This is a genomic window from Pantoea sp. USMM079, assembly GCF_037153115.1.
GTDB classification, from domain to species: Bacteria; Pseudomonadota; Gammaproteobacteria; order Enterobacterales; family Enterobacteriaceae; genus Pantoea; species Pantoea communis.
In genome coordinates this window covers 57,016-114,686 of the sequence record NZ_JBBCKX010000002.1, presented here as the reverse complement: position 1 = coordinate 114,686, position 57,671 = coordinate 57,016, and the positions used below count along the sequence as shown (strand labels likewise).

At 53.9% G+C, this 57,671-nt stretch carries 48 protein-coding genes, 2 pseudogenes and 1 riboswitch (2 of these 51 only partly in view); of the genes and pseudogenes, 25 read left to right on the top strand and 25 right to left on the bottom strand.

What is annotated here, in order from left to right; translation table 11 throughout:
* A protein-coding gene (locus tag WFP70_RS05010) for a nitroreductase family protein (RefSeq protein ID WP_337022811.1) crosses the window boundary here: on the top strand, nt 1-445 show its 3' portion. It extends 407 nt beyond the left edge of the window; only the last 445 of its 852 coding nucleotides appear in the window; its start codon lies off the left edge, out of view; its stop codon occupies nt 443-445.
* Nucleotides 446-817: 372 nt separating this feature from the next.
* On the opposite strand, the gene WFP70_RS05005 is transcribed toward WFP70_RS05010, so the two are convergent.
* Together WFP70_RS05005 and WFP70_RS05000 are read right to left on the bottom strand one after the other, a co-directional pair.
* Nucleotides 818-1,807, bottom strand: a complete 990-nt coding sequence (locus WFP70_RS05005) for an aldo/keto reductase (RefSeq protein ID WP_337022810.1) — start codon at nt 1,805-1,807, stop codon at nt 818-820.
* Between the two features lie 187 nt (nt 1,808-1,994).
* Complete coding sequence (locus WFP70_RS05000) at nt 1,995-2,906, bottom strand: LysR family transcriptional regulator (RefSeq protein WP_337022809.1); 912 nt, start codon at nt 2,904-2,906, stop codon at nt 1,995-1,997.
* A gap of 107 nt (nt 2,907-3,013) precedes the next feature.
* On the opposite strand from WFP70_RS05000, the gene WFP70_RS04995 reads away from it, so the two are divergent.
* From WFP70_RS04995 to WFP70_RS04985, 3 genes are all read left to right on the top strand, one after another.
* The gene (locus tag WFP70_RS04995) at nt 3,014-3,517 is read left to right on the top strand and encodes a cyclophilin-like fold protein (RefSeq protein WP_337022808.1); all 504 of its coding nucleotides are present in this window, start codon (nt 3,014-3,016) and stop codon (nt 3,515-3,517) included.
* A 37-nt stretch (nt 3,518-3,554) separates the two neighbouring features.
* The gene (locus WFP70_RS04990) at nt 3,555-4,667 is read left to right on the top strand and encodes an alpha/beta hydrolase (RefSeq protein WP_337022807.1); all 1,113 of its coding nucleotides are present in this window, start codon (nt 3,555-3,557) and stop codon (nt 4,665-4,667) included.
* A 104-nt stretch (nt 4,668-4,771) separates the two neighbouring features.
* Nucleotides 4,772-5,986 carry an MFS transporter gene (locus WFP70_RS04985; protein WP_337022806.1) on the top strand — a complete coding sequence of 405 codons (1,215 nt, stop codon included), beginning with the start codon at nt 4,772-4,774 and terminating at the stop codon, nt 5,984-5,986.
* Nucleotides 5,987-6,112: 126 nt separating this feature from the next.
* On the opposite strand, the gene arsH is transcribed toward WFP70_RS04985, so the two are convergent.
* The gene (arsH, locus tag WFP70_RS04980; protein ID WP_337022805.1) at nt 6,113-6,811 is read right to left on the bottom strand and encodes an arsenical resistance protein ArsH; all 699 of its coding nucleotides are present in this window, start codon (nt 6,809-6,811) and stop codon (nt 6,113-6,115) included.
* An 85-nt stretch (nt 6,812-6,896) separates the two neighbouring features.
* On the opposite strand from arsH, the gene WFP70_RS04975 reads away from it, so the two are divergent.
* From WFP70_RS04975 to arsC, 3 genes are read left to right on the top strand one after another with little or no spacing between them, the layout of a single operon-like run.
* Nucleotides 6,897-7,217: a transcriptional regulator gene (locus WFP70_RS04975; protein WP_337022804.1), complete on the top strand. Its 321-nt coding sequence runs from the start codon at nt 6,897-6,899 to the stop codon at nt 7,215-7,217.
* Nucleotides 7,218-7,259: 42 nt separating this feature from the next.
* Complete coding sequence (locus WFP70_RS04970; RefSeq protein WP_337022803.1) at nt 7,260-8,549, top strand: arsenic transporter; 1,290 nt, start codon at nt 7,260-7,262, stop codon at nt 8,547-8,549.
* Nucleotides 8,550-8,561: 12 nt separating this feature from the next.
* Nucleotides 8,562-8,987: a glutaredoxin-dependent arsenate reductase gene (gene arsC / locus WFP70_RS04965; RefSeq protein WP_337022802.1), complete on the top strand. Its 426-nt coding sequence runs from the start codon at nt 8,562-8,564 to the stop codon at nt 8,985-8,987.
* 79 nt (nt 8,988-9,066) lie between these two features.
* On the opposite strand, the pseudogene WFP70_RS04960 reads toward arsC, so the two are convergent.
* The 5 genes and pseudogenes from WFP70_RS04960 to WFP70_RS04940 form a co-directional block, all read right to left on the bottom strand.
* Nucleotides 9,067-10,285: pseudogene (locus WFP70_RS04960) on the bottom strand (IS110 family transposase).
* Nucleotides 10,286-10,644: 359 nt separating this feature from the next.
* Nucleotides 10,645-11,586: an alpha/beta fold hydrolase gene (locus tag WFP70_RS04955; protein WP_337022801.1), complete on the bottom strand. Its 942-nt coding sequence runs from the start codon at nt 11,584-11,586 to the stop codon at nt 10,645-10,647.
* Between the two features lie 104 nt (nt 11,587-11,690).
* Nucleotides 11,691-12,458 carry a 3-oxoacyl-ACP reductase gene (locus WFP70_RS04950; RefSeq protein WP_337022800.1) on the bottom strand — a complete coding sequence of 256 codons (768 nt, stop codon included), beginning with the start codon at nt 12,456-12,458 and terminating at the stop codon, nt 11,691-11,693.
* A gap of 26 nt (nt 12,459-12,484) precedes the next feature.
* Nucleotides 12,485-13,936 carry an acyl-CoA reductase gene (locus WFP70_RS04945; protein WP_337022799.1) on the bottom strand — a complete coding sequence of 484 codons (1,452 nt, stop codon included), beginning with the start codon at nt 13,934-13,936 and terminating at the stop codon, nt 12,485-12,487.
* Complete coding sequence (locus WFP70_RS04940) at nt 13,933-15,015, bottom strand: LuxE/PaaK family acyltransferase (protein ID WP_337022798.1); 1,083 nt, start codon at nt 15,013-15,015, stop codon at nt 13,933-13,935. The genes WFP70_RS04945 and WFP70_RS04940 overlap by 4 nt, the downstream gene beginning before the upstream one ends.
* A 98-nt stretch (nt 15,016-15,113) precedes the next feature.
* Nucleotides 15,114-15,242: riboswitch (TPP riboswitch) on the bottom strand.
* Between the two features lie 947 nt (nt 15,243-16,189).
* Here WFP70_RS04940 and WFP70_RS04935 point away from each other — a divergent pair.
* A complete protein-coding gene (locus tag WFP70_RS04935) occupies nt 16,190-16,504 on the top strand; it encodes a hypothetical protein (RefSeq protein WP_283216078.1) in 315 nt (104 codons plus the stop codon).
* Nucleotides 16,505-16,621: 117 nt separating this feature from the next.
* On the opposite strand, the gene WFP70_RS04930 is transcribed toward WFP70_RS04935, so the two are convergent.
* Complete coding sequence (locus WFP70_RS04930) at nt 16,622-19,309, bottom strand: cation-transporting P-type ATPase (protein ID WP_097117709.1); 2,688 nt, start codon at nt 19,307-19,309, stop codon at nt 16,622-16,624.
* 764 nt (nt 19,310-20,073) lie between these two features.
* Here WFP70_RS04930 and WFP70_RS04925 point away from each other — a divergent pair.
* From WFP70_RS04925 to WFP70_RS04915, 3 genes are read left to right on the top strand one after another with little or no spacing between them, the layout of a single operon-like run.
* Nucleotides 20,074-21,159, top strand: coding sequence for an efflux RND transporter periplasmic adaptor subunit (locus WFP70_RS04925; RefSeq protein WP_337022797.1), 1,086 nt, complete (start codon nt 20,074-20,076; stop codon nt 21,157-21,159).
* Nucleotides 21,159-24,221, top strand: a complete 3,063-nt coding sequence (locus tag WFP70_RS04920; protein WP_337022796.1) for an efflux RND transporter permease subunit — start codon at nt 21,159-21,161, stop codon at nt 24,219-24,221. The genes WFP70_RS04925 and WFP70_RS04920 overlap by 1 nt, the downstream gene beginning before the upstream one ends.
* Nucleotides 24,218-25,183 (top strand): acyltransferase, encoded by a 966-nt coding sequence (locus tag WFP70_RS04915; RefSeq protein ID WP_097117706.1) that lies wholly within the window; start codon nt 24,218-24,220, stop codon nt 25,181-25,183. Before WFP70_RS04920 ends, WFP70_RS04915 begins: the two co-directional genes overlap by 4 nt.
* Here the strand turns inward: WFP70_RS04915 and WFP70_RS04910 are convergent.
* Both WFP70_RS04910 and pagP read right to left on the bottom strand, forming a co-directional pair.
* Nucleotides 25,173-26,678 carry an alpha/beta hydrolase gene (locus WFP70_RS04910; RefSeq protein WP_337022795.1) on the bottom strand — a complete coding sequence of 502 codons (1,506 nt, stop codon included), beginning with the start codon at nt 26,676-26,678 and terminating at the stop codon, nt 25,173-25,175. The genes WFP70_RS04915 and WFP70_RS04910 overlap by 11 nt on opposite strands.
* A complete protein-coding gene (gene pagP, locus WFP70_RS04905) occupies nt 26,668-27,225 on the bottom strand; it encodes a lipid IV(A) palmitoyltransferase PagP (protein WP_034822510.1) in 558 nt (185 codons plus the stop codon). Before pagP ends, WFP70_RS04910 begins: the two co-directional genes overlap by 11 nt.
* A gap of 239 nt (nt 27,226-27,464) precedes the next feature.
* Between pagP and WFP70_RS04900 the strand changes: the two genes are divergently transcribed.
* The 7 genes from WFP70_RS04900 (at nt 27,465) to fhuB (ending at nt 34,914) form a co-directional block, all read left to right on the top strand.
* Nucleotides 27,465-27,707: a type II toxin-antitoxin system ParD family antitoxin gene (locus WFP70_RS04900; RefSeq protein ID WP_034822508.1), complete on the top strand. Its 243-nt coding sequence runs from the start codon at nt 27,465-27,467 to the stop codon at nt 27,705-27,707.
* Entirely contained in the window at nt 27,700-27,990 is a 291-nt protein-coding gene (locus WFP70_RS04895) for a type II toxin-antitoxin system RelE/ParE family toxin (protein WP_034822506.1), read from the top strand. Before WFP70_RS04900 ends, WFP70_RS04895 begins: the two co-directional genes overlap by 8 nt.
* Before the next feature lie 158 nt (nt 27,991-28,148).
* Nucleotides 28,149-28,652, top strand: a complete 504-nt coding sequence (locus tag WFP70_RS04890) for an RNA polymerase sigma factor (RefSeq protein ID WP_337022794.1) — start codon at nt 28,149-28,151, stop codon at nt 28,650-28,652.
* Nucleotides 28,649-29,686 carry a FecR family protein gene (locus WFP70_RS04885; RefSeq protein WP_337022793.1) on the top strand — a complete coding sequence of 346 codons (1,038 nt, stop codon included), beginning with the start codon at nt 28,649-28,651 and terminating at the stop codon, nt 29,684-29,686. Before WFP70_RS04890 ends, WFP70_RS04885 begins: the two co-directional genes overlap by 4 nt.
* 79 nt (nt 29,687-29,765) lie before the next feature.
* Nucleotides 29,766-32,114 carry a TonB-dependent siderophore receptor gene (locus WFP70_RS04880; protein WP_337022792.1) on the top strand — a complete coding sequence of 783 codons (2,349 nt, stop codon included), beginning with the start codon at nt 29,766-29,768 and terminating at the stop codon, nt 32,112-32,114.
* The gene (locus tag WFP70_RS04875) at nt 32,114-32,998 is read left to right on the top strand and encodes an ABC transporter substrate-binding protein (RefSeq protein ID WP_337022791.1); all 885 of its coding nucleotides are present in this window, start codon (nt 32,114-32,116) and stop codon (nt 32,996-32,998) included. The genes WFP70_RS04880 and WFP70_RS04875 overlap by 1 nt, the downstream gene beginning before the upstream one ends.
* Nucleotides 32,995-34,914 (top strand): Fe(3+)-hydroxamate ABC transporter permease FhuB, encoded by a 1,920-nt coding sequence (fhuB, locus tag WFP70_RS04870; RefSeq protein ID WP_337022790.1) that lies wholly within the window; start codon nt 32,995-32,997, stop codon nt 34,912-34,914. The genes WFP70_RS04875 and fhuB overlap by 4 nt, the downstream gene beginning before the upstream one ends.
* Before the next feature lie 7 nt (nt 34,915-34,921).
* Here fhuB and WFP70_RS04865 read toward each other — a convergent pair whose 3' ends face one another.
* The gene (locus WFP70_RS04865; protein WP_337022789.1) at nt 34,922-35,926 is read right to left on the bottom strand and encodes a helix-turn-helix domain-containing protein; all 1,005 of its coding nucleotides are present in this window, start codon (nt 35,924-35,926) and stop codon (nt 34,922-34,924) included.
* Nucleotides 35,927-36,043: 117 nt separating this feature from the next.
* Between WFP70_RS04865 and WFP70_RS04860 the strand changes: the two genes are divergently transcribed.
* Complete coding sequence (locus WFP70_RS04860; protein ID WP_337022788.1) at nt 36,044-37,528, top strand: MFS transporter; 1,485 nt, start codon at nt 36,044-36,046, stop codon at nt 37,526-37,528.
* Between the two features lie 132 nt (nt 37,529-37,660).
* Here WFP70_RS04860 and proX read toward each other — a convergent pair whose 3' ends face one another.
* The 3 genes from proX to WFP70_RS04845 form a co-directional block, all read right to left on the bottom strand.
* The gene (gene proX, locus WFP70_RS04855; RefSeq protein WP_337022787.1) at nt 37,661-38,659 is read right to left on the bottom strand and encodes a glycine betaine/L-proline ABC transporter substrate-binding protein ProX; all 999 of its coding nucleotides are present in this window, start codon (nt 38,657-38,659) and stop codon (nt 37,661-37,663) included.
* Between the two features lie 458 nt (nt 38,660-39,117).
* Nucleotides 39,118-40,485, bottom strand: a complete 1,368-nt coding sequence (locus tag WFP70_RS04850; RefSeq protein ID WP_337022786.1) for an MFS transporter — start codon at nt 40,483-40,485, stop codon at nt 39,118-39,120.
* A gap of 267 nt (nt 40,486-40,752) precedes the next feature.
* Nucleotides 40,753-41,502 (bottom strand): IclR family transcriptional regulator, encoded by a 750-nt coding sequence (locus WFP70_RS04845; protein WP_337022785.1) that lies wholly within the window; start codon nt 41,500-41,502, stop codon nt 40,753-40,755.
* A 248-nt stretch (nt 41,503-41,750) separates the two neighbouring features.
* Here WFP70_RS04845 and WFP70_RS04840 point away from each other — a divergent pair, with 248 nt between their 5' ends.
* The 3 genes from WFP70_RS04840 to WFP70_RS04830 are packed head-to-tail and all read left to right on the top strand — an operon-like array spanning nt 41,751 to nt 47,161.
* On the top strand, nt 41,751-43,094 hold the full coding sequence (locus tag WFP70_RS04840) for an NAD(P)/FAD-dependent oxidoreductase (protein ID WP_337022784.1): 1,344 nt from the start codon (nt 41,751-41,753) through the stop codon (nt 43,092-43,094).
* Nucleotides 43,095-43,102: 8 nt separating this feature from the next.
* Complete coding sequence (locus WFP70_RS04835; protein ID WP_097117690.1) at nt 43,103-45,154, top strand: hydantoinase/oxoprolinase family protein; 2,052 nt, start codon at nt 43,103-43,105, stop codon at nt 45,152-45,154.
* Between the two features lie 15 nt (nt 45,155-45,169).
* The gene (locus WFP70_RS04830) at nt 45,170-47,161 is read left to right on the top strand and encodes a hydantoinase B/oxoprolinase family protein (RefSeq protein WP_034822475.1); all 1,992 of its coding nucleotides are present in this window, start codon (nt 45,170-45,172) and stop codon (nt 47,159-47,161) included.
* Between the two features lie 65 nt (nt 47,162-47,226).
* On the opposite strand, the gene WFP70_RS04825 is transcribed toward WFP70_RS04830, so the two are convergent.
* Together WFP70_RS04825 and WFP70_RS04820 are read right to left on the bottom strand one after the other, a co-directional pair.
* Complete coding sequence (locus WFP70_RS04825; protein ID WP_337022783.1) at nt 47,227-48,627, bottom strand: YfcC family protein; 1,401 nt, start codon at nt 48,625-48,627, stop codon at nt 47,227-47,229.
* On the bottom strand, nt 48,614-49,753 hold the full coding sequence (locus WFP70_RS04820; RefSeq protein WP_337022782.1) for a M20 family metallopeptidase: 1,140 nt from the start codon (nt 49,751-49,753) through the stop codon (nt 48,614-48,616). Before WFP70_RS04820 ends, WFP70_RS04825 begins: the two co-directional genes overlap by 14 nt.
* A 110-nt stretch (nt 49,754-49,863) precedes the next feature.
* On the opposite strand from WFP70_RS04820, the gene WFP70_RS04815 reads away from it, so the two are divergent.
* Nucleotides 49,864-50,784, top strand: a complete 921-nt coding sequence (locus WFP70_RS04815) for a LysR family transcriptional regulator (RefSeq protein ID WP_313375387.1) — start codon at nt 49,864-49,866, stop codon at nt 50,782-50,784.
* Nucleotides 50,785-50,859: 75 nt separating this feature from the next.
* Here the strand turns inward: WFP70_RS04815 and WFP70_RS04810 are convergent, their stop codons facing one another.
* Nucleotides 50,860-52,065 (bottom strand): MFS transporter, encoded by a 1,206-nt coding sequence (locus tag WFP70_RS04810; RefSeq protein WP_337022781.1) that lies wholly within the window; start codon nt 52,063-52,065, stop codon nt 50,860-50,862.
* Nucleotides 52,066-52,255: 190 nt separating this feature from the next.
* Between WFP70_RS04810 and WFP70_RS04805 the strand changes: the two genes are divergently transcribed.
* Nucleotides 52,256-52,864 carry a TetR/AcrR family transcriptional regulator gene (locus tag WFP70_RS04805; protein WP_337022780.1) on the top strand — a complete coding sequence of 203 codons (609 nt, stop codon included), beginning with the start codon at nt 52,256-52,258 and terminating at the stop codon, nt 52,862-52,864.
* A gap of 7 nt (nt 52,865-52,871) precedes the next feature.
* Here WFP70_RS04805 and WFP70_RS04800 read toward each other — a convergent pair whose 3' ends face one another.
* From WFP70_RS04800 to WFP70_RS04780, 5 genes are all read right to left on the bottom strand, one after another.
* Nucleotides 52,872-53,321, bottom strand: coding sequence for a GNAT family N-acetyltransferase (locus WFP70_RS04800; RefSeq protein WP_337022779.1), 450 nt, complete (start codon nt 53,319-53,321; stop codon nt 52,872-52,874).
* A gap of 95 nt (nt 53,322-53,416) precedes the next feature.
* The gene (locus WFP70_RS04795; protein ID WP_337022778.1) at nt 53,417-53,638 is read right to left on the bottom strand and encodes a hypothetical protein; all 222 of its coding nucleotides are present in this window, start codon (nt 53,636-53,638) and stop codon (nt 53,417-53,419) included.
* A 226-nt stretch (nt 53,639-53,864) separates the two neighbouring features.
* Entirely contained in the window at nt 53,865-54,485 is a 621-nt protein-coding gene (locus WFP70_RS04790) for a response regulator transcription factor (RefSeq protein WP_337022777.1), read from the bottom strand.
* Between the two features lie 175 nt (nt 54,486-54,660).
* A complete protein-coding gene (locus tag WFP70_RS04785) occupies nt 54,661-55,269 on the bottom strand; it encodes an autotransporter outer membrane beta-barrel domain-containing protein (RefSeq protein WP_337022776.1) in 609 nt (202 codons plus the stop codon).
* A gap of 67 nt (nt 55,270-55,336) precedes the next feature.
* A complete protein-coding gene (locus WFP70_RS04780; RefSeq protein WP_442956380.1) occupies nt 55,337-55,960 on the bottom strand; it encodes a response regulator in 624 nt (207 codons plus the stop codon).
* Between the two features lie 500 nt (nt 55,961-56,460).
* Here WFP70_RS04780 and WFP70_RS04775 point away from each other — a divergent pair.
* A pseudogene (locus tag WFP70_RS04775) lies at nt 56,461-56,586 on the top strand (Fic family protein); the annotation flags it as partial.
* A 107-nt stretch (nt 56,587-56,693) separates the two neighbouring features.
* Here WFP70_RS04775 and WFP70_RS04770 read toward each other — a convergent pair.
* Together WFP70_RS04770 and WFP70_RS04765 are read right to left on the bottom strand one after the other, a co-directional pair.
* Nucleotides 56,694-57,563 (bottom strand): ATP-grasp fold amidoligase family protein, encoded by an 870-nt coding sequence (locus WFP70_RS04770; protein WP_211728775.1) that lies wholly within the window; start codon nt 57,561-57,563, stop codon nt 56,694-56,696.
* A 5-nt stretch (nt 57,564-57,568) separates the two neighbouring features.
* On the bottom strand, nt 57,569-57,671 hold the final stretch of the coding sequence (locus WFP70_RS04765) for an oligosaccharide flippase family protein (protein ID WP_337022775.1). The gene runs 1,133 nt beyond the window's last position; the window shows 103 of its 1,236 coding nt (coding positions 1,134-1,236); its start codon lies off the right edge, out of view; its stop codon occupies nt 57,569-57,571.

Sequence of the window (57,671 nt, the reverse complement as noted above, 5' to 3'; positions counted from 1 at the left end):
TGATTCATTCTTGATGGCTTCGATTGATGCAGCTTTAGCTGCTCAGAACGCCGCTGTAGCGGCCGAGTCAATGGGATTGGGCATCGTTTATCTGGGCGTCATGCGTAACATCGCCAAAGAAGTCGCAGAGATGATTCATTTGCCTTCACACAGCTTTGTCACTTTCGGTATGGCTGTGGGTTGGCCTGATGCAACCAGGACCAGCTGCATTCGTCCTCGCCCTGCACAACCGATGGTGTTACATCATAATCGGTACGATCAGGAAAATTATCGTGTTTACCTGAAAGATTATGAAGAGGCATATCAGACTTTCCGCGTCAGCCAAAATATGAGTGCAAAGACATGGTTGGGTTCTGTCATCGAATCAGCAACTAGCATGGAATACATGGGGGGACGCGTGAAATTAAGGGAAACCGTTTCTGAACGCGGTTTCAAGTTGAAGTAATAACATCGATATTAATCGGATTTATGATGAGGGCCATTCTGGAACTTCAATATAGAGGGTTCTCTACTTCCTATTCTCGCTCACGGCAGACATTCGGTATCAACTGCTTGTTTGCTGTGTGCCAGGAGCGGACGTTGCTTAAACAATTGATCAGAAGTGAACGCTTGAGGAGTGGTGGCCCCATTCTCCTGGGTATCATATTTAATATGCTCGCCGGCGCCAGATGGCAACGGCATTAGCAGAGGCCATTACGGCGTTTTGATAGCGCGAAGGTTGATATGTTCAACGTTTGGCGCAGGTCCGGACCAACCCGCAAGGCTTATCCGACAGATCTGCCGGATAAGTCGCACACTCCGTAATACCTTACAGCGTTTACCAGGCGTAAGCCCCCGGCGCTTCACCACCAGGCCCCGGCCAGATGGCATCGAGTTCGGTCAACACCTCTTTTAAAAGCTTAAGTTCAACGGCCTTGAGATTTTCCTGCAATTGATCAGCGGTACGCGGACCGCTGATCACCGAAGTCACTGCCGGATTGTGCAGAAGCCAGGCCAGCGCAACCAGTGCCGGGGACTCACCCAGTTCTTCACACAAGGCTTCCCAGGCCTTCAGCTGCGAACGGCGTGCCTCGATTTGCACCAGCAGCCCAGGTGTGGCGCGCCGCCCCTGAGAAATCTTTTTCAGCACGCCTCCCAGCAGCCCCATTCCTACAGGACTCCAGGTGATTAGCCCAACGCCAAAATGGCGTAGTGCCGGAATGACTTCCAGCTCAATGGTACGCTGCGTCAGGTTGTAGAGACTCTGTTCCGAGGCCAGTCCCAGCAAATTGCGCGAGGCGGCCGAGCACTGTGCAGTAGCGATATCCCAGCCGGCAAAGTTGCTGCTGCCTGCATAGGTGATCTTGCCTTCCCTGATCAGTTGCTCAAATGCCTGCCAGATTTCTTCCCACGCCGTTGAACGATCAATATGGTGCATCTGATACAGATCGATGTGGTCTGTTTTAAGGCGACGGAGGCTGGCTTCACATGCCCGGCGAATGTGATACGCCGATAAATACTTATCGTTAGGTCCGGTATCCATAGGCTGATAAACCTTGGTGGCCAGCACAATTTTATCGCGACGGGACTTATCTTGCGCCAGCCAGTTGCCAATAATCTCCTCGGAGGTGCCATAACCTTTGACCATGTCCGGTGACTGTGGGCCGCCATAAACGTCGGCAGTGTCAAACAGGTTAATGCCGGCGTTCAAAGCAGTATCCATGATCCTGAAGCTACCCTGCTCGTCGGTCAGTTCACCGAAGTTCATGCAGCCGAGCGTGATCGGGCTGATTTTCAGGCCAGTGCGTCCCAGATGGTTATAGTTCATTACTTGGATCTCCATGGTGTTGTTTACAGCTGAGCGGAGATTTTTGCAGGGCCACATTAGCCTGACTAGCTGATGAATACTTAAAGAGCTTATTAGTAAATCTAATTAATGTGATTAAGGTGTTGTTTTTAAAAAAAATGAAAAGATTTGGTATAAACGCTTAAAACCAAGTGAAGACATCTGCAGGCTATATTTTCGATCCGGCTAATCTTGTATAGCGTAATGCGTCTACAACCAGCCGGAAAGCCGGCGAAGGCTGACGCCGGCTCGGATAATAAAGGAAGTAACCTGGGAATGGCTCGCACCAGTCTTCAAGCACGCGGACCAGCCTTCCTTCTTCAATGTGCGGTGCGAACTCTTCTTCCGGCAGCGAGGTGATACCCGCTCCCATCAGCGTGGCCTCAACCATAGGTGGGGTCGTGTTGAAAATCAGCTGCCCGTCAACACGCACGCTCTGCAGCTTGCCCTGCCTGATAAAATCCCAGGTGTATATTCCCCCGCTGGACTGCATGCGCATATTGATGCAGTTATGTTTCAGCAAATCGTGAGGCTTTTCGGGACGGGGATACCTCTCAAAGTACTCAGGTGAGGCGGCAACGGCGACGCGCAGAGGCGGGCCTATCGGTACAGCAATCATGTCTTTGTCGATGGTATCACCTAGTCGCACGCCCATATCAAAACGATCCGCCACGATATCGCGGAACCCATAGTTAATATCGTACTCAACGCTGATGTCCGGATATTCACTTAGTAGCGGCGTGATTTTCGGTAACAGCAGCGTTCGCAGTACATGGTCTCCGCAGATAATCCGTACCGTTCCTCCAGGCTTATCACGCATTTCAGTCAACTCGTCCAGCTCGGATTCAATTTCATCAAACCGGTGCCCAATGGTATTCAGAAGGCGCTCGCCTGCAGCGGTCGGGGAAACACTGCGCGTGGTGCGGTTCAGCAACCGTATTTCCAGTTGTGCTTCAAGCCCGTTAATCGCCTGGCTCAGCGCCGACTGCGTCACGCCCAGCAAAGCCGCTGCACGGGTAAAACTCCCTTCGCGCGCAATGGTCACGAAGTACATCAGGTCGTTAAGGTTTCGTCTGGCCATGGTGCTCAGCTTCCGGTCAAAGAGTCGTTATTAATTAGCATAGCTTATAAGGCTATTCAGTATAAATAAGCTAGTCACGACGAGCAGCATTACGGATGATATCTGCCATGAAAACGACCATAAATGCACTTCAATGGCCGCACGGACTCATCATTCTGATCGCCGTGCTGATACTGGCTCCAGCCGGTTGGGCACAGAAAAGTTCCGGTTCGCTGGCGCAGTCTGCGCCGCATCGTTCACAAGCAAAGGGCAACACTATGAAGATAAAACTGATTGTCGGTGAGAAAACTGCCGTTGCCACCTTGTATGACAATGCCACCGCCAGAGACTTTGGTTCGATGCTTCCGCTTTCTCTCACGATAAATGATTACGACACCATTGAGCGCGTATCCGACCTGCCGCGCAGGCTCGTTATTGATGGCGCGCCAGACGGTATGACGCCGGTGGCGGGAGAGCTGACCCATTATGCGCCATGGGGTAACCTGGCCATCTTCATCAAGCCGCGAACCTGGTCGCGCAATCTTCTGCCACTGGGAAAAATCGATCAGGGTCTGGACATCCTCTCACAGCCCGGTCCCTACAATCTGCGCATTGAGCGAATTGAACCCTGAACCTCACTTTTACTTTTACGCGAAAGGATGATCTGTCATGACCAGAAACGTTGATGCCCGTGATGTGAAACTGCCCGGTGAACCGGACGCACACCGACGCACCCTGCTTAAGCTGACTGCCGCCGGCATTGCGGCAGCGGGCGTCAGCGTTATGTCACCTGCTGCGGCACAGGAGCAGAAGGGCCTCACGCTCACAGAAAAGTGGGATAAAGTCTTTCCGAAAAGCGACCGGATTGAACATCGCAAAGTGACGTTCAGCAACCGTTACGGCAACACGCTAGCCGCAGATATTTATCAGCCAAAAAATATCACCGGAAAACTCCCCGCTCTTGCGGTGGGTGGGCCTTTTGGTGCCGTTAAGGAGCAATCATCCGGGCTTTACGCGCAGACCATGGCAGAGCGCGGTTTTATCACCCTGGCGTTTGACCCTTCTTACACCGGTGAGAGCGGAGGAGAGCCGCGTAATGTGGCTTCACCGGATATCAGCGTAGAAGATTTCAGCGCAGCGGTGGATTGCCTGGGCTTGCAGCCGAATGTCGATCGGGCGCGAATTGGTATCATCGGTATCTGCGGCTGGGGTGGAATGGCGCTGAGCGCGGCAGCGGTGGACAAACGAATCAAAGCTGTTGTCGCCAGCACCATGTATGACATGACACGAGTGATGTCCAGGGGATACAACGACAGCGTCACGCCGACACAGCGCGCGCAAACGCTGGAAGCATTAAGCCAGCAGCGCTGGAAAGATGCTGAAGGCGGGAAACCGGCATATCAGCCCCCCTACAATGCGCTCAAAGGTGGCGAGGCACAGTTCCTGGTTGAGTATCACGACTACTACATGACCCCTCGCGGCTACCATCCTCGCGCCGTTAACTCCGGAAACGCCTGGACACAGACCACGCCGCTGCCGTTCATGAACATGCCCATCCTGACCTATATCAGCGAAATTTCACCGCGGCCCGTGCTCTTTATCCATGGAGAAAAAGCGCATTCACGCTATTTCAGCGAAACGGCCTTTGCAGCAGCAGCTGAACCCAAGGAGCTGGTGATCATCCCGGATGCTGTTCACGTCGATCTCTACGACCGGATGGACAAAATTCCTTTCGATAAACTGACCGCTTTCTTCAGGGAAAACCTGGCCGCCACAGCATAAAGTGACCGGACTGAGCGCCGCTCACATCTCCGCATCATTCACCCTGACCGCGCAGAGTCTATTCAGTGCGCGGTCGCCCATTTTTAAAATATGAAGATTATCCTATGAATTCAGCTCTATCAGAGGCTTCTGAGGGCACTGCACCGTCACATGAAGCTCCCTCATCCTGGAGTGGTGTCTTTGCCATGTCAGTCTGCGCTTTTGCGCTAATCAGTTCCGAGTTTCTGCCAGTGAGCCTGCTGACGCCCATGGCATCTGATCTGCAAGTTACCGAAGGCATGACCGGACAGGGGATTGCCATTTCGGGCGTGTTTGCCGTTCTAACCAGCCTGTTTATATCAGCACTCGCCGGCAGCCTTAACCGTAAAACACTGTTGCTGGCGCTGACCTTTGCCATGGGTGTTTCAGGTGGAACTGTTGCGCTCGCGCCTGACTATCTGACCTATATGCTGGGTCGTGCGCTTATAGGGATAGTGGTCGGCGGCTTCTGGTCGATGTCAGCGGCAACCGCCATCAGAATGGTGCCCAAACGTGACATACCGCGAGCACTGGCGATGGTGAACGGCGGCAACGCGCTCGCGACCGTTGTGGCCGCGCCGATGGGTGCATGGCTTGGTACCCTCATAGGCTGGCGTGGCGCTTTCCTGTGCCTTGTTCCGATCTCACTTATTGCTCTGGCATGGCAATGGAAAGCGCTACCTTCAATGCCCTCTGCCGCACGGGCGCCCGGGGTGGCCAGTGCTTTTAAAGTATTTACCCTGTTCAGATATCCGGGTGTAGTCGCAGGCATGCTGGCAAGCAGTCTGCTGTTTATGGGGCAGTTTGGCCTGTTTACTTACATACGACCGTTTCTGGAAACCGTTACTGGCGTACACGGAACAAATATTTCCCTTGTCCTGCTGGTGATAGGGGCGGCGGGTTTCATCGGCACAATATTAATTGGTCGGGTTCTGCAGCGCGCGTTCTATCCGACGCTATTAGTCATTCCGGCTTTGATGGCTGTTACAGCACTTGCCCTGATTGAATTCGGCGATTCTACCGGTTTAGTCATCGCTCTACTTGCACTCTGGGGCCTGACAGGGACTTCAGCACCCGTGGGGTGGTGGGCCTGGATTGCAAGGGTCTTCCCGGATGATGCTGAAGCAGGTGGTGGGTTATTTGTTGCCGTTGTCCAGATGTCTATCGCATTAGGTTCAACCGCTGGCGGGTTGCTTTTCGATCACAATGGTTATCGCAGTACCTTTTTTGCCAGTACTGCAATCCTGGTCGTCTGCGCTGTACTGACTGTTGTAACAGCGCGTAGATCGCCATCCCATTAAGAAATGGTCATGTAAACCTGAGTGTTCGCTTCGCTCAAAGCTGTCCTTGGGTTCGCCGAGGACTGCTGCGTGCCAACAGCGGACGTTGTTTAGCTCATGCAGTTTTAATTCATGAAAAAAGGTAAGTTAAATTTTTTCCTGGTTCACACGGGATGAAAGCTCTTTATAGCTCTCTTTTCGCTCGCTGTAACGATCTGCAAGGTAACTGGTTTGCCCCTTGAGCAGCAGCGTAATTTTAAATAGTTCCTCGGCAACATCGACGATACGATCGTACCAGGACGAGGGTTTCATCCGTCCGTTCTCATCAAATTCCTGCCAGGCTTTCGCCACAGAGGACTGGTTGGGGATAGTGAACATCCGCATCCACCGGCCCAGAATGCGCATCTGGTTCACCGCATTAAATGACTGAGAACCGCCGCAAACCTGCATTACTGCAAGTGTCTTGCCCTGCGAAGGACGAACCGCGCCTTCACTTAGGGGTATCCAGTCGATTTGTGCCTTCATAACCGCGCTCATCGCCCCATGCCTTTCCGGGGAACTCCACACCATCCCGTCACACCATCTGACCAGACCGCGCAGCTCGGTGACTTTAGGGTTCGTGTCCGGTGCATCATCTGGCAGCGGTAAACCGGATGGGTTAAAGAGTTTCACCTCCGCGCCCATCGCCGTCAGCAGGTGACCTGCTTCCTCCGCGGCAAAGCGGCTGTAGGAGCGCTCCCTTACTGAGCCATACAGGATCAAAATCCGTGGCGGCTCCTGAAGGTGGAGGCGTTCAGCGATGTCTTGATCAAAGCATTTAATGTTCAGAGCAGGAAATTGTTCCATTTTTCTCCTCCAGAGAGAACAGGTGATTTCAAAATAAATACATATGATTTACCATATGTGTATTCTAAAGGGAACGGAGTGAAAAATGCTACAACCTGTTCAGCTTTTCAAAATCCTGTCGGATGAAACACGGCTCGCCATTGTCATGCTTCTCCGCGAGGCCGGTGAACTGTGCGTCTGCGATATCTGTGCGGCCACCTCCCAATCGCAGCCCAAAATCTCGCGACATATGGCTATACTTCGCGAGGCTGAACTGCTTCTTGACCGCCGCGAAGGCAAATGGATCCATTATCGCCTGTCACCACACATACCGGCGTGGGCAGCGGAGACAATCACGGCATCCTGGCAGTGTCTGCGGGATGATGTTCGTGAATGGCTGGACAAATCAGCCTGCACATCCTGCTGAAGCAGGAACACATTCACATAATCATATATAATGGAGCCTGAAATGCTTTTGGCGGCGAGTATATTTTTACTGACGCTGGTACTGGTGATCTGGCAACCCAGAGGCCTGAGTATTGGCTGGAGCGCGAGTATCGGGGCTGCGCTGGCTCTGGTAACCGGTGTGATCCATATCGCTGATATTCCCGTTGTCTGGAATATTGTGTGGAACGCGACTGCAACATTTATTGCGGTGATCATTATCAGCCTGCTGCTCGATGAGTCGGGCTTCTTTGAATGGGCTGCACTGCATGTCTCCCGCTGGGGTAATGGGCGTGGTCGCCTGCTGTTTACCTGGATAATATTGCTCGGTGCTGCTGTTGCTGCGTTGTTTGCTAATGACGGTGCAGCACTCATACTGACGCCGATTGTGATTGCGATGATGCTCGCACTGGGATTCAGCCAGGGCACGACTCTGGCCTTTGTCATAGCCGCAGGATTTATCGCAGATACGGCCAGCCTGCCGCTCATTGTTTCTAACCTGGTGAATATCGTCTCGGCTGACTTCTTCGGTCTGGGCTTTACGCAGTACGCCTCTGTGATGATCCCCGTGGATGTGGCAGCGATTGCGGCCACGCTGGTCATGCTGCATCTTTTCTTTCGCAGGGATATTCCGGCGACATATGACGTTTCGCTGCTAAAAACGCCCGCCAGTGCAATAAAGGATCCGGCAACCTTCAGGGCGGGCTGGATTACCCTTTTATTGCTGCTTGTCGGTTTCTTTGTTCTGGAACCGCTGGGGGTCCCGGTCAGTGCGATAGCGGCGGCTGGCGCAGCAGTGCTGTTTGTTGTGGCGAAAAGAAGTCATGCCATCAATACAGGGAAAGTCCTGCGCGGTGCGCCCTGGCAAATCGTTATTTTCTCGCTGGGCATGTACCTTGTGGTCTATGGCTTGCGCAATGCTGGTCTCACGGAGTACCTGTCTGGCGTGCTGAACCTGCTGGCAGACAAGGGGTTGTGGGCAGCGACGTTCGGCACCGGCTTCCTGACAGCATTTCTCTCATCAGTGATGAATAATATGCCGACAGTGCTGATTGGCGCGCTGTCAATTGACGGAAGTTCGGCGACCGGCGTCGTCAAAGAGGCAATGATTTATGCCAACGTAATTGGTTGCGATTTAGGCCCGAAAATCACCCCTATTGGCAGTCTGGCTACCCTACTGTGGCTTCATGTACTGGCACAGAAAAGTATGACCATTACATGGGGATATTACTTCCGCACCGGCATAATTTTGACTCTGCCCGTGCTGTTCGTCACCCTGGCCGCGCTGGCATGGCGGCTCTCTGTCACTTTGTAATGAGATATTGAAATGAGCAACATTACTATCTATCACAATCCTGCCTGTGGCACCTCACGTAACACGCTGGAGATGATCCGTAACAGCGGTAACGAACCGACCATAATTTACTATCTCGATACGCCTCCGACCCGCGATGAGCTGATTAAGCTTATTTCAGATATGGGAATGCCAGTACGCGCCTTGCTGCGTAAGAACGTTGAGCCTTATGAACAGCTGGGGCTTGATGAAGACAAATTCACTGACGGGGAGTTGATCGATTTTCTGCTTCAGCACCCGATTCTGATCAACCGACCTGTAGTCGTGACGCCGCTTGGCACACGCCTTTGCCGCCCCTCAGAGATTGTTCTGGATATTCTACCTGAAGGTCAGAAAAGCGCTTTTACCAAAGAGGATGGCGAGAAGGTCATTGACGAAACGGGGAAGCGGGTTAAGTAATCTATCCACTTTATATTATCGGGTGCCTGTTTAAGCTGTGCGGGCGTCCGCTTCACGCCCTGAGACATTCGACAAGCTTTTATGGCTTCAGTAAGGGCGAGTGTCGCGCTTCAAGAGCCAGCAAATACTTCGCTTCATCGTACGGGGTTCAGGTCTTCCAGCAGCGGTAAATGATCCTTATCCATTTGAAGGCAAGAGCCCGGATTGCAGACTGATGAGATTTTCCTTTTTCTCGCAGTCCCTGATAATACAGCTTGGCCCAGTATGATGAATTAACCGTCTTGCCAGCCCATTCAACAAAAGTCTGCCTGACGAACTTAGCAAACTGCCATCTCCAGTGACCACATGATTTCTGGCCACTTCGTTCGTTCCCAGGCGCAATTCCTGCGTAGCTTTGAATTTCTTCAGCGCTGTTAAACCGGTCACGTTTATCACCAAGTGCAGCAGCATACGTGGGACCATACACGGCCCCATGCCCGGAAGCGATATGAACAGAGTTGCATCTGGCAATGTGTCAAACAGCATTTCGATTCGTTAGTCATAGGTTTTGATGACTTCACTCACGACTTTAATTTGTGTCGCCAGTGCTGTTGCCATCAAAGCATTAGCCTCTATAACACTCGGGTCTGTCATCCATGGGATTGCGTTATCAATACTCACCACACGCTACTCGGTAAGGGCCATTGCGCGACCACCTTTGGCATTGATCGTTTCGCGCCTGGCTCGTTTCAGTTGTTGCAGATTGGGCCAATCAGTTCACACAACAATAAGCTACCCCGATGCGAGAACCATTCCAGTGGCTGAGGATAATACTGTTTAAGCGTGTTGATTATCCGGTTCACAAAGCGTCGTTTATCTTCAACCAGCTGACGACGTTGCTCAACCAGTTGCTGGAGTAACCGGATATCCGCATTGTCGGGTTCAATAGCTTTTATCTTCTGGGGGTAACGCAACATTAACTCTAATGCCAACTCGGCATCCTGCGGATCATCTTTAGCGCCGCTAGGCGAGAAGGCTTGCCGGTAACGAGCCAGGGACAAAGCGTGGACGGGGAAAACGGTGATAAAGGGATATTTTTGAAGTGCATATACCACGGGGCCTTTCTTCAGTTCGAGAGCTACTGCGATTCTGCCTTTAACCTTCTGGTGTAACTCAGTAAGCCAGACATCAAGCGCTTCTGCAGTATGTTCAATCACATGGAACACGCGTTCACCGTTTTTGAACTGAACGCAGACATCGTGTTTTTTATCTGCCCAGTCCAGACCAACATGTGCAGCAAACTGATTAATAGCAGTCATCACCAACTCCTTTTCACCGGGGATTGGTATGCATTCCACGCTCTTCGAAAGAAATATAGCCAGCAGTTTATCTGCATGCCCTGAGTATTCGTTAGCGAACGTGGAGCACCTACTGGTTCGAAAGAAAAGCGGCGATCATCACATGATTCTCGCTCAATATTCGTAACCAGTAAGCGCATACCCTGAATCACTTCAAAGTGTAATTCTCAGGGTGCGAATGACTATAGTTCGCTCAAAGCAGACCTTGCCATCTCATCCCCCCATCTCTTTCACATCAGACATGCATCCCGCGCAATATTTGCGCCCTACACTCTAATGCACCGAAGCAACGGCCTATTCCGGCCGTTCCTCCTCAAATCTCATTCAGTCTGCGACTTCATCTGGCTTTCATCGCCATCCAAAAACGACTCAACCGCGTCGGAAAATCGCTCAGGCTGATCAAGCATGACAAAGTGAAAACTGTCATCGATCCGTGTGAAGTGGATATCGGGTGCAGAAGCATAGGCTTGACGGTACATCGCATCCACGCTGGCTGCTGGTACGCCGAATAGCGTGTCATAAGCGTATACAACCTCAATCGGCGCTTTAATGCTGCCAAGTTCGGGACGTAAATCGGTGATCATCACTTCATACACGGCATCGGCAATGGTTTTACGATCGGAATGGATTCCTGCCGTCACCAGTGCTGGCCTCACCGCCTCGGTCTTCGCTAAACGGGCGATGGATGCTTTCTGAAACTCCGTGAATTGCTCCGGCGACTGCCCCAAAATTAAATTTCGCGTCGCAGTGGCCTGCGGGGCGACCGTTTCGCTGGTCGCCGCTGGATTGAACATCAATGAATAGAACGGCAACGCATCAACGACCATCACGCGCCCCACCAGGCCAGGATGACGAGCAGCCAGCATCAATGCCATTTCTCCCCCAAGGGAATGGCCAATGATCGTCGGGGCTTTGATGTGCTGGGCGTGAATATATGCAGCGATGGCGTCAACTGCCGGAGCCATGATTTTCCCGTCCGGGTTGGCAATGGCAGCCGTATTCGCGAAGCCTGCAAGCTCGATAAGATGAATGCGATGGTTCTTGCGTAATTTTGCAGATAAATCGGCCCAAACGTCGCGCGATGACGCCAGCCCCGGAATCAATATGACATCTGTTCCCGTTCCTTGCGTCTCCACGGAGATTCGCTGTGAGTTCGGATGTTCTGAAGGTACAGGCAATGGCTGAGCGGCAGACGCCGATACTAAGCTCGACGCCATTAAAAGCGTTCCACCGATGACGGCACGGATAGTTGCGGCATTCATTAAACCTCCCTGTTTATGTTAAGCGGCGTTAGCAAATTGATAAATCAGTGATCAGACTAACGCTAACCCATCGTGCTGCCAACAATATCAGCGTTCGGCCCCCGTCATCCCATCACCAACCCACCATCAACATACAGCGTTTGCCCGGTGACAAACTCGCTCCACTCCGACGCTAAAAACATCACCGGACCGGCGACATCCACTGGCTCGGCAATTCGGCGCAGCGGCGTTTGTGCGGTGATAAAATCGCGCACGTCTTCTCGCGTCGCACTGCTGGCATCCGTGGGATAGACCAGACCCGGCGCAACACAGTTCACGCGAATCCCCAGCGGCCCCAGTTCGGCAGCGAGTGAACGGCTAAAGCCTATTAATGCGGATTTCGCCGTGACGTAATCGTGGTAAGGAACAGAGGGACGCGCCACCAGATCGCTGGAAAGATTGATAATGCTGCCGCGTGTGCGTGAGCGCATCAGCGACAACGCAGCCTGGCAGACGTTATAGGCCGCGCCGACGGCACCGTCAAACTGGCTTTTGTAGCCCTGCCATGAGGTTTCCCAAAATCGCTGTCGATTATCGGTATCGAAAACATAGGGTGCGAAAGCATTGTTCACCACCGCATCCAGACGACCCGTGGTGTTAGCGATCTGCTCCATCATCGCCGCCACCTGCTCTGCTGAGGTGACGTCAGCGCGAATGGCGATGGCCGAACCGCCCAGTGCTTCACAGCTTTTTACCACTTCCATTGCGGCGGCTTCACTGCGCAGGTAGTTCACCACCACCAGCGCGCCCTCAGCGGCGAAAGCCTGCGCGATAGCTGCACCAATACCCCGGCTCGCACCCGTCACCAGAATCGTTTGATCGGCAAATTTCATCTCTTACCTCCTGAAAAAACGTGGATTCAATCCGCATAGGGCGCAAAGCGCTCAGCGGCAGTTTCAGCAGATACCTCTATTTCCGTAAAAGTGACCAGATCCAGCAGGCTAAAGCGACCATCGTGATGCCATCCGGCGGCAGGCGAGGTCATGCTGCCAAAAGCAGTAATACGGCTGATACCGGCTTGCCCTAGCCGCGCGGCGAGAACAAACAGCTCGCGCGGTGTGGCCGCCACTGCCGCCGTTTGCAGATAAATTTTCTGCTGCGAAATCAATGCAATCGCATCCTCAATCTCATCAACGGCCACCACTTTAAGCGTGCGTCCGAGTGCCGACGGCATCAGAGCTTCGGGGCCATCAACTACCACCACCGACCAGCTGTCCGTTGGCTCGCCGAACAGGATGCGATCGTCCTGCAACGCGCGAATCTCTTCACGGCTGCGCCAGGTTGCCACGCTGTTCACTTCAGCCGAAGAGAGCGCGCGACGCGGGTATTTGCGCGCCAGCGCACAGAGTTCATGGGCGATGTACTCCGCGAATTCCTGCGGCGTAATGCGTCCGCCGCGTTCAACGAACAGCATTTGCGGTGAGTAACATCCCGCCTGGTCATAACGCATGACGTCATAGGCCGCGCGCTGCGCCAGATTGACGCCCTGCCTTGTATCCAGCGCCGAACGCCCCACCAGCCCCACGCTGATTTTATGGCCGTGCGGCAGAAAACGCGTGGTGACCGGCAGTTGGTCTTTGATAGCGTCCAGCGCGGCATTACCACCGTAAGCCATCAACACGTCAGGCTGGGTTAACCAGTGTTTTTCTGCTTCGGCTTCGCCGCCTTTCCACCACACTACCGCCAGGCATTCGCCAAGTTGGGGATCGATCTCAGCCAGCAGTTGCGCGAACCAGCCCGCCATCAGCGGTTCAGCACCGGGCAATTTGCCCACGCTGCCCGCTTTTACCAGTAATCCACAAATCAAACTCCACAGCGGTAGACCTGGCACATTTCCTGCCCAGATATGCATGAGCAGATCTGGGCCAAATGCCCGTGCGAAGCCGCCATTAGGTCGCGGCTGAAAATCATCCAGCAGCTGTGGATCGTTAAAGTCCTCGGCTAAAAAGCGCTTGAGCTGCGGCTGTCGAAAAGTTTTGAGGTATCCGGTAAGCCCAAGGCGAATCATCTCAGCGTCATAACCGGTGACAATCGGCAGCAGCATTTCGGCCTTGCGGCGCAGTGGATGGTTTCGATCCAGCAAACGCGCAATGGCCTCATCAATAATTGCTACGATCTTCGCCACGCTCAGCGTTGTGAGATAAGCGCGAGCGTGATCGCGCAGATGTGCGCTGAGAAGTGTAATTTGTGTCGGATTCAGATCGGGCACGTCGACATCCAGATGCTGGCCGTGATGGCTAAAACTCAGCGTGCGCCACTGCACCCCTTCAGGTGATAAACATCCCGGTAGATAACCCGCGACCTCTTTCACACTGCACCCTGCGCAGCAGCCAGGAACTCTTCCATCGCCAGCGAACAGCCCTTCGCATCCGCTCCGGTGACCCGGCCCAGCAGATGGAAGCCGCCCGCCACTGCCCGGCCAGCATCCTCGGTCAGTAAGGCAGAAACTGAATTGAAGTGGGCCAGATCATGGTGCACCAGCACGCCCATCTCACCTTCCGGCACCTCTTCGCCCGTCAGCGGATTGACCACGCGGGTGCGGATCCAGTGCGGGCCGGATTTCACCGAGGGACAGGCCACGTTGCCATTATCATAAAACTGGCTGCTCAGTTCGGTCATGCCGTACATGTTGATGCAATGCGTGCGCGGTACGCCCAACGCCGCACTCAGCTCGGCGTAAAACTGTTCGGCTTCAATCTCACGGGATTGCCCCTTAAACCCGCCGGTATCCAAAATTCGGCTGCCAGCGGGTAATGCAAAATGTCGCCCCTGGCGCTGCAACTCGTCCAGCAGATGGACAAAGCTGTAGCTCGCGCCCAGCAGCGCATAAGGTTCACCTCGCGCTTGCGCCTGTTCCAGCGCAACTAAAAGGCGATCCATCGCGATACCGCTGTCATCCAGCAGCACTTCGCTCTCGGCGGTGCCAAATTTTTCCACCGCTAACGTCAGGTAATGGGCCAGCGAAGAGTTGGGCAGCGCCCGATTATCAGGGAACAAAATGCCCATGCGAATCCGCTCTTCGCCCGCCATAAAGCGCTGGCGGAAATTCTGCATCATCGAGCATTTCCAGACATCAAGCGTCGGATGATAGCTGCGACCCTTCACTGTGCCGGTGGTTCCGCTGGTCATAAACACCGCTTCGACGTCATCTGTGGCATGGCAACTGAGCGTCAGATCCTTAAAGGCGGTAATGGGAATTGCCGGGATGGCACGCCAGTTTTTCACCGTAAACGGTGTGCGACCGCGCTGCATGGCGAAGCGGCGATAAGGGAGGTTGTGTTCAAATTGGTACGCGAAGACGGCAAGCGCCATGCGGTTAAAGTCTTCGTCGGTTGTATCCTGACGCTGAAGAAAGGTGAGCAAAGCGTCGATCAAAGCAGCTTCAGTCATGGGCGAGTCCACTAGTTGCGATTGCGCGAAATTTCTCAGGCCGGGCCTGATGAGTAGAGTCTGTCCGCTACAAGCACAAAGATGGGATCAGGACGCAGTGTCGCCCTGTGTTCCGCTCCCTACGCCGGTATTAGCCGGATCAGGTTCGTAGGGTCACTACGTTGCCAACGCGAAAACGCTGGCGGGTAGAATCTCAGCCCGCTAACCGGGCACCCCCTGGAACAGGTCGCAGTTAATCTAAAGGCCACTCAATAAAAATTCACTCAACTCACTGATTTTATTGGGCTTACTTTAAATCCACTGCAGACGGTCGTTAAAGGTTAAACCATTTGCTGTTTTAACACACTGATCTTTTTATCTGACCAGATGCACGACGAGCGTTTCAGCTTCGCGGTGATTCATTGATTAATGTGAATAGCCCTGCTGAATGAGTGGGCTGTGAGTTTTTATCATCAGATACTTCTGACCTCAGCATTAATGTAGGAAAAAATGTCATGAGAATGCCATAACTCTACCATTAACAAGTTATTAACCAGGATATTTGATGTACTTTGGCTTTAATGCTCGTTTTATTTGTTCAAGTCCCTCTTCAATAAATCTCACAGGATTTTTTTGTGGTACGTAATATTCAGATTTTATCCCAACCATTATCAGATAATGACCAGGCGATATCTGCAATACACATCAATTCATTTCATCAAATAAACCAAAAATACTATTGATTTTCCGCTAGTTAGACCGGAGACTGTTTGTGAAGCACTTAAGGGAATTTAAAATGATGACTTCCGCTAAGGTTGGAGCACTCAGTGCCCTGGGGATTATTTTGTCTGCGTCGGGTTATGAGGTATATTTGCGGAGCGTAGAAAACCAAAAAAGATGAAATAGCCTGTGTGACCGTTCACAGTCGTGATGCGGTTATTGCCGTAGAAAAAGATCTCCTCAATAAATCCGATACCGAGATGTTTGGGAAAAATAGAATCACCCTGGGCTCTCTTCTGGTCCACAATGAAGGCGTAGCAAAAAAATGGTACACGTATTATCGTTCCGTTTACTTTGGCGAGCCATCGTGGGCAAACTGAGTTTCAGGCCGTAGTGAGATGTTCAAATTTACAAGATATTGAATACGATAAACTTTAATGAGTCCATTGACTCACGCAGCAAACGGATAAAAACCATGTATAAGGCAACGAAATATTACGTCTGCGATCACGCCCGCAGGGGCTTGCTGTTGCATACCGCAGGATGTGAACAATTACCCGGTATCGATTCACGGGCGTTTATTGGCAGTATGTATAACCACAGCCAGGCATTAACCGTCGCCGCAGCGCAATATACGAATGTTCATTACTGCTCGTGCTGTATCACTGTGAATAAGACTACCGAGCCAGAAAAATCCAAGGCAGCTATGCCAGCACTGTGCAGGGCGACAAAACCAAAGAGAAAGAAACCGGTGAAGATTGTCGAACCCGTGCGACACTTTCCTCTCTGACTTGATGACAGCAAATGTCCTGCAACGTTTAAATCCCATCTTTTGGCTCGAAATCTACATGTATCGTCTTAAACACCGCCCGCCTCGCTGACACCAGCGTGACGGGCGGCAGCAGACTCAAGCCGTTCTGAATCGCCGGGTAAGTGGTTTCTCGACTTCAACAATTAGGAACATCACGAAACCGATGATGAAGGTAATGACCCAATAACGGAATGGCAGTCCAGTGGTACCGAATAGCAGCTGCATAAATGGCGCATAGATGATCAGCAGTTGCAGCACCAGCAGCACCGCGCTAACGATCCAAATACCTTTGTTCATCAGCAGCCCTTTACTCAGAGAGAAGCCGTCCGACACACGGCAATTGAGCATATAGAACCACTGCGCGGTAACCAGCGTCTGTAACAGCACGGTGCGGATAAACTCAGGGGAATAGCCACGCGGCTGCAGCCAGGCTTCCAGCACAAACGCACTTATCGCAATCATTGAACCAACAAACACCACGCGCCAGATGGCGAATCCATCCATCACATGCAATTTGGGATCGCGCGGCGGTCGGCGCATGATGTTTTTTTCACCCTCTTCAAATGCCAGACCAAACGACAGCGTGGCCGACGTCGCCATGTTCATCCACAGAATCAGTACCGGCGTGAGCGGAATGAGATTCCCTGCCAGCAGCGCGATGATGATCAACAATCCCTGCGCGAGGTTGGTGGGCATAATAAACAAGATGGTTTTTTTCAGATTGTCATAAACCCGGCGCCCTTCCCTTACTGCGCTGGCAATGGTGGCGAAGTTGTCATCCGTGAGCACCATATCGGCGGCTTCCTTGGTCACTTCGGTGCCTTTAATACCCATCGCGATACCGACATCGGCGCGCTTCAGGGCGGGCGCATCGTTCACGCCGTCCCCGGTCATACCGACCACCTCTTGCTTACTCTGCAACGCCTGAACCAGACGGAATTTATCCTCCGGACTGGTGCGGGCAAAGATGTCGTAGGCCTGCGCGGCATCACTCAATTGGTGATCGTCCATCACTTCCAGTTCACGCCCGGTGATGGCTGAGCCTGCATTGCCAATCCCCAGCATCTGCCCAATGCTCATCGCGGTTTGCGGGTGGTCTCCGGTGATCATTTTGACGCGTATGCCGGCTTGCAGACAGTCACGAATCGCGGTGATGGCTTCAGGGCGCGGCGGGTCCATCATTCCGGCAATGCCGAGCAGAATCACGCCCTGTTGCAGATCCTGATGGGTGAGTTCAGTTTGTCCCGGTAACGCCGGTTTCCAGGCTGCCGCCACCATGCGCAGCCCTTCGCGCGCATACTCTTCAATCTTGCCTTCCCACCAGCTGATATCGAGCGGTTGCAGGCCGTGCTCGGTTTGCTGCTGCTGACAAAGCCGGAACAGCACATCCGGCGCGCCGGTGATCAGCACGCGCTCTTCGTCACCAATGCGGTACAACGTCGACATGTATTTGTATTGCGAATCAAACGGAATTTTACTGCGTAACTCGGTGGTGACCACCGGCAACTGCCCTTTGGCGGCCAGTACCTTGAGTGCGCCTTCTGTCGGCCCTCCGGTGATCTTCCAGAAGCCGCTCTCATCCTTAATCAACTGACTGTCATTACACAGATCGATGGTGCGCAGATATTGTTCAAGCAAGGACCCGCCCGTGACGGTAATCGGCACGGCGTCATCCGCTTTATGAATGGCACCAACCGGTTCATAGCTGTCACCGTCTACCCGATAGATATGGTCGGCGGTGATCACCGCTTTGACCGTCATCTCATTCATGGTCAACGTGCCGGTTTTATCTGAGCAGATCACCGTCATCGCACCCAGCGTTTCCACCGTCGGCAGCTTGCGAATGATCGCCTGCTGCTTCGCCATGGTCTGCACGCCAAGTGAGAGGATGATGGAGATGATGGCGGGTAAACCTTCGGGCACCGACGCCACCGCCAGACTGATCAATGACAGCATCAGTTCAGAGACCGGCATATCGCGGAACAGCAGGCTGAAGACGAACAGTGCCGCCATCATCGCGAGAATAATCAGGAAGATGGCTTTCCCTAACTTGTCCATTTGCACCAGCAACGGCGTGCGGTGTTTTTCGATATCGGACATCATCTGGTTGATGTGCCCCAGTTCGGTCTCTCCACCTGTAGCCACCACCAGCCCTTTACCGCCACCAGAACTGACCGTTGTTCCCGAAAACAGTAAATTGGTGCGGTCGCCTAACGGAAGTTCGCCCGCAAGCGCATCGGTGGTTTTCTCTACCACCGTGGATTCCCCGGTGAGTATCGCCTCTTCGACGCGAAGATTGTGGGCTTCGATCACGCGCAGGTCGGCAGGAATACGATCCCCGGCGCGGATCACCACCACATCACCCGGCACCAGCGCGGTGGTCGGCAGGGTTTCATGGTTACCGGCGCGGATCACCACCGTTTCACTGGAGAGCATATTGCGTATGCTTTGCAGGGATTTTTCCGCGTTACTCTCCTGGATATGACCAATCAACGCGTTGACCACTGCCACACCGAGAATGACCAGTGTATCGACCCAATGGCCCATCACTGCCGTCAGCAGCGCGGCAGCGAGTAACACGTAAATCAGTACATCGTTAAAATGGGCGAGGAAGCGCAGCCATGCTGGCTTGCCCGGTTTTTGTGGCAGGGCATTTTCACCGTACTGTTGTAAGCGTGCTGTTGCTTCACTACCCGAGATACCTTCGAGTGAACTCTCTGTCTGGCTCAAGGTTTCATCGACAGAAAGCTGATAGTACGACCTTTCCGATTTAGCAGTATTCATCGCTTTCTCCTCAAATCCTGTTTCGGAAATCAAGGCGGTGACATCGCGTTATTAACAGATCCACTTCAAATACAAATACAAAGACAAACATCTACGCACTGCCTGAGGTGAGTCCCGTTTATAACTGAAAGACATGTCATTAATGGCTGCCCAACGAAATTGAGCAGGGAAATAATCTATACGACAAACTTTTGACAAGAGAAATGAACGTTATAAACGTAGCACAGGCTATTCAACTCACTCTGCTTTTATGAGGAAAGTCATCCGTAATCAAAAAACAATTTTTAGCGTAAATTTAAACCAAAGATAAATAAGCCGTTTTTAACGAAAATAAATTAACCAACCCCTATGTTAATGAAATGGCGAGAAAAGCCACACTTTGTGTTTATGTTGTTAATGTGGTTTAAAGCTCTATTTAAATCAAACAAATTAGATTTAAATTCCATGAGTTGCGATAAAGTTATTGCGTTTATCAAACTTTACATTTTTGGATATCCACAGCTATGCTCATCCTTAACAAATAAACCTTAACCGTCACTCCTATCCGTCCGCAGTGAGATGACTCTATTTCGCCCACTGTTAATGGAGGTAACGATGCCGGACTATAGTCTGCTGCGCCTGAGTCTTTATGTGGTTATCGCTATTGTAACCTGTTCTGCCGTGGGGTTATTTACCTACGCCGTCGTTTCAATGCTCGGCGAATAAGAACCTCGCTAATAATAACGCCAATAATTAATTCAATATTGCTGATTGAGGACAAACTCGTGACGCGTTATTTTCCGCTGATCGCCATTGTTATATTGATAACAACAGGTTGCGATCAAAAAAAAACGGAAGTTGTCCCTTTGCCGCGCATGGTGAAAGTGGTTGAGGTAGTGGCTTCCGGTGAGGCTCAGCAACGCATCTTCCCCGCACGCATTGAATCGGGGGATTCCACCGACCTCTCCTTTAAACGAGGTGGACAGATCGACGCCCTGGAAATTCGCCAGGGAAACAATGTGACGCAGGGACAAGTGATCGCCAGACTGGTGGCACGAGAGGCGCAGCAGCGCGTTAACGAACGACAGACCGCCGCCACCCTCGCTCAGCGACAGTTTGCAAGATTCCAGACGCTATCTGGCCGCCAGGCGATCTCACAGGCTGAAATGGACGTGCAGCGCGCGAACCGCGATGCTGCCAACGCGGCCTTGCAAATTGCCCGTGAAGAGTTAAGCCAGATGACCTTAACCGCGCCTTTTAGCGGCACCGCGGCGACGGTCAATGTGCGTAATCATCAGGTGATTGCGGCGGGCCAGACCATCGCCACGTTAACGCGCACCGACCTGCTTGATGTGGTGTTTAACGTGCCGGAAAACCTGTTCACCGCGCTGGATATCCGCAACATGACGTATCGCCCGGTAGTGAGGATTAACACGCTGCCGGATCGCGAATTTCAGGCTGAATACAAAGAGCACACCGGTAGCAGTAGCAGCAACACACTGACCTGGCAGGTGATCTTAACCATGCCGCGCCCTGCCGATTTTCCGGCCGTGGGCGGTGTCAGTGGTACTGTCACCATCAATCTGGCCAATCTTCCCGCCAATGTGAATCATGCTGCGCTGGTCGTTCCGGTCGAAGCGGTGTTTAACCCCGACAGCCACCAGCGCAATGAGCCTCATGTCTGGGTGGTGCAAGGCAGCGGCGATCAGCTGAAGCTGGAAGATCGTAAGGTCGTCGTCGGCGATGTCACAAACCAGGGCGTGGTGATCACCGGTGGACTGAAAGCCGGTGAACGCGTGGTCGCAGCAGGCGTCAATGAGTTACATGCGCAACAGCCGGTACGCATCTGGACGCGTGAGCGAGGGCTATAATGGACATCTCCAAACAGTTTATTGATAACCCGATTCGCGTCTGGCTGGCGATTTTGCTATTAGGGCTAGGGGGTATTTTTGCCCTGCTGAATATTGGTCGCCTGGAAGACCCCGCTTTTACCATTAAAACCGCCGTGGTGGTCACACAATACCCTGGCGCATCTGCGCAGCAGGTGGAAGAAGAGGTGACGCTGCCGCTGGAAAATGCCCTGCAGCAGTTGCCCTATCTGGACAGCGTCAGTTCCATCTCCTCCAACGGCCTGTCACAAATTACGGTGAATATTGCGTCACGCTATCACTCTAACGAACTGCCACAAATCTGGGATGAGCTGCGGCGGCGCGTCGGTGATGCATCACGCTTCTTCCCGCCCGGCGTGGCGGCGCCTTTCGTTAACGATGATTTTGGCGACGTGTTCGGCTTTTTCTTCGCCATTTCCGGTGACAACTTCAGCAATCCTGAATTAGTGCAATATGCCGAACAGCTGCGGCGAGAACTGGTGCTGGTGCCCGGCGTGGGCAAGGTGGCGATTGGCGGCGCCATCCCGCAGCAAATTGATGTCGATGTTTCGCTGACAAAAATGGCGGCGCGCGGTATCACTCCGGCACAACTCTCCGCCGCACTCAGCCGTCTGAACGTGGTTTCCAGCGCGGGAGAGATCAAATCAGGCTCCGAATCGATTCGTCTGCACCCCACCGGGGAATTTGAAAATATCGATGAGCTGAGCGATCTGCTTATCAGCCCCGTTGGCGACACTGCCACCACCCGCTTGCGCGACATCGCCACGCTGTCTCGCGGGTTGAGCGAATCCCCTTCCAGCATCTATCACGCCAACGGACGCCCGGCGGTCACCATGGGCGTCTCCTTTATCCCTGGCGTCAACGTGATTGATGTGGGTCGTGCGCTGGAAGCCAAACTGCAGCAGATGTCGGCAGAAAAACCAGCTGGTATCCAAATCAATACGTTTTACGATCAGGCTGCGGAAGTGGCGCACTCCGTTAACGGGTTTATCACCAACTTTCTGATGGCGCTGGCGATTGTGGTGGGCGTGCTGCTGATCTTTATGGGTGTACGCAGCGGCATCATTATTGCGCTCTCGCTGGCGCTGAACGTGCTGGGTACCCTGCTAATCATGTATTTGTGGGGCATTGAGCTACAGCGTATTTCACTTGGAGCGCTGATTATTGCCCTCAGTATGCTGGTCGATAACGCGATTGTGATCGTCGAAGGGGTACTGATTGCGCGTCAGCAAGGCTCATCGCGCACCTCGGCGATCAACTTTGTTATCCGGCGTTCGGCCTTCCCGCTGTTAGGGGCCACGATTATCGCGATACTGGCGTTTGCACCGATTGGCTTGTCGCAGGATTCCACCGGTGAATACTGCAAATCGCTGTTCCAGGTGTTGCTGATTTCGCTGATGTTGAGTTGGTTCTCGGCGCTCACCATCACGCCGGTGTTAATCAAATGGTGGCTGTTTAAAACGAGTAGCACGGCAACGCCCGCCGCTGAAGCCTCGCCCTATGATGGCGGTTTTTATCGACTCTACCAGCGCACGCTCAACGCGCTGTTGCAGCAGAAAACGGTCACGCTTGCGGTGATGGCTGCCCTGCTGGCGCTGGCGATCTGGGGTTTTGGTGGCGTGCGGCAAAACTTCTTCCCCTCGTCTAATACGCCGATCTTCTTTGTCGATTTGTGGTTGCCATACGGCACGGACATCAAAGCCACCGAGCAAATGGCTAGCGATATTGAAAAGTCGATCACCGGGCAGCAAGGCGTGGTGTCTACGGTCACCACCGTCGGCCAGGGCAGCATGCGCTTTATCCTCACTTACAATGGACAGCGCCAATACAGCAACTATGCGCAAATCATGGTACGCATGGACGATCAGCGCAATATCGCCGCGCTGTCACGCCGTGTGGATAACTATATTGCCCGCCAGTATCCGCAGGTGAATGCCAGCACCAAACGGGTGATGTTTGGTCCTTCCGGCGGCAGCGCCATTGAAGTACGCATCAAAGGCCCCGATCCCGACCGTATGCGACTGATTGCCAGTGAAGTGGGTGATATCCTCGCGCAGGATCCCGCTACCGACAGCGTGCGCAATGACTGGCAAAACCGCAGCAAGGTAATCCGTCCACAGTTTAATCCGGCGCTGGGCCGCGAGCTGGGTGTGGATAAACAGGAAATCGATAACGCGCTGCAAATGAATTTCACCGGCAGCCGGGTGGGCTTATATCGTGAAGGCGCAGATTTGCTGCCGGTGGTGGTGCGTCCGCCCGCCAGTGAACGCCAGGATGCCAATCATCTGAACAACGTGCTGGTGTGGAGCCAAAGCCAGCAGCACTATATTCCACTCAGCAATGTGGTGAGTGGCTTCAATCTCGAATGGGAAGACCCATTAATTCTGCGGCGCGATCGCAGTCGCGTGCTGACGGTGATGACCGATCCCAGCCCGCTCAGCAGCGATACCTCCGGTGATATTCTGTCACGCGTGCGGCCGCAAATTGATCAGCTCCCACTGCCGCACGGCTACAGCATTGAATGGGGCGGCGATGCCGAAAACTCCAGCGAAGCGCAGCAAGGCGTGTTCACCACGTTGCCGTTGGGCTATCTGGTGATGTTTGTCATTACCGTGCTGATGTTTAGCTCCGTAAAAAATGCCGTGGCAATCTGGCTCACGGTGCCATTGGCGCTAATCGGCGTGACGCCGGGCTTTTTGCTCACCGGTATTCCGTTTGGCTTTATGGCACTGATCGGCTTGCTGAGCCTGAGCGGCATGCTGATCCGCAATGGCATTGTGTTGGTGGAAGAGATTGAACAGCAAAAACAGGACAAAACGCAGCACGACGCGATTCTGTATGCCGCCACGTCGCGCTTGCGCCCCATCTTGCTGACCGCGTTCACCACAGTGTTAGGCCTGGCACCGCTGCTGCGCGATGTGTTTTTCCAGAGCATGGCGGTGGTGATTATGTTCGGGCTGGGCTTCGCAACGATACTGACGCTGCTGGTTCTGCCGGTGATTTATGCCTGCTTCCACCGCGCTGAGAAAGCGACGTCAACATGAACGCCACCGGGCTGAATGTCATTAAGACACTCGGCTGCATGGCGGCCGTGACCTTTTTTACGCTGTATAACACCTGGGACCGCTACGATTATGATTACCACTGGATTCTGGCGTTCCTGACGTTTATCTCCACCATCGCCACCCCACTGTTTTTTGTGGTGGCGGGCATTATGGATAGCCACGCCGAGCAGGATTTACGCTGGCAGCTCAACAAGATCCGCAATGTGGTGATCGTGTTTCTGTTCTGGATGACGATTTACTATCTCTGGGAACCTTACCAGCGCGGCTATCTGATTCAGCCGTGGTTTGTGTTCTCGTTTATCGTGATCTACAGCTTCAATCCGCTGCTCAGCTGGCTCAGCCTTCATCGCCTGGCGTTTTGCGCGCTGGTCGGCGCCCTGTTGCTGTTTTCCTATGGCTACGATTTGCTGTCGGTGCTCTATCCCGAGGTGCGAGTGCTCAGTCTCGCGCCGCAATACCGTATCTGGACCTGGTTACTGTTTTACCTCACCGGCCAGCTATTGTGTGAACCGGTGATTGCCGACTGGCTGAGTCGGAGAAGAGTCGCCCTTTTCGCTACCTGCGCCCTGCCGTTTATTTATCTGTTCACCTGGTTGTACGAGCAGCACTTCTTCTTCGCGCTGTTTAAAGCCGATCGCAATGCTTTCCTCCTCACCGGCTCACAAATCTACCTGCTGGTGGTCGCACTGGTGTTAGCCGCCAGCGGCGTGCGCTTTCGCCGCCATGTCGCCCTCAAAGAGACGCTGCTGGCCACCGTGAGTAAAACCATGACCGGGGTGTACATCATGCACTACTCGGTGTTTCATATCGTCACCGCGTTGATCCCGATTAACTCGCTGGCCACTAAACTCACGCTGATTGTGCTGACCTTTGTGCTCTCAGTTTTGCTGGCCCGACTGATTCTTGCCAACGGGCTGCTGAAAAAAGTCATCACTCTTTAAGGCACTGTTGCAGATCCGACTGCTGGCCGCAGGCAATCCGTCCATTAATTTGCGCCATCATATAAGTGAAAAACGGATTGGAGGTATTACGCATCAGCGTGTCGAGCCCCACGGTGAGGCTGGAAGTTTCTCCGCGTAGTGAAATGGTGCCGAGGCTGATGCCATAACGATTTTTCTCGGTGGGTTCGCGACCATACAGCGAATCGGTGAGAGGGAATGGGACAGCGATATGCGACAAGGAATACATATCCTGCGGCCACGCCAGATGCAGCGGACGCGTCACTTCGTTGGTTTGATCGGCATGCGTGATGCGGGCAACCACCTCATAAGTGGTGGGCGACGCGTTAGTGATCACCGTTGTGGCGTAATGACGCGGCGCGGCAGGCAGTAAGTCGTTGACCGCTGAATACAGTGCAGGCCGGAACAGCGCGCGCAAATTGGCTGCCTGATTAATATCGAAAATCATTAACTGGCTGCCGTTGTCCGGTAAATAGCGATACAGCGCATTGACCACTGCTCGAGTGCTGACCGTAGAATCGAGGATCGACTGGAAAGTCAGTACCGGTGGTAAGCCACGTATTTCGCCATCGCGTGCGAGTTGAACAATCTGTTCCTGCAACGCCTGGGTTAACAGCCAGGACTGGCGCGCCGCCCGCACCGGGAATGAATTGTATTTAAACGGGTTGTATTCCGGCACGATATTCAGCCACGCCGCTTTAGCAAACACCGGGAACACCGCTGGCCATCCCGCTAACCCCGCAAAACGGGCGTATGCCGTCACGCCAATCATCGGTGACAACAACACCACCTGTTGTGGTTTACGCAGCGCCTGATTCTGTTGGCTATCAAGCACATACTTCATCGCCAGCGCGCCACCATTGGAGTAACCCACCAGATGCAACGGGACCTGGGATCCCGCTATCCGGGTGGCTTCACGCACGGCCAGACGCGTCGCGGCCAGCCACATTTTCCAGTCCACTTTGGTTAACGATCCCGGCGCGCTGCCATGGCCGGGCAGCCTGGGTACTACCGCAACATAGCCTTGTTGCTGATAGGCCTGTGCCAGATAACGCATGCTGTAAGGCGAGTCCGTTAAGCCGTGCAGTAGCACCACCGCGCCTTTAATTTCACCAGCGGGTTTGAGTACAAACGAACGATTCCAGTCAGTGGAAAATCCTGCCGGATAAACCGGGCTTTGCGCGTTATAGCGGTTGAGCGAGGTTTTCTCTTCGTCACTGAGTTGATCCGTGACGTTGTGTTTCATCTGCTTGAAGATCACATTTTCCTGGGCGAGGTAATCGGCGAAGGTGGCGTGATCTATCTGCTCCACCGTCATTTCATCAGCAGCCCAGGTATGCCAGCGATGCAGCGGTGGCCCCTGTTCAGACTGATATCCGCGAATCAGCAAAAACATGATCAGCAAAGAAACCACGCCCAGGGCAATTCTCTTTAGCCACTTTAGCGGGGAAGAACGTTGCAGCATTTCAGAAGCCATAGCGGAACCAGGCAAACAGCACATTGCCGTTATTGTAGGTTCCGGGAATATAGGTGAACTGTACGTTGAGGCGTTTATAACCTGCGGAGAACAGCGGCAGAACAATCGGCAGCGGCACGTAGTTGGCGAAATCATCACGCGCGGTGATGCCCGCCGTCAACCCCAGACCCAAGCGCACATCGCGTGCCTCATCGAGATACCAGCCTTTCTCCCAGCCGTAACCGATAATCGGCTGCCACATGTTGTGCGAATCCTTAAACGCCATCGCATACAGCGCGCTCCAGTCACCGTCTTCGTTGTAGCGGGACACACCAAAACCCCCGCCCCACGGCGATTCGTTGTAGTTGTCGGTTTTCTCTTTGTCGTAAGCAAAACGCGCATGCCAGCTGATGAACGGCAAATAGAGGTCGTAATATTGTGGCTGCTCCCACGTTTGCGAGACATCCTGTTTCAGCCATTCCCAGCCATCACTCAATGTGCCTGCGGCGAGGGTTGGGAAGGTCAAAACACTCAACGAGACGCACAACGCCACCAGAAAAGTACGCATGGGTTATCCTTCTGCAAAAGCACCAATGATAGTGAGCAAGGGGAACAGCCAGCATGATCTGTGTGCCCATACCGGGCAGACCTTCTGGGAATATTATAGTTGTTGAGTGAAGGTTAAGGGTCTGCGCAAAGCATACTATTGCGTGGCACATTCCATAAGAACGAGGTCGATTTGACTGGCGATGAAGACTTGAGCAAACTATGTTCTTTTGTATTAACAGTTAATACACGGTGAGTTCAATGAGAAAAATAACGTCGGTTAGCGTCGGTGAACAACTCGATAACTTCATCTCGCGCATGGTTGATTCAGGGCGCTATGGATCAGCCAGTGAAGTGATGCGTTCGGCTTTACGGCTGCTGGAACAACAGGAATCACATGATCAAGTTGTCCGAAATGCCGTTGTTGAAGGGTTAGAAAGTGGCGAAAGCCCGCGTTCACTGCGTGAGATCGCTGCGGAAAGGAAGAAGCTTCATCGTGTATAAACTGTCCAAACTTGCCGACAGTGACTTTGCCAATATCTATGATTATACCTTGCTCAAATTTGGTGAAGCCCAAGCCGATCGCTACACCGATGCATTGGATGAGTTCCTTGAAACATTGTCAAAGATGCCTGAGATGGGACAGGATTACCCGCGCGTGCAGGATGTGAAACGTATTGTTTTCCAGTCACATACCATTTTTTATACTGCCAATCCTTCCGGAATATTTATTGCCCGAATTTTACATCAACAGATGGATACGGCTCGTCACCTACCCGACTTTTAATTCCACACTCAGCACCCTATCGCGCCCAAAATCTTCCTCAACAACGCTTTTTTTACCTTTTCCAATCATCCCATCTTGATAACGATAACGATTTTCATTCAAATACAGCCTGCCACTCTTTCATGCATGCAGCACTGTGCGGTTGTTGGGAATCCATCTTGTCAGCGTTTGAGCGTTATTACACGGAACTGTTCCGCTTTTTGAGCGGTAAACTGCGGGATAAACACCTCGCGGAAGAACTGACCCAGGAAACATTCAGCCGTGCGCTGGCTGCCCCGGAACAGATTTCCTCGCACCGCGGATTGCTCTACCATATCGCCAAAAACCTTTTGGTCGACCGCTATCGCCTGCAGAAACAGTATGATCCCTCGCAAGATACTGACACCGACGAGTTACTGGCGCCCGGCTATGAACAACCGGACAATCGCCTTGAGAACCAACAATATATCGACCATATTGTGGCTGCCATTGAGACCCTGCCGCCGCGCTGCCGGGAGGCTTTTATCCGTCATCGTATTGATGGGCAGTCGCAAAGCGAAGTGGCTGCGAGCATGGGAATTTCAACCAACATGGTAGAAAAACACATCATTCGCGCCATGCTGGCCTGCCGTGCCAGCCGCGACAGCTGGCGTGATGAACAGTCGACAGGGAAGGCACGATGACGCGACATGATGAGCAGACGATTGCCGAACAGGCGATCCACTGGTTACTCCGTCAGCAAGAAGGCATGACGCGAGAGGAGCAGCAGGCTTTCGAACGCTGGCTGCAGACGCCCGCCCATCGGGCAGAATACGAGGATTTGGGCGGGCTGTGGCAACACACGGCGGCTATTCCTGCCGCTGCCGTTGCGCATCTGCGCCCCGCGCCAACACGCCGTATTGGGTGGCGTCCGATGGTCGCGACCTGTGCGCTGCTATTACTGGCAGCCGTGCTGTTCTTCCCGCTGCGTAACTCGTTCGCCCCGCCGATTTACAGCGCAAGCTGGCACACCGGGCGTGGCGAGATGCGCACCGTACAACTTCCCGACGGCACCATGTTGTCACTGGATGCCGGTACTCAGCTCAACGTGCGCTACTTTGCCAATCGCCGGGAAGTGGAGATGCCACAAGGGCAAGTCTTCTTCCAGGTCAAACACAACCCGAGCCAACCGTTTGAGGTGCTTAGCGGCCCAACCCGCGTAACCGTAGTGGGCACCGAATTCCGGGTCCGTTACCTGCCGCACACCGTGAGTGGTGAAGGCAGCGATGTCGCCGTGCGTTCAGGCGCGGTGCGCGTCGGTCCACGCGGCAACTGGGAGAACCGCTGGTGGCGGGCAATGCAGCATCTGCACATTCCTCAAGCTCAGCGACATATCAGTGTGCTGCACGCCTCAGAACGATCGCTGACCGATGCGCAGGGACGTCTGATTTCTCGCTCCACGCTGCCCGCCGAGAGCATCGCCGCCTGGCGCGACGATCGTATCGTGCTGGATGATACGCGGCTGGATATGGCACTGGCGGAGTTTGCTCGCTACGGCGACGTTTCGCTCAAGCTGAATTCGCCTGCTGTTGCTGCACTGCGCATCAGCGGCAGTTTTGATACCAATCGGGTGGATAGCTTTGCTAACGCATTGCCGCGCGTGCTGCCGGTGAAAATAAAAAACATTAAAAATCAATCCACTGTGGTCGCAACCAGCATGACGTTAAAAAATAATTAAAATCGACGTCAGGGTTTGACCCTGCGCGCCGTCTTCAGAAGAGAATGATTATTATTTATCTTATCTCTGGGGATCATGAATGGCTGGTTTTTCTGTTTTACGTGCATTTCGACCTTCGCATGTTGCCGTCGCGCTGGCGGTGGCATTGCCCGCATCCGCCGTTTTCGCCGCGGCAACGCTGTCACTGTCACTGCCCTCGCAACCACTGGCGACCTCACTCAACCAATTAGCCAGACAGGCTAACGTGCAGCTGATTGCTGCACCGGCATCCCTTGCTAATAAAACTGCTCCTGCGGTGAAAGGCTCGATGACGCTGAACAGTGCGCTGGGTCAACTGTTAGCAGGAAGTGGACTGGAGTGGACGCAGAATGGTGACACCGTCTCCGTCACGCCTTCGGCAGTAGGCGAAGATACGCTGACGGTAACCAAAACCCCGAGCAACTCTTCCGCCGTACCGGATCAAACCACCAGCGCCACTAAAACAGATACACCTCTGCTTGAAGTGCCTCAGTCAGTCTCGGTGATCACGCGTCAGCAATTGGACCGCCAGAATGTCCAAAGCGTCACCGAAGCGTTGCGCTACGTGCCGGGAGTGAAAACCGAAACCTATGGCGTCGATCCTAAGGGTTATGACTGGATCTACATTCGCGGCTTTAATGCTCTGACCACCAACGACTACCGCGACGGCCTGCGTCAACTCAACAACAGTTACAGCTACTTCCGCACCGAGCCTCACGCGCTGGAGCGTATTGATATTGTACGCGGCCCCTCTTCAACCCTGTTTGGTCTCGGCGATGCTGGCGGGATCGTGAACCGCGTCAGCAAAATGCCTGACGCGCGCGGCGTGCATGAAGTTGAAGTCCAGTTGGGGAATTTCAATCGCCGTCAGGCGCAGTTTGATATGAGCGATAAACTGGATGATGAAGGTCAGTGGCTGTATCGCGTGGTCGGTCTGGCACGTGACAGCGATACCCAGTTCCAGTATCGCGATGGCCCGCATGTTGAAGATAACCGCCTGTACCTCGCGCCGACCTTAACGTGGCTTCCCTCCGCTGATATCAGTCTGACGCTGCGCGCTGATTACCTGCGCGATACCTCCGGTGGCACCGTGGCAGTACTGACGAATCCGGGCAACAAAACCACCGACACGCTCTTAGGCGATTACAACTACAACCGCTTCCGCCAGGAGCAATACAGCGTGGGCTATGAGTTCAGCCAGCAGCTTTCAGAGGGCATTAAGTTCCGCCAGAACCTGCGTTATGGTCAGACCGATACCATTCTGAACAACCTGCTTGCAGGCGATCCAGACTTCACCACCAACACCGTGTCACGCAACGCCATTCGTTTTGATGAGCATATGAAAGCCTTCAACATCGATAACCAGTTGCAGATGGATTTCAACACGGCGTCAGTTGCTCATACGCTGCTGGCCGGGGTGGATTACAGCTGGCTGGATGCCAACGCCAAGCGCTTCAGCGCTGTTGCGCCCGCGCTCAGCATCACCAATCCAGTTTACGGTCTGGAGATTGCCGACCCGACCAACGCCGTGAATAACAACGATCAAACCACCGCCCAGTTGGGTGTGTACATGCAGGATCAAATTCACCTGACCGATCAATGGCTGGTGACGCTCGGCGGTCGTCATGACGATATCAGCATGCGCACGCAGAACAACCTCAGTGGCAGCAACTCATGGGTGGACAAAGATGCCTGGACCGGACGCGCAGGATTAACTTATCTGGTTGGCAACGGATTGGCGCCGTACATCAGCTACGCCGAGTCATTCGTGCCCAACAGCGGCACCGACAGCCAGAACCGCACCTTCGATCCGAGTAAGGCGCATCAGTATGAGATTGGGGTGAAATATCAGCCGGACAGCAATCTGCTGATGACACTGGCCGCGTTTGATATCACCAAATCCAACGTGCTCACCAATGAAATCGTCGATGGCCTCGCCACCGGTTATCAGGTGGCATCAGGTGAAGTGCGCTCACGCGGCATCGAGTGGCAAACACAGGCACAGCTGACCTCTAACCTCGACGTGCTGGCTTCTTATACCTACACCGGTGCCGAGATCAGCAAAAGCAACAATGGCGATCAGGGCAAGCAGCAGGCTAACGTGCCGAAAAACATGGCATCGGCATGGCTGAACTATGGCTTCCATCAGGGCATGTTCGACGGGCTGTTGCTGAGCACTGGCGTGCGCTATATCGGCAGCATGTACGGCGACAACGCCAACACCATTCCGGTAAAGAACTTCACCCTGGTGGATGCGGGCGTGAAATATCAGGTGAACAGAAATATTCAGGTCGGATTCAACGTACAAAACCTGTTTGATCATCACTACGTCGGCACCTGTGATGGCGATACCAGCTGCTATCCGGGCCAGGAACGCACCTTTATAGGCTCGCTGAAGCTGAACTTCTGATGTTCAACATCAGTCGTCGTACCTGCCTGAAAATGCTCGTCGTGCTGCCCATCGCGGCACGTGCGAGCCTGGTCATTACCGATCGCCAGCGTATTGTGGCGATCAACTGGGCGGCAGCGGAAACGCTGCTAAGCCTGGGCGTCACACCGCTGGCAATTTCCGATAGCCACTATTTTCGCCAACGCATTCCGCGCCCGCTGTTACCTGACAGCGTGCAGGATATCGGGCCTTTCTGGGAGCCCAATCTGGAAATGCTCGCGGCCCTGCGCCCTGCTCTGATTATCAGCGATGCACTCCCCGCCGCCGTTATGACCAAAATGGCGGCCATCGCCCCGGTAGAAACCGTCACCGCATTTGCGACGTCTGGTGATTTATGGCAAGCCTTGCATGCATGGACCCAGCAACTGGGCGCGCGCCTGGATGTTAGCCCTCGCGCAACTCAGTGGCTGCAACAGGTCGACACGGCAATGGACACTTATCGCCAGCGCCTGATTAATCCTCAACACAAGCGCGTACTGGTGATGGTGTTGGATCAGGATGGTAAGTACGCAACGCTTTACGGCAACGGCAGTCTGGCCGATGCGGTATTATTCCAGCTCGGTTTGATCAACGCCTGGCAGAAATCGGTTAACGCTGCGCACGTCGCGCGAGTGCGCATAGAGGAACTGGCCGATCTCCCCTGCGACTGGCTTTTCTACACTGAATTACCCACGGCGATGACACGTTTAATGCGCGCCCGGCAGCCGAACGGTTTATGGCACCACTTGCCGATGGTGGCGCAAGGGCGTGTGACCCGTTTGGAACATTTCTTTCCGTTTGGCAGCCTCGCGACGGCGCTTGGGCTGGCGAACGATATCACTCGCATACTGGAAACCGCATCATGAAACCGATGAGCGCCATGGTGCTACTGTGCACCGCTTTTATTGCGGCACTCACGCTGGTCACGGTCAATTACACTGCGCTACTGGCACGCTATCCCGTCTCACTATCATCGCTGCTGGTTGAGCAAAGCTTTCTGCCGCGCATCGCTGTCAGCCTGCTGTGCGGCGCGGGCCTGGCGTTGGCCGGTTTGCTGTTTCAGCAGGTGCTGCAAAATCCGCTGGCTGAACCGGGAACGCTCGGCGTGGCTGCCGGTGCCAATCTGGCGATGTCCGCAGCGCTGGTTTTCGCGCCGGGCCTGCTGGTTATCGGTTTGCCTCTGCTGGCGCTGATCGGATCGATGGTGGCTATTTTGATCCTGATGGCGCTCAACGCGGGTCGCCGATTCGCACCGCTGAGCGTGATACTGGTTGGCATGGTTCTCAGCCTGTACGGCAACGCGCTGAACACACTATTGGTGCTGTTCAACCACGATTACCTCAGCGATCTGTTTAGCTGGCAAGCCGGGACACTGACGCAAAGCGGTTGGAGCAGCAGCCTGGTATTGGCGGTAACGCTGGCTAGTGCAATGATCGCCAGTCTGTTGATGGTCAGGCCGCTGACGGTGCTGGGATTATCCGAGCAAAATGCCCGTGCGTTGGGTCTGGCCACCGTGCAGGTGCGCTTTATGGCGCTGGGCGTGGCGGTGTTTCTGAGTGCGATGATCACCAGCCAGGTGGGGATTATCAGTTTTATCGGGCTGGCGGCCCCGGCGATGGTTAAAGCCTGCGGCCTGCGCCGCTTCTCACCGCAGCTGATCGCCAGCATGCTCACCGGTGCAACCTTACTATTGTTGGTCGATCAGCTTGCATTACGCTGTTCCCCTGCGGCGGGCGACATCCCATCAGGCGCCGTGACGGCGCTGTTAAGCGCACCGTTATTATTGATACTGCTGATGCGGCAACGCGCCACACATCTGCCGACCGGGCAATCGCGGCTCAGCGCGACCCCGCGTTTCAACACGCGTCAACTGACCATCCTGTTGCTGCTTTTGCTGCTAATTCTGCCTGCTTCTCTCTGGCTGAACCGTGCGCCGCCAGGCGCAATCACCTCACAATTGCTGGTCTGGCGCTGGCCGAGAATCAGCGGTGCGCTCTGTGCAGGGATGATGCTGGCGTGTGCGGGGGTGCTAATTCAACGCTTAACCGGTAATGCGATGGCGAGCCCGGAGCTGACCGGCATCAGCAGCGGCGCGGCCCTCGCGGTGTTATTGACCGTGTTGTTCACCTCCTGGCCTCTGACGTTTATGTTACCCGCTGCGGTGGTCGGCAGCCTGGTTGCCATGCTGTTACTGTTTTTGTTTGGCGCGGGCAGTGGGTTTAACCCGCAGAAGATGGTGCTGATTGGTTTGAGCCTCACCAGCCTCGCCAGCGCGCTGAATATGTTACTGATGCTAAGTGGCGACCCGCGTGCTCTGATGCTGTTGAACTGGAGTACCGGTTCAACCGCCAACATTGATGCAAACATGGCCGTCGGTGCGATGGTTGCCGCGATGGTGTTGTGTCCGCTGGCGTTGATGATGCAACGCTGGTTAACGCTTTTAGGATTAGGGCAGCCGACTGCTCAGTCATTGGGCATCGCCTTGCGCCGCACGAATTTGTTGATTCTGCTGCTCACGGCATTACTCACTGCTGCGGGCACACTGCTGGTCGGCCCGTTGAGTTTTATCGGTTTGCTGGCACCGCAGTGCGCCAGAGCGCTGGGTGCCCATTTGCTGCGTCATCAACTGTATGCCGCCGCGTTGGTGGGGGGATTATTGATGGTGCTTGCCGACTGGTTGGGGCGCAACATCGCCTGGCCATGGCCGATTTCCGCCGGGCTGTTGACCGCATTTATCGGTGCCCCCTGGTTTTTATGGCAGCTGCGCAGAACGTCAGGCTGAAGAACACTCAGCCCATGACTACACGCTCATTGAACGCCTTACGCCATTTAGTCGGCGTCGTGTTAAAGCGTTGTCTGAAGTGATGGCGCAACGCTTCGGGAGAACCAAACCCCGCCTGCTCGGCAACCTGATCAATACTGAGCGCGTTGTTTTCCAGCATCGCGCAGGCTTTTTCCAGCCGAATACCGAGCAACCATTCACCCGGCGAGGTACCAGTGGCATCATGAAAGCGACGAATAAAGGTCCGACGGCTCATGCCTGCTTGCCGCGCCAACTGCTCGATCACCATTGGCGCGTTCAGATTATTGCGCAAATCGTCCAGCAAGGGCGCGAGGCTATTGCTGCGGCGTTGTGGAACAGGTTGTTGGATCAACTGCGCCTGGCTGCCTTCTCGTAGCGGCGGCGTCACCATTCTGCGTGCGGTGCGATTGGCGACATCAATGCCGTAATCGCGTCGAATCAGATGCAAACATAAATCGACGCCTGCTGCACCGCCCGCCGAAGTGATGATGCTGCCTTCATCCACGTAAATCATGCCGTGTTCCACCTGCACCTGTGGAAATCTTTCAGCCAGGATCTCGGTGCTGTTCCAGTGGGCGGTGGCACGTTTCCCGTTTAATAGCCCCGCTTCACCCAGTACAAAGCTTCCGGCACAAATGGAGACAATCCGTGTGCCATTTTGATGGGCTTTTTGTAACGCTGTGATTAACGCCTCAGAGGCCGGTGCGGTCACGCTGCGCCAGCCGGGGATGACGATGGTTCCGGCGTCTTCCAGTAACTCAAGCCCGCCATTAACCACCAGGCGCACACCGCCCTGCGCACCAAACACACCCTCTTCCACCGACGCCACGCTCAGGTCATACAGCGGATGGCCGAAGACGTCATCTGCTCGGCCAAACGCTTCAACGGCAGTACCAAATTCAAAGGTACAGAGGCATTCATACGCCAAAAGCACCAGCCGCCGATTTTTCGGCGCTGCAGGAGGGGAACGCAGAGAAGAAATGATTTGCATGTCAGCCTTATCCATGATGTTGGCACGATCTTGACGATATCTGGCATCGGCATGGATTTCCACCGTTGCGTCAATCTTCCATGCTGGCACGCTCTTAACGTTACGCAGGAATTCAGGATGAAGAACATGTTGGCGCTGATGGCGGTGTGCTTAGCCGCGTTGATGTCGGGGCTGGAAATCTCCAGCGTGCCGGTGATTTTGCCGGTACTGGAACAGGAGATGCAGGCGAATTTTCGCGATCTGCAGTGGATCATGAATGCCTATACGCTGGCCTGCACCGCCGTTTTAATGGCGACCGGCACGCTGGCGGATAACTATGGCCGCAAGCGCATCTTTCTCATCACCATTGTCGGTTTTGGTTTGACCTCGGTGATGTGCGGGCTGGTCGGGAGTGCACTCTGGCTCATCATCGGGCGCTTCCTGCAAGGGCTGAGCGGCGGTGCGATGTTAACCTGCCTGATCGCCATACTCTCGCACCAGTTCCCGCAGGGAAAACCCCGCAGCCAGGCCTTTGCCGCATGGGGGATAACCTTTGGCTTTGGTCTGGGTTTCGGTCCTATCATCGGCGGGATGCTGGTGGCGGTTTTAAGCTGGCAATGGGTGTTTCTGGTGCACGGCTTTATCGCGCTGCTGACGTTCGTGCTCGCACTGAAAAATGTGGATGAATCCCACCCTGGACAGGGCAACAAACTCGATCGGGTTGGGTTGATCACCCTCACCCTATGCGTGGTTGGCGTGACCTATCTCATTACTCAGGGTGCCAGCATCGGTTGGCGAAGTCTTGAAGCCCGGCTAATTATGCTGGTGATCCTGATCAGCGCGGTGGTGTTTATTCGCACGGAGAAGCGCCATCCTCACCCGATGTTTGATTTCTCGGTGTTTCGCATTCGCTCCTTCTCGGGGGCTTTGATGGGTTCGATTGGCATGAACTTCAGTTTCTGGCCGCTGATGATCTACCTGCCGGTTTATTACCAGAGCGGGCTTGGGTTCAGCAGTATGGATACCGGTTTTGCCCTGCTTGCCTATACCTTGCCCACCTTATTGATGCCGCCGATAGGGGAAAAACTGGTGCTGCGTTTTGGCGCTGCCCGTGTCATTCCCCTCGGATTATTTTCGATCGGTGCTGGGTTCGTGCTGATGAAACTGGCCATCACCTACCAACTGAGTTTACTGCCAGGTGCCCTGCTGGCGGGAACCGCGCTCGGACTCACCAATACGCCGGTCACCAACACCACCACCGGTTCCGTTGCCGCTAATCGGGTTGGCATGGCTTCCGGGATTGATATCAGTGCACGTTTAATCACGCTGGCGATCAACATCGCCTTGATGGGCAGCCTGCTGGTGGCAGTGATCGCCGCCAGTCTGCGGCAACGGCTTCCTGCCTCCAGCGATGTGGTTGCGCTCGCAGAACGCATAGCGGCTGGCGCTGAAGTTTCGCTTAGCCGCGCTATCGCCTCGCAAGTGCTGGCTGACGGTTTTTCCGCCGTGCTGACCTATGGCGCGCTGGGTGTAAGCGGTCTGGCACTGGCGAGTTATCTGCTGTTCAGGCCTGAAAAGCGCAACCTGGCTGAGCGGACAGCGAATTCCTGCGGGCGAGATTAATGGTTATCGCACGACATAGTCGAAGCGATCGATAACTTCTCATTCGTTCAAAGCACACTAAGAACGAGAAAAAACGCCCTGTAATATTACGGGGCGTGTCGCAGAACTACCGTGCGGAGCATATCACCAGCGTTATTTCGCTGCCGCTGCGGCCTGCTTCACCCAGCCATCAAACGTGGCCTGGTGCGCATGAATCCAGCCATTCACGTGGCGCTGAATGTCTTCGCTGGACGATTCTCCCTGATGCATACGCTGGTTCTGCGCATTAACATCATTAAGCGGCAGTTTGACGATCTCGAACAGTTTCGCCGCGGCAGGATTCTTTTCTGCCCAGGCTTTATTTGCCACCACATGTTCATTGTTCGGTTTGAAGCCATAATTCTTGCCATTTGGCAGCGCGGTATCTTCATTCTTCTGCGAGCCCGGCGTGACAGAATACGGCACCGTCAACCAGACCACATCTTTGCCCGGTTTTAATTCATCGCTCACCCAATAAGGTGTCCACGTAAAATAGAGCACCGGCTTACCGGCTTTATATCGGGTTAACGTATCGGCAATAATGGCAGAATAGTTGCCCTGATTTTGCTGTACCGTTTGACTCAGACCATAAGCATCAATTTGTGCATTAATCACCTGACCACACACCCAACCTGGATTACATCCCGCCAGATCGGCTTTACCATCCCCGTTAGCATCAAAGAGTTTCGCCAGCTTCGGATCTTTCAGCTGGGATATATCGGTAATGTGATATTTGTCGGCGGTCTTTTTATCGATAAGATAACCTTGCGCGGCACCACTGATATAAGTGCCTTTGCGATAGAATTTTGTATCCCCGCCTGCGGCGTTGTACATATCCTTTTGCAGCGGTTCCCAGTTAACCGCCATGTAAGTCGCATCGCCCGCAGCAATCGCCGTGTAAGCCACGTTGTAATCCACTTCTTCAGTGGGTTTGACCTCGTAGCCCAGTTTTTCCAGCGCTCTGTTAATCAGCTCCGTCTGGAATGACTCTTCCGGCAAGGTACTTTGCACCGGGGAGACCGTCACACCTTTGCCCGGCAAGTCGGCAGCAAACAGTGTCGGTGAACTGATTAACGCAGTGAGGGAAATCGCGAGTAGATTCTTCCTGGTCATAGTTTAAAACCTTATTATTTTGGTCGATGCCAGCAAATGGCGTGAGAATATCCCTCTGCAGTGAAGAGAGATGAAATGCAGCTGTCAGTATCAGTAAAAGTTTAAAAGCAGAATATTACTTTTGCAGATAGTGACGTGCGTAACGAAGGCGGGTGTTGTAGGTGGAGAAAAAAGATAAGTCAGAATTCATCATTATGATATCTGGTGACAGACCCTGGTTCCTGTTATCAGGTCCGCGACATTCACTCCGGTAAATTAATCGTGCAGTTACCATAACACATTATTTCCTCACTGCAACCGCTAATCATTTCCCCATTACCAGCAGAGAAATCAGGGCTGAAAAATATAGCGTTTTTTAACTACGCTAAAGCCATGAAATTTATCTCCACTCACCTCTCATCAAATAGACATCGGTAACCACGGGAAAACGGTTACCGATGCTCCGTGATGTAAAACCTTTATCGGCGCAGGCGCGCCGCTATAGGATTGCCCTGCGCGGCGCTGCTCGCAAGCTGATAAGCGTTATGCGAGGCGCGATGCGGATAGCGGAAAAACAGCGCAATCGAAATGAATGAGACGATAGCCACGGCGGCAACATAGTACACCAGCGTAAACGCACTGCCCGACCAGCCAATCAACGCCGCGCCAATCAGCGGTGCTGTGCCACCGAACAACGCGGTACCGGTGTTGTACGCCATTGCACCCGCAGAGGCACGCATCTCGGCCGGGAACATATCGACCAGACTGATGGTCATTCCACTGGTGACCATTGGGAAAACCATCACTGGCGCAACCGCTGCGATAATGGCACTGCCTAACGTGCCATGCTCAGCATAGGTGAAAGCAAAAAACATCGCCGGGATCACCAGCACACAGCCCAACAGTAACCAGCGTTTTCTGCCTACCACATCACTGAGATAGCCATGCAATAGCGTGCTAAAAATCAGTACAAACTGAGAAACTAACACCGCCATTGCCGCATCGGTTTTGGCTAGCCCGACAAACGTGGTGAGATACGTGGCGAAGAAGCCCAGAATCAGATAGTTGGGCAGCGTATGACTCATCAGTATCGACATGAACACCAGGATATTTTTCCACTGCGAGCGAATGACCTGAGTCACCGTTGGTGGATTCAAACGCTGCTCCACCCGCGCCCGTTCAACCGCGCGGAATTCCGGGCTTTCATCAAGTTTGCGGCGAATCAGCAACCCAACCAGCCCTAACGGAAGGCCGATGGCAAACAGTACACGCCAGCCCCACTCCTCCATTTGTGCCGCCGTGATCAACGAAGACAACAAGGTGTAGAGACCAATAGCGATCACCGTGCCGATATAGGCACCTATGGGTGAGAATGACGCACGAAAGGCGCGGCGTTTTTGATCGCTGTTTTCGACAATGTAATCCGTGGCTGTCGCGTATTCGCCGCCAGCAAAAAAGCCCTGAATCAGTCGGCAAATCACCAGCAATACGGTGGCGCTGGTGCCTGCCTGCGCGTAAGTGGGGAGAAGAGCGGTCAAACCGGTCACCACACTCATGCCGGTGATGGTGATCATCAACACCGAACGCCTTCCCCAGCGATCGCCCGCCAATCCCAACACGATGCCACCAATCGGGCGCACCAGAAAACTCGATGCATACAGCAGTAATACCGAGAGCAATGCCGTCAATGGCGCATCCTGCGGGAAAAAGATCCGTGAAATCACACTGGCCAGTAGGCCGTAGAGGGCAAAGTCGAGAAACTCGACCAGGTTGCCGGCAACAGCACCGATCAGCGTTTTGCGCTGCATTTCAGGTGTCACCTGAGGAAGCGTGGCAGAAGTTGTCATGGTTAACCCCATCTTCACCGCATAACAGCACGGTCAGTGAACGTGACTCAGAATGAATTCAATCATTCCATATTACGGCATGGCATTCCGTTAATTACGTTAGTTGAGTGAAAATTAGACGTCAATATGCCGGTGAGAGGATTTCGCTATAGGTCACACGGAGATTGAGTTGGAGGACGAGAAGGGAGAGAAGTCGATTTATGTAAAACAAAAACAACATGTTAGGATGAAATGACCACACCGTAGTGTGGTCATTGCGTCATGTCGTTAACCTCTGGCATTTCTCTGGAAGCCAATTGCCTGGGCAGCCTGAACGGTTAACGCACCCCACTCTGCAATTTTTTCTTCATGGTAACGAGAGTCCGGCATCGAGATGCAGATACTGGCGACCGGCTGGTGGGCTGCATCAAAAATGGGTGCCCCGATGGCGAAAATACCGGAGCGATAATAGCCACGGTTGATTGCGTACCCGCGCTCACGCACCTGCTTCAGTTCGGCGCGAAGTTTATCGGCGTCGGTGATGGTGGCCGGGTTAAAGGCACTCAGCTCGGCGGTAAGGATATTTTCAAGCTGGCTTTCCGGTAAGAACGCCAAAATCGCCATGCCATTTGCCGTGGAGTGAATGGGCGCAATATCCCCAATCGGACTAACCGCGCGCACGGGATGCGGACTTTCCAGCCTGTCGATCACCACCACCGCGCCATTGCCGTCATACACCGACACATACACCGTCTCCTGCGTGCTATTGCGCAACTCTGCCATCGGATCCTGGACGGCAGCAGACAGTCCGCCGCCCGCCAGCTCGATCGGCCGCACGCTGAGCACACGAGGGCTGACGGTCCAGCGCGGCATGTCGCCTTCAATCAATCGTAACCAGCCCGCCTCATGAAAGGTCCAGAGAATGCGCTGCACGGTGGTTTTTGGCATCGACATCATCTTAGCCAACTCGCCCACGCTGATTGGCTGTTTCTCGGCTACCCTCTCCAGCACTTTCAGGCTTTTAATCAGGCTCTGCATCGCTCCAATCTCCCTACTTTCTGACGTCATTGTCTCCACTTGCTGTGCCGTAATATGGCACAGCCTGCCCTCTGCCGCTCGGCGTTTTGCCCGTAAGCCGATCACAATTTCCTCCGAATGCTTAATTTTTGTGCTTGCAGGACAGATAAAATCATGTCACGTTAAATTTATGGAATGGCATTCCTTATTGTGGAACGGCTAGGTTTCAGCCGCTGGATTTCATGAATGATGTTTAGCGAGGCAGAGTGATGAGAAGTCATCAGTCGATATTTACCGAAGATTATAAGGCGGCGCCCTATTGGTGGGAGCATTGGCAGCCGCAGGATGCGTCGCCCAGTGACGTTCCGCCCGAAACGGAATACGTGATTATTGGCGCTGGCTATGCCGGGCTGTGCTGTGCATTGACGCTGGCGCAACACGGTAATCAGGTGGTGATTCTGGAAGCCGGCTTACCGGGCAGTGGCGCGAGTACGTTGAGCGGTGGTCAGGTCACTGGCGGCATCAACGTGGGCAAAACCATGTCGGCCAAAAAGGGGCTGCGGCAGAGCGATGAGCAGCTAAAACGCGACCTGCTGCTGGAGGCGGCTGACGGCTATCGCTATCTGGAAAGCCTGATCGCACAGCACGCTATCAATTGCGATTATCGACAAACCGGCCGCCTCGCCGCCGCGTGGATCCCGGAACATCTGGAGAACTGGAAAAAGCGGTTGCCACTTCTCAATAGCGTGAGTCAGGTGCAGGCGCGCATGCTAACGCGCGATGAACTGCGCGTCGAACTGGATAGCCCGGCTTATCACGGCGGCGTACTGATTGAGCGTGCTGGTCTGCTCAATCCCGCGCTTTATTATGCAGGTTTGCTGGATGCGGTGCGCAAAGCTGGCGTGGTGGTGTGCAGTGGTTCTGCGGTGAGTCGCATTGAAAAACATGCGGCGCATTACCAGGTTGATTCTCTGCGCGGCACGCTCAATGCGCGTCAGGTGATTATCGCCACCAATGGCTATACCGGGCCAGAAATGGCCCATTTGCGCGCACGTGTGGTACCCGTCACCAGCCATCAGATTGCCACTGAACCGTTATCCGCAGATCTGCGACGCACGCTGATTCCGCACCAGCGCGGCATCGCGGAAACCCAGCGCGTCACGCACTATTTTCGTTATTCGCCCGATGGCTCTCGTCTGCTCTTTGGGGGCCGCGCACGCTTCTACGCCCTTGATCGCCAGCAGTCTGCGCGTGTGCTGCATCAACATCTGACGCAACGTTTTCCTCAGTTACGTGACATCAAAATCAGCCATAGCTGGGGCGGTAAAGTCGCCGTCACGCTCGACTACCTGCCGCATATCGGCCAGACACCGCAAGGCTGTTTTTATGCCGTGGGCTGTAACGGCAGCGGTGTCACCATGATGAGTTGGCTCGGCCATCGTTTAGCCCGTCACCTGATCGAAAATACACCGCTCAACGCAAGTCCTTATGGGGTATCGCCGCTGCCCGGCCACCCGCTCTACACCGGCAACACCTGGTTTATGCCGCTGCTTGGCAGCTATTACCAGGTGCGCGACCGCCTGGATAAATCCGCTCATTCGCAAACCAATTAGGGGGAAGTATGGGATTACGCATTGGTGTCGATATCGGCGGCTCGTTTACTGACTTCGCCGTTTTCAACGAAGCATCGGGGCAGTTGCACAGCCTGAAAGTGTTTTCTCGTCCCGATGATCCGGGCCAGGAAGTGCTGCACGGCGTTCAGGAGTTAGTGAAGCGCTATGGGATCGATCCCGCCGATATTGAATATTTTACCCACGGCACCACCGTTGGCGTGAATGCCGTGGTGCAGAAAAAAGGGGCGAAGCTGGGGCTGATCACCAATCGCTATTTTGAGGATGTCCTGGCACTTGGCAGGCTGAAGACGCCGGATATGTACAGCCTGCATTCGCTGCGTCCGGAACCCCTGGTGTCGCGCGAAAATGTGTTTGGCATCGACGGTCGAATGGATGCGACCGGAAAAGAACTTACGCCGATTGCAGAACAGAGTGTGCTGGCCGCTGTCGCGGGCTTGCGCGATGCGGGCTGTGAAGGAGTCGTGATTGCCCTGCTGCATGCCTATCGCAATCCCCAACATGAGAAGCAGGTCCAGGCCCTGATTGAAGCGGCCGTGCCAGGCTTTTTTGTCTGCTGCTCTAGCGATGTCTGGCCGACTATTCGCGAATTCGAGCGTACGCAAACCGCCGTGATTGGTGCCTATGTTCAGCCACGCGTCGCGCATTATCTCGGTGCTTTGCAGCAGGCACTGACGCAAGCGGGCGTAACGGCTGAGCTGAAAGTCACCAAGTCCAATGGCGGCGTGATGAGCGCAGAGCGCGGCAAAGCCGAGTGCGTGCAGATGATCTTGTCGGGAACCGCATCAGGTGTGATGGGCGCAGCCTGGGTGGCACGCCAGTGCGGTCGTGAGAACGTCATGAGTCTGGATATTGGCGGCACCACCGCCGATGTGGCGCTGATCGTCAACGGAGAAGCGCAATATGACACCGGTGAGTATATCGGTGACTACCAGATTCACATTCCGTCCGTGTCCGTCACATCGATTGGTGATGGCGGCGGTTCTGTGGCGCGCGTTGATGAGTTTGGCGTGCTCAAAGTCGGGCCAGAAAGCGCAGGCTCAACGCCTGGGCCAGTGTGTTATGGACGTGGCGGCACGCAGCCCACGATTACCGATGCTTTCGTGTCATTGGGCATTCTTGGCCAGGCAACGTTGGGCTACAACGCGGTGAATGTGGATGTCGCCGCCGCGAAAGCCGCCATAGGATCGCTGGCCGATCGGCTGGGTCAATCCATCGAAGCCACGGCGGAAGCGATCATTAACGTTTCCGTGTCCGGCATGTACGCAGGGATTAGCCGACTGGTTTCCCGTTTCGGTATCGACCCGCGCGCCTTTTCCCTGATGCCTTTTGGCGGTGCAGGCCCGATGATGGCCTGTTATCTGGCGCGCGCCATGCACATGCGTGAAGTGCTGGTGCCGCTGACGCCCGGCGTGCTGAGCGCATTAGGCGGTCTGGTTGCCGATGTGAAAAACGATTTTGTTCGCATCATTTATGGTGATTTAAGCGCAGATAGCTTGCCACACCTCGAAGCTGAATATCAGCAACTCGAACAGCAAGCCCGCGAATGGCTGAGCCACGAAGTCAGTGATGCCAGCCAGGGCCAGTTTAGCCTCTCGGCAGAGATGCGTTACAAGGGGCAGTCGTTTGAGATCGCCACACCGTTACAGCGTGAGGATTTGGCGAGCGGCAATCTCTCAACGCTGCGTGAAGCCTTCCATGCGCAACACCATCATTTATATGCTTACAGCGACCGTGATGCACAGATTCAGGTGGTGTCGCTACGTCTGGTGGTCAGCATGCCCACGCCGAAGCCGCAACTCGAACCTTTGCCGCACTCTGACGCAGCACCGATCCCCGCCGAACATATTGATGTGTGGATGTCGGGCCGTTACCTCACCGTGCCACTTTACCAGCGCGAGCAGCTTGCGGGTGGTCAGTCATTTACCGGACCCGCGGTGATTACCCAGTCCGACACCACTGTCGCCGTATTACCCGATTTCCGCGCCCGGGTGGATGCGCTCGGCAATCTGATCCTCACTGACCTCACCCACACGGCTTAATAAAGGAGTCGCGATATGGCTTTTGATACTTCAGGTCTGCAGATTCTGGCTAACTACTGTGTGGCGGCAGCAGAAAGCATGGCCCATACGCTGGTGCGTACCGCCCATTCGACTTTTGTCAAAGAGACGGAAGACTTCTCATGCGCCCTGCTCACCCCCGAAGGTCTGGCATTTGCTTCGCCGAAAACCTTAGGCGCCACATGGTATATCGGTCTCGATTACGGGCCGGTACTCGGCATGATCGAGGACTATCGCCCCGGCGATGTGGCGATGACCAACGATGCTTACAGCGGTAACGTTGCGACACACAGCCCGGATATGGTGATGTGGAAACCGGTGTTCTGGCAAGGCAAGCTGGTGTGTTTTGTTGGTGGTCATATTCATAACACCGATGTGGGCGGGGCCGTGCCCGCCTCGCTGTCGCGCACGCTGACAGAGATCCATCAGGAAGGAATACGTATCCCGCCGACTAAGATCGTGCGTGAAGGCGTGCTGGATGAAGCGTTGCTCACGTTGATCAAAACCAATGTGCGTGCGCCGGAACAGAATATGGGTGACCTGCATGCCCAACTGGCGATGCTGGCCAATGGCGAAAAACGCGTGCTGGAGATGATCGCGCATTTTGGTGTGGAAGATTTTCAGCAAGGTATGGTGGCCCTGCTCGATTATGCGGCGCAGCAGGCACAACGCATCCTCGAGAGCGTGCCGGATGGCGATTATTTCTTTGCGGAATACGCTGACGAAGACAGCGTGAACGGCAAACCGATGCGCGTGGCGATGACGCTGAAAATTCGCGGCGGCCGCGCCATCCTTGATTACACCGGCAGCGATCCGCAGTTGCTTTCATCATTGAATATGCCGACCGGCGGCATGACGCGTCACGCGCTGGCGCTGGTCGGCTATCACTATGTGCTCTATACCCTGAATCCCGATATTTTGCTCAACGCGGGGCTGGATCGCGTCGTCGAATGTGTGTTGCCCGAAGGCAGCGTGATGAATGCCGTTTACCCGGCTGCCGTCGGCATGCGCAGTCTGACCTGTAAGTTAACGCATGTATTGACCTTTGGCGCGTTTTCACAAGCGATCCCTGACCGTTTGCCTGCCTGCGCGGCCTGTGGACTGGCGATTTTGAACGTGAAAACCACCAACACCTCGGGTCGCCCGGTGATTGCTTCCATCGGCCCGGTGGGCGGCGGGGCGGGCGGCATGCCATTCGGTGACGGAGAAGAAGGATCGGGCGCTAACGTGGCATTTCTGCGCAATACGCCAGTGGAGATTAACGAAGCGGAAGTGCCGATTCGTATCACACGCTATTGTCTGGTACCCGACTCCGGCGGTGCAGGAAAATATCGCGGTGGTTCCGGTCTAATGATGGAATTTCAGGTGTTTGCACCTGATACCACCGTCACGGCGCGCAATCGCGATCGCACCCATTTCGCTTCCTGGGGTGTCCTTGGGGGGAAAGCGGGCAGCAATGCCATTTTTGTGAAAAACCCGGAGAGTGAAGCACCTGAAATGCTCGGCAATAGCGATGTGATCCGTTGCCAGGCAGGAGATGTGATTCGATTAACCGGGGCCGGTGGCGGCGGATATGGTTCACCGCTGGAGCGTGATCCCCAGCAGGTGTTATCAGACGTGAAAAGCGGCTACGTTTCTTCGGCGCGTGCCGAGCAGGATTATGGTGTGGTGATCCGCGAGGGTGAGCTGGATGTGGAAGCCACGCAGATGAAACGCAATCAACGCTCTGCGACAGCCGCCAGCGTGGCACATTTTGACTTTGGCCCATGGCGCACTCGCTTTGAGCAAAGCTGGACGCCGGAGCGCTATCGGGCATTGACTGATATCTTATCTCGCGTGCCGGTCATATGGCGTTTTCATATCAAACATCGCCTGTTTGATGCGCTTGCCGCTGCGGAAGCCCGGGGGCAAACCGCTCAGGGGGGGCAGGTGATCTATCAACTCTTTGACGAATTGAGTGAGGAGTTCCGGGATTTCCTGCAGGCGTAACGTTGCACTGAAGCTGCTATAAAAAAGGGATGCTATCGTCAGCATCCCTTCTCATTTTCACTGGGTCAGAACGGACCCCAGTTTATCGCCACACCAATCAGCAGCGTCACCACGCAAATCGCAAACCAGATGGCGACGACCGGTGCCACGAATTTGAGCCATTTGCCGAACGAGATATTGGCGGTGGCCAGCGCGGCCATCAGCACGCCCGAGGTTGGGCTGATGGAATTCACTATCCCTTCGCCCAGCAGCACGGTTTGCACCGTGACCTGACGTGTCAGGCCGAGGTTATCGCCCAGCGGGGAGAAAATCGGGATCAACAACGCTGACTCGCCCGAACCGGATGAAATGCCGAAATGCATCAGTGCGGCGCTGATAAACATGCCCACAGCGGCAATCGCGGGCGGAACCGGTGCCAGCAAGTCTGACAGGAAGCCAACAATCGGATCGAGGATATTGCCCTGCTGCAGCACCACCGAAATCGCACCTGCCATCCCGACAATAAAACCGCCTTTGACCAGCTGAGAGCAGCCGGACAGGAAGGTGTTAGCAATAGCAGAACCGGACAAACGGCCAATTAAACCGACCAGAATCGACAGGATGATAAACATCGCCGACATCTCATTGGTGGCCCAATGTAGTTGCACCGTGCCGACCATAAACAGAATCAGCGTCACCGCGCAGGTCAGCAGAATCAGTTTATGACGGCCGGTAATCGCCAGCGGTTCAGCGCTTTCCACCGCAGTGTCCACGCGCACCTGACCATTTTTGCGCATGCGCTTCACGGTAATAATCAGGTAAATCGCCACCGTTAACACAAACAGCAGGTTGGTGATGCCGCGCAGTAACATGCCCGAGAACAGCGGCAACTGCGCCAGATGCTGTGTCAGACCGGTGGTGGCCGGGCCGAGGAACGCCACGTTGAAGCCTGCCGCGCAGGTCAGGTAGATCAGCGCCATGCCGATCACCGGCGGCAAGCCTAACGAACGCGCCACCAGCAGGCCAATCGGCACGAAGGCGACCACCGAGTTTTGCACCACGCCGGTACTGCCGAGGATGGCGAAGATCACTGCAAAGATCAGGATCAGACGGGTATCGCTGATTTTGGTGCTGCGTGACAGTGAATTCAGCGCGGTGGCAATCGCGCCTGTGGCTTCAATTACCGCCAGCAATCCGCCGGTAAACAGAATCAGGAAAATGATCGGTGCCGCTTTGATCACGCCCTGCACGATCGCCATGAAAATCTCGCCGGGATAGACGCCCGAGCGCGCCACTTCATGCAGACTGCCTTTGATGGCAAAGGTCACGCCATTACGGGTTTCGTGATCAAATTTACCCGCCGGAATAATCCAGGTGGCTACCGCTGCCAGCACCAGGATGATAAACAGCAGCAGATAAGGGCTCTGCTCACTCTTCTTGCCTGCGGGCTGCATCGCACTATTTTTTTCAACATTAACCTGCGACATGGTTTTCCCCCAGCATCAAACCCGCCACGAGCGCGGTGCGCGAAGCAATATCGGCAATGATGATATGTTCATGACGCGCATGAATACCTGCGCCGGTCGCGCCCAATCCATCTAAGGTTGGGATACCCAACGCCGCGGTGAAATTGCCGTCGCTACCGCCGCCCACCGATTGACCTTCCACGCTGAAACCGATCTGTTGTGCCACCGCTTGCGCACGCTGCATGATCATCAGCGACTCGGCGCTCTGGCGCATCGGTGGACGTGATTGTGCGCCGCTAATCTCCAACTTAATGCCCGGTAAGTGAGGTTGTATCTGGGTAATCTCATCGTGAATGCGTTGGGCTTCCTCTTCGCTGGTGACGCGCGTGTCGATGCCCAGCACCGCTTTATCCGCCACGACGTTGATGCGATTACCGCCTTGCGCAATCCCGACGTTGACGGTGGTGCCGCGATCCGGTGCATTCAATCCATGCAGGAACAGCACCTGATGCGCCATCTCCTGCACCGCGCTGATCCCCTCTTCAGGGTTGTTACCCGCATGCGCGGCCTGACCGGTGATCGCGATCTGATATTGGCCCGTGCCTTTGCGCGCAACCTTCAGCGCACCGGTGCCAGCCACGGCGGGTTCCACCACCAGCACTTGCGATGACCCCAGCGCATGGCGGGAGAGCCACTCGCTGGAGCTTGGGCTGCCCACCTCTTCGTCGCTGCCACAGAGGAAGACGATACGTTTCCCTGCCAGAAAGTCGTGTTCTTTTAACGCGCGCGCCGCCCAAATCGACTGCACCAGGCCCGCTTTCATGTCCAGAATGCCGGGGCCATAAAACTTGCCGTCTTCCTCGCCCATCGGCAGTTCGCCTTCATCCCAGACGGTGTCAAAATGGCCGAGCACCACGGTTTGATCGTCGCCTGAGCCCAGCGTGAACTTGAGGTGGTTCCCGTAGTGTTCCTGTACATCGATTTCAGCATCAATACCCAGACGCTCGGCGAACAGGGCTTGCAGCACGTTGCCACAGCGATCCACCGCTGCCTTGTTCATGGAGGGTGACTCTGCTGCCACCAGGGTTTTGATATCTGAGAGAATGTCGTCTGAATGCTGTTGCAAATAACTTATTATATTTTTCATTACTTCTGTCCTCACCAAGTGAATCCCGAGTATGAGGATAAAATTGCGCTTAAAAAATGGGTATAAAACGTTATTATTGTTGACCTGAGAACAACAGATAATGAAAACCTATGGCAATGCTGCTCTATCCTGACAAGTCCATAAGATACTTGTATGAAGTCGGTGTCCATGGCGGTATTCGTCGTGCGGCGGAAGCACTGGATGTCGATCCCGCGGCCATCAGTCGTCAGCTTTCGCAGCTGGCGCGTGATATGCAACTGCCACTGCTGGAGCGGCGCGGACGCAATGTGGTACTTACCGAAGCGGGGAAATTGCTGGCTGAGGATTACGCGCAAACGCATCAACGCAGAAGCCACCTGGAAAGACGTCTGCGCGATTTGCGCCATAAACGCGGCGGCTCGATCCGTATGCGTGTCGGCCAGGGGATGGTCGATGAGGTGGTGAAGTATGTCTTGCGGCCTTTTTCACAAAGCTATCCTGAAGTGTTCATCGATATTTTATCGGGCGATATGCAAACCACGGTGAGCCTGATCACCCGTGGCGAAGTGGATATGGCCGTGGGTTTTGGCCCCCTGGGTCCGCCCGGCGTGAAGTGCCACAGTTATCTGCGCGGCCCCATCTGCGCCATTGTGCATCGTGATCACCCCATCGGATTGTATCAACAGGTTGAGGTCAGCGATCTTGCCGAATATCCACTGATTGGCATGGATAAAGACTTTGGTATTCAGAGCTATATGAACGTCATGTTTAATCAGGAAGGATTGGTGTTCACGCCCGCCTACAGCTGCAACCTGTTTTCCAGTGCGATTGCGCTGAGCCAGGCGGGAATGGGCATTGCCTTTATGACCACTAAAGTGGTGGAAGACGCCCTGGCATCACGCAATCTGATCGCGGTGCCGATCAATCATCGCATCGCCCGCGAGAGCCAATGCCATCTGTTACGCAGCGCCGACCACCGCTTTACCCCAGCGGCACAGCACCTTTGGCAGCTGCTGTGCCAGTTTTTTGAGGGCAGTTCACATGACGCTTAGTGTGGGAGATGCCACTCCACGTTAGCGACGATTAACGTATCCAACGTGGAGGCAGAACTTATATTGAGCGAACGATTAATGACCCGTCCGAGCGCCCGCTCTAAATCCGTGTTCACTTGCTCGCCAGGCGATAACAAATGCGACGATCAAGAGTGCGACCAGTACTGGCGGGAACGACAGCGCGCCCCAGTGATTCAACAAAATACCGCCCGTGATGCCACCCGCTGCAATTGCGCCGTTCCACGCCACCACGTTCATGGAAAGTGCGATATCTGCGCCCTCTCCAGCGGTATCCGCGAGCGCCGTTTGCAACAGGGTTGCTGCCCCGCCGAAGGTCAATCCCCACACGGCCACGCCGAGATACAGCACCGCTGGAATGTGCGAAAAGCCCATAAATCCCAATGAAACCAGGGCAAAAACCGCCAGACTCACCAAAACGCTGTTGCGTAAGTGGTGATCGATTAGCCGCCCGATCACAGCAATCGCCAGCAGCGCGGAAAGCCCGAACACCAGCAGCACGACATCCACTTGTGAACCCAATCCGGCCAACTGCAGAAACGGAGCGATATAGGTATAGAGAATGTTGTGAGCCAGCATCCAGGCGATCACCACACTGAGCACGGGTCTCACGCCTGGCGTGGTGAGCACCTTTAACAGCGGCATGCGTTCATGGCGCGATTGCCCCGGATAATCAGGCACTTTGGTCAGCACCCATACCACCAGCACAAGGGTTAAGGCAGAGATAACCGCGAAGGCGCTGCGCCAACCCAGCAGGCCACCCAGCCAGGTGCCGAGCGGCAAGCCCAGTGACAAGGCGATAGGCGTGCCCACCATGGCGATGGCCATCGCTTTGCCCTGCTGGTGAATCGCCACCATCCTGCGGGCATAGCCCGCCAGCAGACTCCATGACAATCCCGCAGCTACGCCAGCCAAAAAACGTGCCGTTAGCGTGAGCCAGTAGTTTGCGGACAGCGCCGTAATAGAATTGAAAATCAGGAACCCGGCGATAGCCAGCAGCAATACATTTCTGCGCCGCCAACTCTGTGTCGCGATGGTCAATGGGATCGCGGCGATCAGCGAGCCCAGCGCATAAGCCGTGACCGTCTGCCCCGCCAGCGCGTTAGAGATACTCAGTCCCGCTGCCATTTGCGGCAACAGCCCGGCGGGTAAGGTTTCGGTGATGATGCAAATAAAGCCTGTCATCGCCAGCGCCAGCAGAGCAGATATCGGCAGCGATTCTGTTGCTGCATCTTCCCCGGTGAGTGCGAGTTCTTTTTCCATAATTCCTTCTGAAATCATTTATGTATCGACTGGTATATAATTAGGCGTGCAATCTCGCCTTGTTAAAGTTAAAGAGAGCGACCTGAACTAATGTAACGATCGATACACTAGTAAGGCAGGTTCGCTTTGTCAATGAGTTATGTATCGTTTAGTATAGTAATCCACTGCACGCATTAAACAGGAGGACGCGATGGCAACGATGGGACGCCCGAGAACATTTGATCGAGACCAGGCGATCGAACAGGCGATGTATCTGTTTTGGCAGCAGGGCTACGAATCGACTTCGCTTACCCAGCTCAAAGCCAGCATCAACAACGGCATTTCCGCACCCAGTTTTTATGCCGCATTCGGTTCGAAAGAGGCATTATTCCGTGAGTGCGTGCAGCGCTATCTCGCGACCTTTGGTCAGGTAACGGAATTCCTGTGGGATACCAATCTGACGGGACGCGAAGCCGTGGAAACCTCATTGCGTCGTTCTGCGCAGATGCAGTGCGAGTCAGGCCATCCCACCGGATGTATGGTGGGGCTTGGTGCCATGAGCGCCACCTCCACCGAACATGCAGCCGTGACCGAACCGCTGACACGTTCACGCGATCGTACCCGAGCCGGAATCAAGGCCTCGATCGCGCGTGCTGTGGCCGCGGGCGAACTGAGGCAGGATGTTGATGTCCGCGCGCTGGCGGCATCCTTCAGCACTTTTATGTTTGGTTTATCGATTCAGGCACGCGACGGCGCCAGCATTGAGGAACTCAACCAGGCGATTTCGCAGATGATGTGGATGTGGGATGCGAATAGATAAGGTGAGATCAGAGTGTTCTGCTTAAACAAACGGATTCGGTGCGACCAACATACGGGCCATAGTTTTCAATCTGCTTAAAGCCGTGTTTAAGATAAAAATCCAGGGCGCGAGTGTTGATGGCGCGTGTTGAAAGCTGAATTTCTTCGAAGCCTACACTCACGGCCCACCGCTGCAAATGTTCTAACAGCGCCGCCCCCACGCCGTATACGCTGCGATCCGAATACATGCGTTTTAGTTCTGCGATGTCATGCGATAGCGGCCGCAGTGAAGCACATCCTACCGCTCTCCCCTGCTGATCTTTTGCTAACACCCAGATGGAGCGTCTTTCATTCAAGGCTTCAGCATTAAAGTGGCTCTTTCCGTTGTTCCCGGTGATGGCCGCCAACTCTGTGGAGAGTTGTTCAATCAGACGTTGGGATTCAGGGGCGAGGGCGTCAGCGGACTCGATAGTGATCATAATGGGCGATCTATTCCTGATGTGCGGCGATGATGCTCATCGCCTCCGGATTAATCTGCAGTCAGCACGTTAAACCGGAAGCGCTTATCTGCCAATTACTTTTGTTGCTGCTGTTTGGCCTCAACTTCCTTTTGCTTCTTACTGGCCATGTGGTGACCCACGACACAGCCCCCTACCGCGCCCATCACGGCATGGTGCGCAACATGCCCCGCTGCGGCACCAATCATCGCGCCTTTCAGGCATCCTTGTGCTTCAGCCTGAGCGCTGACGGCTAAAAACAGGCCTAAAGTGATAACTAGCTTTGACAGAGTTTTCATACAACTGTGGTTCCGAAAAGGAATGAAGCTGAGTACGTTACCGATAAATTTGTTTGAATTCGTGCACTATTCGCTGAGGCGCACCACTGATTGAGGGCTGTTGATGAATGGTTGTTGATTGGGTGCTGCAATGGGGTTTCGTCAATCACCCATTCATCAACCACACACGGCACATCGTCATGCTGTTCGATGCCTGGAAGGGCTCTGATTAAGACTGTGAGTACTGCTACAGCAGATGATAGCGCCGCGCGAAGTCAATGAGTTCCACTAATGAGGTGATGTTCAGCTTTATTTTGAGGCGATGTTTATAGGTGCTGACGGTTTTTTCACTGAGCGACAGTTGCGCACCAATCTGTTTATTGCCCATGCCTTTTGCCAGCAAAATCAACACCGTCATTTCGCGCGCGGAGAGCATGCGTAAGCGTTGCTCATCACTGGCCCCATGACGATGGGCTGCCGTCGGAAAATCCTGCGCTGGGGCGAAACTGTAACCACGCATCACCATGCGCACCGCCTCTTTGAATTCGCTGAGTTGATCCGAGGCGATGACATAACTATCGGCGCCCGTTTCCAGACAACGCTGCGCGAAATGCCCACTGTGCGGTGCCGCTATCACCAAAATTTTCATGGCACCACTGAGTGCGCGAAATGCGGACAGCAGCGTTAATCCTTCAAGGTTGTTGATGAGATTGACCACCAGCAAGTCCGGACACAGTCGTTGAACCTGATCCAGCCCTTCAACCACAGGCAAGCATTCAGCTAAGACGGCGATGCCGCTGTTTTCCAACGCCATCACGCGTTCGCGGCAGTGGTCTGGGTGATCATCGATCATAATGGCGGTTTTCATGGCGTACTGATGTTCCTTTCAGAGGGTGAATAAACGTCCTTGCATGCTTATCACCTTAGCCCGCGAACGCTGCATCGGCTGTAGGAGAGTACTTATCTGTTGAGCAAAATTCCGGCGACAAGATGCCGCCAGATATCTGTGATTACCAGCTCCAGCGCACACCGAAAGCCGCATTCTAAGGGCTGTTCATATGCCGTGCTTTGCTGGTCGCTGCTTCGGTATAAAGCTGTAGATCAGGTTGAAGCTGAGCAGGCATCCGCCATGTCATCTCTGCGCGCGTACCGGCCAGATCATTGCTGAAACGCTGATCGTTAAGGGTCATGCGATTGTTGTTTTCCAGCTCCTGAATCGCTGATAACCGTACCCACGGCGTTGACTGCGCCCCCTGGGATAAGGTCAGTGACTTGCCCACGACGCCGTGCAGCGCAACTTGTTGCGAGCGAGCCGAACCGCTACGGGCAGCCAAACTATCACTCTTCGTCCACAGCGTGCTCAACTGTGCCGACGCCTCAACGAACCCGCCACCGCTGCCATCAATACTGAAGCTGTCTAAACCGGTCATCGTACCTGCAAGCGAGGAACCACTGTTCAATGCCAGTGCGATGCGGCTGGTGGTGTCAGTGCGGTTGTTACCGGTGAGTACCGAGTCATGGCTGGCGGTGACTGCGGCTAAGGCATTGCTGTTGCCCTGTAATACATTGCCACTGCTTTGACATACGCACTTGATTCTCACCTTTGTTTTGCGGCGGTACACCTTTAAAGGTGACGCGCCCAAGGTGTTCATAAGGTGTATACTTCCTGATTGACGTAAAACCATCCAGTCTCTGCTGAATGGAATAAAAAATTGAATGTTAGAAAAGATGGTCGCGGTATTTAAACAATTCTAAATCGGTGGTCAGCCCCAGTTTTTTCATCCCCGATTGCTTGTGCCCGCTGATGGTTTTACGGCTGCGTTTTAATTTTTCTGCGATCTCAATTACCTGCATGCCATCAAGGAAACAACGGATCACTTCCGCTTCACGCGGCGATAACAGCGTATCCAGTCGCGAAAGCTTCTCGCCGTTGGCGTGATACAGCGGCCCATCTAATACCGCGCCATCGCGCTTTCGCACCGGTATTTTGCTTAATTCACTTTCAATGTTATCTGGAATAAAGCGCAGCCCTCTGTCAATCACACGGATGGCTTCAAAATACGTCTGCGCCTCTTCACGTTTAGAAATATAGCCTTTGATTCCACTCATAAAGGCGGCACGTATTACCGCCAGGCTTTCCATGGAGGACGAGAGTAAAATCTTTAATGTTGGATGGCGTGATAAGATCTGTTTTATTAACGACAAACCATCAAGCTCATCGCCACCCAAAATATAATCCAGCACCAGCACATCAGCAGCGTTCTTTTGCAACCATGATAAGAGTTCGTGGCTATGGGAAAAGCTGCCGGTGATCTGCATATCGGGATAGTGGCTGGCTGCCATTTCCAGTGATAATCGAATCATCGGGTGGTCATCCAGTAATACTACCGTTATTTTTTCACCCGCGTAACGAATCATCAATGTCAACCTCATCAGTCAGCCAGAATAAATAACAAAATACGTTTTATTGCGTGCTGATCGAAACGCAAGGTGAGACCATTCTGAGTCAACAGTTACTGATTAAACGGTAGGGATTTACTTACACAGCCATGGCAAATAGTAGTGCCATCAAACTTCTCTGACAGGCGTTACATCAGGGTGACATCGACATGCTGGCCATCTGGCGTCCCGCTCTGGAGAACAACCGTACCGTTGCCGCCTCCTTGCCCTAGCTGCACGGTCAGGCCGTGGTGTTACATTCCGATCAGCCTCTACTTCAGCAAACGGAAATTGAGAACGGGTTATTGGCGTTAATGCAGGACAAACAGCATCAATGGGACTCCTATGGTGCCTCACCAAATAGTTTTTTGGATTGTTACCATGCAGTACAGCGACTGGCTACCGCTAAACGTCAAACGGCATCCGCTTATTTGAAACAGCTTGTGGGAATCGGCGTATTAGAAGAGAAAAGTTATGGGCGCGAGAAGCTGTACATGAATACACGCCTGTTGCAGGAACTGAATCAATAAATGAAAAGGGATTGAGTGCTTCATTATGCCGCCCTCAATCCCCGAACCGCTGTCCATCAACTGCGAGAGTTCACTCTACTCTGTCTGGGGGGCTCCATGCACACCAATCACAACCTCAGCTGCCCTCCCAAAATGGCATCCGCTTCCTGAAGGGAGACATCCAGACCTGCTGAAGGCGTAAATGTCAGTTCGCCAAAAATGACTTCGCCGTTCAGAAGATAGAAATCAGCGCGCACGAATTTAAAATCGCTCGCCAGTTTCATTGCATACTGCTTCATTTTTACAAAGCCCTCAGGCATCTCGGGCAGGTCATACTTATTAATCAACTTCACCGTATCCTCAAAGGGTAGCGGATTCCAGTTCATGTCAAAGTAATAGAATTTAGGCGTGCCTTTTTCACGGCCGACACAAACCATGACGGCGTAGGGTTTACCGTTAAAGCAGTAAAACTTATAGTCGTCTGGAAAACCACCGCGTTCATTCTCGATAAATTTTTCGCAGAGAATCTTTCTCTCAATCTTTCGGTACTGTGGCTCAATAAAATGTGATGAGAAATCCTCACTTAACCACTTGCTCAACTGCCGGTTGGTTTTATCAACATCTAATGAGGATTTATCACTACAAATGATGTTGTAGCCTGCACCATGATTGCACTTGAGCGCAAACCTTTCAGGCAGTGCAGCATAGTCAATATCTTGAGGACTATCGTAGACGCCATAAAGCTCATTCAGAATTTGACCGCAGCCTTTGGATGAAATATATTCTCTGACTTTATACTTATCCGCACAGCGAGTGTAGATATCATTGTTCAGCTCATTGAACTTGAGCCACTGAATCTTTTCATTAAAATTGGTAGGATTGGTTAAATTAAGTTTCTTCTTGAATTTAATGTAGTAGTGGGCTTTAGCACAGAATTCTGGTGAAATATTAGCGCTAATTTTCAGAGCTGACTTAACTGTGTGTTTTATCATTCTCATTGAAATTATCTCGTTTTAAAAATGTTGAGGTGCATTTTGATGATTGTTCTATTCTTGAAAAAGTAATTCAGTAACGTGCAAGACAAAATTTCAACAATCAAAAAACAG

Bases quoted from the DNA above. Each gene is read 5' to 3' on its own strand.
- WFP70_RS05005 (WP_337022810.1), bottom strand. From the start codon at position 1,807: ATGAACTATAACCATCTGGGACGCACTGGCCTGAAAATCAGCCCGATC.
- WFP70_RS05000 (WP_337022809.1), bottom strand. From the start codon at position 2,906: ATGGCCAGACGAAACCTTAACGACCTGATGTACTTCGTGACCATTGCG.
- WFP70_RS04995 (WP_337022808.1), top strand. From the start codon at position 3,014: ATGAAAACGACCATAAATGCACTTCAATGGCCGCACGGACTCATCATT.
- WFP70_RS04990 (WP_337022807.1), top strand. From the start codon at position 3,555: ATGACCAGAAACGTTGATGCCCGTGATGTGAAACTGCCCGGTGAACCG.
- WFP70_RS04985 (WP_337022806.1), top strand. From the start codon at position 4,772: ATGAATTCAGCTCTATCAGAGGCTTCTGAGGGCACTGCACCGTCACAT.
- arsH (WP_337022805.1), bottom strand. From the start codon at position 6,811: ATGGAACAATTTCCTGCTCTGAACATTAAATGCTTTGATCAAGACATC.
- WFP70_RS04975 (WP_337022804.1), top strand. From the start codon at position 6,897: ATGCTACAACCTGTTCAGCTTTTCAAAATCCTGTCGGATGAAACACGG.
- WFP70_RS04970 (WP_337022803.1), top strand. From the start codon at position 7,260: ATGCTTTTGGCGGCGAGTATATTTTTACTGACGCTGGTACTGGTGATC.
- arsC (WP_337022802.1), top strand. From the start codon at position 8,562: ATGAGCAACATTACTATCTATCACAATCCTGCCTGTGGCACCTCACGT.
- WFP70_RS04955 (WP_337022801.1), bottom strand. From the start codon at position 11,586: ATGAATGCCGCAACTATCCGTGCCGTCATCGGTGGAACGCTTTTAATG.
- WFP70_RS04950 (WP_337022800.1), bottom strand. From the start codon at position 12,458: ATGAAATTTGCCGATCAAACGATTCTGGTGACGGGTGCGAGCCGGGGT.
- WFP70_RS04940 (WP_337022798.1), bottom strand. From the start codon at position 15,015: ATGACTGAAGCTGCTTTGATCGACGCTTTGCTCACCTTTCTTCAGCGT.
- WFP70_RS04935 (WP_283216078.1), top strand. From the start codon at position 16,190: ATGTATAAGGCAACGAAATATTACGTCTGCGATCACGCCCGCAGGGGC.
- WFP70_RS04930 (WP_097117709.1), bottom strand. From the start codon at position 19,309: ATGAATACTGCTAAATCGGAAAGGTCGTACTATCAGCTTTCTGTCGAT.
- WFP70_RS04920 (WP_337022796.1), top strand. From the start codon at position 21,159: ATGGACATCTCCAAACAGTTTATTGATAACCCGATTCGCGTCTGGCTG.
- WFP70_RS04915 (WP_097117706.1), top strand. From the start codon at position 24,218: ATGAACGCCACCGGGCTGAATGTCATTAAGACACTCGGCTGCATGGCG.
- WFP70_RS04910 (WP_337022795.1), bottom strand. From the start codon at position 26,678: ATGGCTTCTGAAATGCTGCAACGTTCTTCCCCGCTAAAGTGGCTAAAG.
- pagP (WP_034822510.1), bottom strand. From the start codon at position 27,225: ATGCGTACTTTTCTGGTGGCGTTGTGCGTCTCGTTGAGTGTTTTGACC.
- WFP70_RS04900 (WP_034822508.1), top strand. From the start codon at position 27,465: ATGAGAAAAATAACGTCGGTTAGCGTCGGTGAACAACTCGATAACTTC.
- WFP70_RS04885 (WP_337022793.1), top strand. From the start codon at position 28,649: ATGACGCGACATGATGAGCAGACGATTGCCGAACAGGCGATCCACTGG.
- WFP70_RS04880 (WP_337022792.1), top strand. From the start codon at position 29,766: ATGGCTGGTTTTTCTGTTTTACGTGCATTTCGACCTTCGCATGTTGCC.
- WFP70_RS04875 (WP_337022791.1), top strand. From the start codon at position 32,114: ATGTTCAACATCAGTCGTCGTACCTGCCTGAAAATGCTCGTCGTGCTG.
- fhuB (WP_337022790.1), top strand. From the start codon at position 32,995: ATGAAACCGATGAGCGCCATGGTGCTACTGTGCACCGCTTTTATTGCG.
- WFP70_RS04865 (WP_337022789.1), bottom strand. From the start codon at position 35,926: ATGCAAATCATTTCTTCTCTGCGTTCCCCTCCTGCAGCGCCGAAAAAT.
- WFP70_RS04860 (WP_337022788.1), top strand. From the start codon at position 36,044: ATGAAGAACATGTTGGCGCTGATGGCGGTGTGCTTAGCCGCGTTGATG.
- proX (WP_337022787.1), bottom strand. From the start codon at position 38,659: ATGACCAGGAAGAATCTACTCGCGATTTCCCTCACTGCGTTAATCAGT.
- WFP70_RS04850 (WP_337022786.1), bottom strand. From the start codon at position 40,485: ATGACAACTTCTGCCACGCTTCCTCAGGTGACACCTGAAATGCAGCGC.
- WFP70_RS04845 (WP_337022785.1), bottom strand. From the start codon at position 41,502: ATGCAGAGCCTGATTAAAAGCCTGAAAGTGCTGGAGAGGGTAGCCGAG.
- WFP70_RS04840 (WP_337022784.1), top strand. From the start codon at position 41,751: ATGAGAAGTCATCAGTCGATATTTACCGAAGATTATAAGGCGGCGCCC.
- WFP70_RS04835 (WP_097117690.1), top strand. From the start codon at position 43,103: ATGGGATTACGCATTGGTGTCGATATCGGCGGCTCGTTTACTGACTTC.
- WFP70_RS04830 (WP_034822475.1), top strand. From the start codon at position 45,170: ATGGCTTTTGATACTTCAGGTCTGCAGATTCTGGCTAACTACTGTGTG.
- WFP70_RS04825 (WP_337022783.1), bottom strand. From the start codon at position 48,627: ATGTCGCAGGTTAATGTTGAAAAAAATAGTGCGATGCAGCCCGCAGGC.
- WFP70_RS04820 (WP_337022782.1), bottom strand. From the start codon at position 49,753: ATGAAAAATATAATAAGTTATTTGCAACAGCATTCAGACGACATTCTC.
- WFP70_RS04815 (WP_313375387.1), top strand. From the start codon at position 49,864: ATGGCAATGCTGCTCTATCCTGACAAGTCCATAAGATACTTGTATGAA.
- WFP70_RS04810 (WP_337022781.1), bottom strand. From the start codon at position 52,065: ATGGAAAAAGAACTCGCACTCACCGGGGAAGATGCAGCAACAGAATCG.
- WFP70_RS04805 (WP_337022780.1), top strand. From the start codon at position 52,256: ATGGCAACGATGGGACGCCCGAGAACATTTGATCGAGACCAGGCGATC.
- WFP70_RS04800 (WP_337022779.1), bottom strand. From the start codon at position 53,321: ATGATCACTATCGAGTCCGCTGACGCCCTCGCCCCTGAATCCCAACGT.
- WFP70_RS04795 (WP_337022778.1), bottom strand. From the start codon at position 53,638: ATGAAAACTCTGTCAAAGCTAGTTATCACTTTAGGCCTGTTTTTAGCC.
- WFP70_RS04790 (WP_337022777.1), bottom strand. From the start codon at position 54,485: ATGAAAACCGCCATTATGATCGATGATCACCCAGACCACTGCCGCGAA.
- WFP70_RS04785 (WP_337022776.1), bottom strand. From the start codon at position 55,269: ATGAACACCTTGGGCGCGTCACCTTTAAAGGTGTACCGCCGCAAAACA.
- WFP70_RS04780 (WP_442956380.1), bottom strand. From the start codon at position 55,960: ATGGCAGCCAGCCACTATCCCGATATGCAGATCACCGGCAGCTTTTCC.
- WFP70_RS04770 (WP_211728775.1), bottom strand. From the start codon at position 57,563: ATGAGAATGATAAAACACACAGTTAAGTCAGCTCTGAAAATTAGCGCT.